Genomic DNA, 57,671 nt, shown 5'->3' with positions numbered 1-57,671 from the left:
AATATATCAACTTACACAAGAAAGAAATACCAAGATATGAAATGCTGAAACAAATGTATAGAGGACGGCACAGCATTGTTGATCAGCCTCGAAAAGATGCTTACAAGCCCGACAACCGCATTGTAGTAAACTTTGCCGAATATATCGCAGAAACGTTTAACGGTTACTTTATCGGTAAGCCTATTAGCGTTAGTCACGATTCACCTGATTTGTCAGAACGGATTAATCAGATACTGAAATTGAATGATCAGAATGACAATAACGCTGAACTATCTAAGAAAGTTAGTATCTTTGGTAGAGCGTACGAATTTCTGTGGCAGGACGAAGAGGCACGAACTCAAATCACTTATAATGATCCATTAGATATGTTTATGGTTTATGACAAATCAATCGCCCAAAGAAAGCTATTTGCAGTTCGTTATTACTTAAATGATGATAACCGATTAGAAGGTGAAATTTATACTCGAGATAAAATTATTTATTTTGTTCAAGGTGGTCGTGGGTATGAATTAATTGATGAAGTACCACACTATTATCATGATGTACCAGTCGTTGAATATATTTTTAACGAAGAAAGAAAAGGAATTTTTGAAAATGTTATTTCAATGATTAATGCATTTAATAAAGGTATTTCAGAAAAAGCCAATGATGTGGATTACTTCGCTGATGCCTATCTTGCTATTCTAGGCGTGCAGTTAGATAAAAAAGGGATTCAAAATATCAGAGATAACCGTATTATTAATTTCTTTGGTACTGACAATCCGGAACAGATAAAGAACATTGTGGTTGAGTTTCTTCAAAAGCCAGATGGTGATCAATCGCAAGAACACTTGTTAGATCGGTTAGAACGTTTGATTTATCAAATGGCTATGGTAACGAACCTGAATAGTGAAACATTCGGAAACACTTCGGGTGTCGGTCTTTCATTCAAATTACAGGAAATGGAAAACTTAGCGTTGGCAGCGGAAAGAAAATTCACTTCTGGAATGAACCAACGCTTTAAAATGATATTTCAGTTGCCAACGAATATACCAGCAAGTCAAAAAGACGAGTGGATAAACTTAGAATATACGTTTCACAGGAATATTCCGCGAGATACTGCTAGTGAAGTTGAAACAGCTCAAGCAGCAGCTGGGTTATTGCCACTTGAAGACCGTATTGCCTTTGTTTCAAGTATAAGAGATCCAAAAGAAGTTGCTCGGCAAATGAGACAAGAAACAGGCGGTCCAGTTACAGATGATTTCAATCGTAGTCAAAGAAGTGATCTAGATGAAGAATGATTATTGGAGAAAACGGCAAGATGCATTAATAGCTGGTTTAGATAAGAAAGATGAAAAGTTCAGCGGAAAATTAGCCAAAGAATATGATCGTCTTCAAAGGGAATTAGAGAAAGAAATTGCCTATTATTATCAAAAATATGGATCAGATGACATTCTGGAATATAGAACGATGATGGCGGAGTTAAGCGATTCGGAACGTGAGGAAATATTCAAAGACTTTGATAGCTTTGTTCAGAACCATCCTGAACATGCCAACTTATTGCCAATCAGAAACAACATTTATAAACTGAACCGCCTAGAAGGGCTGCAAATGTCCGTTAGGATGAAAATGGCTGAACTAGGACTGATCGAGCAGAATTTAATGACTGAATATCTAAAATTGTCTTATAAATACGGATATGAAGCTACAATGAGAAACTTGAAGAATACTTCGAGTTTTTTTAGTATCAATAATTCTATACTTCAGCAAGCTTTATCCGATAAGTGGTTCAATGAGAAAAACTATTCTGATCGTATTTGGGATAATAAAGACACGCTGAGAAATTGGCTGATTAATGATTTAAAAGACGGAATCATTGCTGGTAAAAATTATGATGCGATGATTAAGTCTTTAATGCAACGTTTAAATACTGGCAAATTCTATGCCAAACGGCTAGTGTGGACGGAATCGGCTTTCTTTATGAATACAGCTAATGCACAGGCTTTTATGGAAGATGGTATCTTGAGGTATCAGTATACTTCAATCATTGATGATCGTACAAGCAAGATTTGTAGGAAATTAAATAAACAGTTTTTTAATTTTAAAGATTATAAACCAGGAATTAACGCACCACCGATGCATAGCTTTTGTCGATCTACGATAGTTCCTATTGAGAATGATGTAAAAATATCTGAATCACTCAATAAAGAGATTAAGAAAAAACGTAAAAAAAGGACTAGTCGATTTACAGAAGTATCGGAAAGAAATGGAGGGTAAAAATGTCTGATCGTTTATATAATTGCGAATCTTGTGGAGGAAAAACCCATCTTGTTCAAACGATTGAAGAAGTTTCCGAGGATATTCAACGGCATTTCTTTGAGTGTGAACTATGCAATTTTAAAGTGACTATTTATTTTTCAGATGAATCCTTACGTAAAATGATCAAGAAGCAACAAAAAACAATTAATCAAGTTACTAAAAATTCAATGCAGAAAGTCATCGAAAAAAGAATGTCCGAACTGAGAGAACAATATGAGCCAGCAGTTTGAAGCGCTCAAATATTACCAGCTCATATATTGGAATGGTTCGGACGAAGAAGAAGGTGCATTCGAAGAAATTGAATGCCTAATAGACAGCCAAACGATAGAAAGATTACTTGAAGTAGCGCCGCCTAAATTTATCAGAATTATTGTTGATGATGGTGAGCAAATGATCTTCCCCACTGAAAACATAAATACGATAAAAGAAATATTTGGTCCTGAAACTGTTTAGGGCTTTTTGTATTGTCCAAGCATTGATGACATTAAAAGCTATGGAAGTGCAAGCATTGATCCACGTTAAAAGCAATGGAAGGAGTAAAAGTATAATGAAATACAACAAATTATTACCAATGAATCTACAATTCTTCGCAGAAAATGATGTACAAGATACTCCGGATAATCTTGAAACATCTACGAACGAACTAAATGTAGAGGAATTGAATGAAGAGCAACTGATAGCCATTAAAGAAAAATTTGGTTTTAAAGATGATAATGATGTTGATTCAATCATCAAGGGTAGAAAAGCAAAGTGGCAGAAAGAACAAGAAGCGAAACAAAAAGAAGCTGATCGTCTCGCAACTATGAATGAAGACGAAAAAACTGAACATGAGAAACAAAAATTGTTAGATCGTATTGCTGAGCTTGAGAAAAAAGACAATTTTACCGCAATGTCAAAAGAAGCATCTAAAATGCTTTCTGAGGCTTCTATCACATCCGATGATGAAACACTCAACTTTGTTGTTAAAGACACAGCAGAGGACACACAGCAAGCGGTAAATTCATTTATTTCGCTTATCGACAAGAAAGCAGAAGAAAAAACAAAAGCCGCTTTATCTGGAACAGCCCCAAAAGTTAACCTAACACCAGGTAAACAAATGACAAAAGATGAGATTATGAAAATTACAGATTACACCAAACGACAACAAGCTATAAAAGAAAATATTCATTTATTCAGAAAATAATTGGGAGGAATCACACATGAAAAATTTGTCAAAAGTAAACAAAGGGAAATTAATGAACATGAATTTACAGTACTTTGCAGCAGAAACTAATTTAACAACAACTGATGGATTAGGAGATATCAAATCAATTGATTTTGTCAATTTGTTCGGGTACTCGATTGAAGAACTATTGCAAGTATTGGGTGTTACACGTCGTATGCCTTTAACAAAGGATCAAAAAGTCCAAACATACAAATGGGTACGAACCATGGCAGCGGATAATGCAGTCGGTGAAGGGGAAACTATTCCTTTATCTAAAATTGAACGTAAAAAGGACCGTGAATTTGTCATTCCATTCCATAAATATCGTAAAGTAGTATCTGCTGAAGCGATTGATCGACACGGCTATGATATGGCAGTAAATGAAACAGATCGTGAAATTTTAGAAGAAATCCAAGATGCTATTAAATCTCAATTTTTTGCTTATTTAGGAACTGCACCGACTAAACAGGATGCAGAAGGCTTCCAAAAAGCTTTATCTTTAGGATGGGCAAAAGCAAAGACATTCTTCCGTGGGAATGTACCAATGGTATCTTTCGTCAGTGCGATGGACGTAGCGAAATACTTAGGAGAAGCTCCGATTCAATCTGGACCTTCTACAGCTTACGGTTTTACTCTGTTGACTGGTTTTCTAAATCAAACTGTTTTAGTGTTTGACAGTATTCCAGAAGGAAAAGTCTACACTACCGCAGTGAACAACATCGTTTTAGCAAATAAAGATGTTTCTTCATCTGAAATGGCAACCGCGTTTGGCTTGACGAGTGATGAATCTGGGTTGATCGGCGTGACTCATGGTAATGAATTGAAAAACTTAACAGTTGAAACGGTAGCGGTTGAAGGGATTCAGTTATTTACAGAAGTATTGAATGGCGTTGTAGAAACAACCATTACAGAGCCAACAACTGAACCAGAATCTAAATCAACAAAATAGGGAGTTGATTCCTTGTGACTGATATAAAAGAACGTGTAATTGTCCGTGAGCCAGAACTTGCGGACAAATTACAACTAGTTGAAGAATATATCATAACTGCTATAGATCGTATTGTTTTATATGCAGGTTTGGAATCATTTCCCGATGCGCTAAACTCTATTGCTGTGGATGTGGTTCTTGCTATGTACCGTAGAAAATACCATGAAGGTATCTCAAGCGAAAATGTCGATGTTATGAGTATTACGTTTGTTAATGGGCTTCTTTCTGAATACGATCGAGAGTTTTCTAATTATAAAAATACATTAGATGATGATCAAGGAAATGCAGGAAAGATGTGGTTTATATGAGATTGTTTGAGGTCACGCTTAAAAAGAGAGAAAAAACAGGATTGGATAAACTTGGTAACCCGACATATGAACTTACTACCTTTAAAAAAGGAGAAGGTAGAAAAAGCATTTGGACTGTTCAAGAGATTGCTTTAGATAGTCGTATCATTTCGAAGAAGATGCAAAAAGTGATTACTACTTTGGATAGGAAATACCTTTTGCAAGCTTCACATTTGGTTCTAAAAGGCGAAACATTTTCAATTGAAGATATCAAAGGTGAAGACGATGACCGTTGGCGTATTTTATCTGTTATATCTTATGGGAAGTGATTAAATGGTTTGGGGAATGCATATGGAAGGGACGGCAGCGCTTGAGCAAGAACTTCGGAAGAAATCTGAACTAGATTTAACAAATGTTCAAAAAAAACAGATGCGTGATATTTACACCAGAGGACAACAGCCAGGAGGGACACCAGTAGACACAAGCGAACTAAGAATATCTATGTCATATACTGGTGAAGAAGTCGGCTATACGAAGGATTATGGACCGCATGTTGAGTTTGGTCATCGATTAAGAAACGGACAGTTTCTTCCAGGTCAATTTTTCTTTAAAAGTAACGTAGACACGCAAAAAGAAATCTATAAACAAGATTTGAAAAATAAATTAAAGGAGTGATCTAATGATTGAGCAACTAGCTTTATCTGATTTATTGTCGGGTGTTTTGGATTTATTGAGACAAACGATTAAAGATTTACCAATCTTAGATTATGTTCCTAAAAATCAGGGTATTCCATTCGTTAATGTTGAAGTTGTAGGGGTTGAGCCTGTTCCATCAAAAACAATGTGGAAAGATAAATATATTATCTATATTCATGGCTGGGCTGATGGTTCTGAGAGTTCTGTTCCCGTTTTTGATCTTGCTGACAAAATTCGGGAAGCTATGACTGTATCTGTAAAATTGCCAGAAGGTTATGACTTACTATTGCAGAGGCCAGAAGGAGTTCAGAGGATATTGCAGGAAGAAGATGACGTCAGACATGTAGTTATTGGCTACGCATTAACTGTAACGTATGGTTTTAAAATGAAAATATAGGAGGAAATAATATGCCAGAAGTAACAGGCTTTGAAAATGAATTATATTGTGATATGTCTTCAGTAGCAACTAAAGCAGTGGCAGGTAAAAATATTTTACTTGCTATTTTCAATACTACAGGAGATAAATTGCTTGCTGTGGCAGGTCAACAAGGACTGACAATCAATCGCTCAAAAGATTCAATTGAAATCACTTCAAAAGACACCAAAGGCGGTTGGAAATCAAAAATCGGTGGGATGAAAGAATGGTCTATTGATAATGATGGATTATATGTTCGCTCTGATGAATCACACACAGAGTTAAGTAAATATTTTGATGGAGATGATCCCGTTTGTATTAAAGTATTGGATATGCAAGCGAAAAAAGGAATGTTCGGCGGCTTGTGTATCGTAACTGATTATTCTTTTGAGGCACCTTTTGACGATGCGATGACTTATTCCATTAAATTAGACGGCATGGGTGCATTAGTTGATTTAGCCGATAAGGATGCCAACCAACTACCAGGAGAAACGGTCTCTTCTGAAGAAAATAAATCTGGAGGCGAAAAATAATGAGTAAATCAGAATTGCAAGAATTACAAGAGGGTCAATTTGAAGTCGAAGGCACGATTTATGAATTACGTTTTAACTTTCAAAAAATTAAAACAATTGAAAAATTGACAGGAAAGAGCGTAAATGCTGAAGCTGTCAAAAATGATGGCGTGTTGTCGTTACAGATGATGGAAACATTGTTCAGTATAGGTCTAGTAGAAACTAAAGGTTTAAAAGCCGTTCCGCAGAAAAAAGCAATGGCCATGTTTGAGCCGTTCGTTGAAGCAAACGGTGCATTGACTGTTAATGGAATGATTACAACTAAATTGCAAGAGGATATGGGTTTTTTATTCCAATAGAACTCGTCGATTACGAGTACTGGGACACTAGTCCAGCGAACACTCCAGAAGAGAAAAAGAGAAAAGAATTAGCAGAGCCATATCAAAGTGAAATTGATTTGGCTTTTTTTGTTGTTAATTTTGGTTATTCTAAAACAGATTACATGGCATTGACAGAAACAGAAAAAGCCTTTATACGTAAAGAATTTGAGCGCAAGACGATAACGGACTTTACTTATTTAAGAGATTCTGTTTTTAACGCTGTTTCAAACGCCATGCGCAAAAAAGGGTCTAAGTTTCAAGAGTTATTTAAGAGAAAACAAGCAAAAGCTGATGTCGATTTTAATGAAAAAGCAATTAATGTGGTTATGGAAGTTGAAGATCGAGATGGAAAATCTTGGGTTGATCAAATTTACCATGCTAACGGATTAATAACGCCGAGAGGAGGGGACTAGATGGCTGATTATACTCTTAGTGCAAAAATCACAGGTGACTCTTCTGGTTTTAAAGGTGCTATATCCGAAGCTAAAAGTTCTATCGAAAGTCTTCAAAGCAAAATAGTTGATGCAGGTTCTAAAATGCAATCTATTGGTAAAAGCATCAGCGGAGTGGGAAGTACATTAACCAGTAAAATCACTAAACCAGCAATGGTTGCAACAAGCGCTCTGGCAGGCATCGCTCTAGTTAAGGGATTTGATCGTTTGACTGGAATTGATGATGCAAGAGCAAAGCTAATGGGTTTGGGTCACGATGCAGGAACTGTTGATAAGATCATGCAATCTGCTACGACGTCCGTAAAGGGAACAGCATTTGGGATGGCAGAAGCGGCAACGACTGCAGCAGGAGCAACCGCAGCAGGCGTTAAACAAGGCGAGGAGTTAACTCGCTATTTGTCACTCACTGCAGACGCTGCGGCTATTGCTGGAACTTCCATGTCTGAAATGGGTTCAATCGTCAATAAAGTTACAACGAGTGGACGAGCGATGACTGAGAACTTAGAGCAACTATCCGATCGAGGTTTACCGATTTATCAATGGTTAGGGGAAGCTGCTGGTGTTGCCGCTTCCGATATTAAAGATATGGCTTCGTCTGGTGAAATATCATCCGAAATGTTTATGAATGCCATTGAAAAAAATATTGGCGGTGCAGCTCAAATCATGGGTCAAAATTCATTCAAATCAACGATAGCTAACATTGGTGCTTCCATTGGTCGTATTGGCGCCAACTTCTTAGATGCTGGTGGTAAAGGTGGAGGCTTCTTCTCTACATTAAAACCTATGCTTGCGGACTTTAATACAAAGCTCGGGTCTGTTGAAGCTATTGCAGGAGACTTAGGTGTAAAATTCGGAGAATCTTTTCAAAAAGTCATCACAACTGTTCAAGAACTGAAGGCAAAATTTGATAGTTTGTCTCCGGCTGTCCAGGATGTAATTCTAAAAGGTGCAGGAATGGGAGCTGCCTTCGCTTTAGGAATTGGTCCCGCATTAAAAATTATAGGTCCGCTCGTTACAGGATTTGGAAGTTTGATCAAAGTTATTGGATTTTTAGCTAGCCCAATTGGATTGATAACTGCAGCGATTGTCGCTTTAGTTGCTGGATTTGCATATCTAATGGCTACGAACGAAGAATTCCGAAATAAAATGTTGGAATTATGGGAACAGATAAAAACATCCATGGCTGAAGTTTGGCCAGCGATTCAAGAAATAATTACAACCGTCTTTCAAGTCGTAGCAGACATGTGGAATTCAGTGTTGAAACCAGTATTCGATATGATGCTAGACTTAATAGTAAATACTGTCATTCCAATGATTGTAGATAATTTTCAGAATATATTTTTACCTGCAATTCAAACGGTATGGGATATTATTAAAACGCTTTGGGAGACAGTCCTAAAACCAGTATTTGTTGCAATGCTACCGGTTGTTCAATGGTTGGTAGATGGTGTGAAAGTTGCAATGCCAATGATTAGTGACGTTTTTGCAACTGTCGTTGGTGCAATAAAGCAAATATGGGAAAGTTTACTTAAACCTATATTTGAGTTGATAAAAACTGTGATAGAAACTGTTTTGGTACCAGCTTTTCAAACCAACTTCAATATAATTAAAGAAGTTGTCAATGTAGCTTTTAGTGCTATTGGAAATATATGGAACAATACATTAAAACCAGTATTTACGGGGATCATCGATTTTATAGCTGGTGTGTTTACAGGCGACTGGGGAAGAGCTTGGGATGGATTAGTCAGTATTGCTGGTGGTATATTTGAAGGTTTAGTCACCGTGATCAAAACACCGTTAAATTTAGTTATAGGATTGGTGAATGGATTTATCGGAGGGTTAAACAATTTGAAAGTCCCAGACTGGGTCCCAGGAATTGGCGGACAAGGCGTAAATATAGGAGAAATTCCTTACTTACAATCTGGCTCGACTTCATTCAAAGGTGGTTTTGCACGGATGAACGAGGGTGGTCGTGGAGAATTAGCCATGTTACCATCAGGAACACAAGTTATTCCTCATGATATAAGTATGAAGTATGCTAAAGAATCCGCCAAACGAAATGTTGTAACAAACAATCGTGTTGATTCTGGGTCCGTAGTTTACGACTACAGAGGAATGAATGACGGTGCGACTTTTATTGTCAGAGAAGATGCTGATATTGATAAAATAGCGATAGCATTACAACAAAGACAAGACAAAGCTGACGGAAGAAAGGGGAGGAAACGAATATGATTGAACAGATTTCTCCTCTTCTAAAATTCCAATGCGAATCTCCATTACAAGGTTTGCCATCAGAAGCTTTGAATTTTGGAGGAACATTCTTAGAAGATATCATTCCGGGTTATCGCACGCTGAATGTACAAGGTAGAGAACTTTTTGAAACTGCAAATGAATATGCACAACTTGGAATACGTGACGGAGAACGACATATCTATAACCGAATTCCAGCACGTGAAATTGTTGTCCAATTTTATCTGAAAGCAGAAAATGATTCGGAGTTCAGAGATAAATTTAATAAGTTGAACGTGGCTCTATATTCTGAAAAAGAAGTCAAGCTTTGGTTCAATGATGAGCCTGAAATGTATTTTCAGGGAACAAAATCGTCTATTGATCCAGTAGACCCAGGCATAAACTGGTGTATTAGCACATTCACGCTTAGGTGTGGTGATCCCTATAAGTATACTAAGAGCGATGCAACTTCAGTGATGTGGGGATCAACAGTTATTACCTTCCAGTCTAATTACTTAATGGGAAATACAGGGTCAGGTGCGGTTGACATGCCTATTATCATTGAAGGCGGAGCTTATTGGGGATCAACTATGATAACATTCCAAAATAGATCCTATTTGATAGGGGACGATGGAACAGAATCTAAACCGATCGAAGTATACCCAACAGTAGAAGGAATGAAAGTTAAACCTACGATCACGATAAAAGGTACTGGTCGTGGTGTTTGGATAAAAACACGTAATGATACAGTTGATTTAGGTGATTTTGATAATGCAACAATCGTCATAGACACTGAAACATTCAACATCACTAAAAATGGTAAACCAATGATTAGACCGATGAATGATTTTTACATTTATCCTAAAGAACCGTTGTATATCCAAGCGAAAGATAGCGACTTTAAATTGACAATCGAATATCCAAATAGATACTTATAAGGGGTGATAAATGTGATAAATGAGCTAAAACAAATACAGAACATGCTCCAAGCTATTCTTAACTTAGAGCATGATGATCCACTAGAGGTTTCTAAAAATGGAATAATAAAAAGATTTGAAGACTCTCAAAATGATGGGCAACACAAAAATGCTATAGAAATACCTAAGGCACAAACCACAGAGTATTTTATTGAATTAACTGGTGGATTTGCTAAGATTCAACTGAGTAGTTACTCATCAAATGTTAAAGAAAAAACAAGCAATTTTACCGATAAGTTAAAAAAACTAAATCAAGCATATTTTGATAACTTGAAAAGCGGGAGATATTAATAGTTCTGGCAGTTCTATTGGAGAATTAGCTGACCAATAACTATTTGCCCATGATGCTGAGTGTAGTGATGAAAAGTCAGATAAGTCTTCTAAAGAACCACCTGCTATTAAAGTTGCATCATGAGTTTCTACAGAAGAAGTCATTGTATCTATTTCAAGAACAGTATAATTTCCATGATTTAAGTTCAATTTAGAAATCCACTTTCTAACTGAATCTTTATCAGGACATGCAAATAGTGCTTCCATGCGAGAGATGTTTGATTGAAAAAACAATCTTCTATGGTATTCGTAAATTGTTTCAAAAACTGTAGCTGCGGCATTATTTGAGTCAGTAGGTTTTGTAAAATACTGCATACCGTGAAATGAGAGACCTTTTGGGAAAAAGTCGTATAATTCATTTTTTAAATCAGAATTCAACGTAATATTTTCAAAAGGAGTAATAGAAACAATATCACCCGGTTGAAGAATTTTTAATCTATCTATATGATAAGCTTTCATTTTTTTCACCTCGCTCTCTAAATAAATTATATCAGAACGAAAGGAGAAGTGATATTCGTTGTTAATGACAATGGATTTGAAACGTGAATACACAGCTATTCTAGAAAATGCAACAAAAGTCAGCTACGAAAAAATTGAAAACGAAATCGGCAGTATAGAGTTTACAATGCCAATTGATGATCCGAAAAACGAACAAATTCAAGCGTTGCAATGGGTAGAGCTTACGGACAACGAAAATGAATACATTGGTTTGTACAGAATCATGCCTTCTGAAATAAAGAAGGACCGAAGTAACTATACGATCCACTACACTGCTTATCATGTTTTAGGGACACTTCTCGATAGTGTCCTTTTTGGTTACCATGAATTAGTCAATAAAAAGACTGTTGATGTGATCAATTACGTATTAGCACAACAAAAAGTAAAGCATTGGGTATTAAAAAAATGTGAGTTTACTCGCTATTTCTCATACGCTTGGGAAAATGAAAATGGACTAGCCGATGCTCTATTTAGTATTCCAAAAGCCTTTGATGAAGATTATATATGGGAATGGAACACCCAAGTTTACCCCTTTGAGTTATCACTGGTCAGACCAAAAACAGAGCCAATCTGTCGGATACAAGAAGGGTATAATATGGAAGGCTTTGAAATCAAGGTGGATCCTAACAGTCTTGTCAATCGTGTGTATCCATTAGGTTCTGGCGAAGGTGTAAATCAAATTAATATAAAATCAGTTAATAACAACGTGTCTTATGTGGAGGATAAAGCTTCCATTCAAAAATATGGTCTAGTCGAATATGTATGGGTAGATCAACGGTTTACTATTCCTCAGGCTCTAAAAGACAACGCTCAAGCCATGCTGAAAAAATGGGGAGAACCTAAAGTTAGCTGGTCAGTAACCGCTGCGGATTTAATCAAACTGACAGATAAACCCCTCGAAATTGATAAACTACGCCAAGGATCAGTAGTTATGATTAATACAAATGACTATGGTTCCGTTAATTTAAGAATAAAAAAAGAAGCGAAATCAGATGTATTTGGTCAACCTCAAAAACTTGACTTAGAAATCGGTAATTTAAAAGGTGATATCAACACGACCATGTCTGATCTTGGTAGGAAACAAGAAATCAACGAAACCTATTCTCAAGGTGCCACTAATATTCTGAACTATAGCTATCAAGATAATTGTGAGTCAGCATATCCAGCGATTATAGAGTTTTACTTGGATGACGATGTATTTCATGTGAACACGGTTGAATTGACGTTTAAAACGAAAAGATATCGAGGATACACTAAAGCTGTCAAAGGTGGTGGGGCAAGAGTACAGTCTACTTCTGCTGGTGGTGCTAGCACTCAAACGAGTACTGATGGCGGTAATTATTCTACAGGTTCAACTACTTCTGGTGGAGGCGGAAGCACAGCGACAAGTACGGTAGATGGTAAAAGTACGCAAACAAGTAGTGCTGGTGGAAAGCATAGACATCTAATGTTTACAAGAACCTCCAAATCTGGACCTATTTCGGATAAAGCATTGCGCTATGAAGCGATGAATGGTCAATTAGTTGAATTTGTGGGGATAAATGGCGATTTGTACACAAGGGAAGAGAGCGGGGAACATTCTCACACAGTGACTACTCCAGCACATTCTCATAACGTAAATATACCAAACCATACTCACAACTTTAGTATCAATATTCCAAAACATTCGCATAAGGTAACTATTCCAGCACATACGCATCAAGTCACGTTACCAGACCATACACATCCTCTCGAATGGGGGATATACGAAGCTCCGAATAGTGCAAGCAGTGTTGATATCATTGTAGATGGGAAAGTACTTACGCAACACGAGACAAGCCAACAACGACTTAATTTAGTGGACCATCTACGAAAAACAACCTCTGGGAAAATATCCAGAGGTAATCATACAATACAGATTAAACCAAACAGACTTGCGAGAATCGAAGCGCAAGTTATTTGTCGTGTATTTATTCAATCACAACTAGGAGGTCAATTTTAATGAAAGCTTTAGTAGTTACTTTGAAGAATGGTGTTCATGTACAGATGTATTTTGAAAAAGAATCAGAAGCAAAGGAAATCCGGAACAAAATATTGAAAAGTAAAAGCGAGTTTTGTGAAATGATCGATACTGCAACTGTAAGAGTGAGTGAGGTTGCTCTGATCGAAATCGTTAATGCTGAATTGGAGGGAATAGAATGAAAATTAAAGTGAAAAAAATAGATGGAGAAGCATTTACTGCAGAAACAGATAAATCTTTAGATGAAATTTTTGAAGAACTGTCTAACACTTCGGAAAATAGCTTTATCTTACTTGGGGAACACATCGAACAAAAAATGACAATCCAATCAATTGAAAAAGAATAGAGGTGATTTAAATGGCAGTTGAACAAATCAAAGAAACAGACACACTAAACCAAGGACGCGTAAAAATTAATGCTGTTTTAGATCAATCAAACGCATCATCAGAAAAGGTAGATGCTTACAAGACTGAACTGACAGAAGGTGTAAAACAAGCAAAAGAGATAGCTGAGAATGCTGGTAATCAAGCCAAGGAAATAGCCGAAGAAGCTGGAGAAAACGCCAATAAAAAAGCGGACCAAGCAATTGCTGATTCAAAAACAGCCGTTGATACGTCAAATCGGGCAATTAATACTGCCAATCAAAACAAACAAGATTTTGATGCGCTAAGAAATGAATTTGAGGACGTAGTTGCTGAATCTGGGGATAGCACCCCAGAAATTGTACAGGCAAGAACTGATACACAAGGAATCAAACAAACCACGTTACAAGCTCGATTAATCAAAGATTTTGGGGATCGATTGACTTCAGCTGATGCCGTACAAATGTTTAGCGGTCCAATAAATACTTCTAAAACTATGGACTTTTCTGGTAAAACGGCTGGCAATAAATCTAGCAATCCCCATGTTGCTTACGCAGATAACTCTTCAACGAGTTTAAAAACACCTACTGCTAGTTGGACAGAAATGAATCAAGAAGAATACAACAAAGTAGCTGGTCGTGATGATACGGGTGTTTCTACTGAATCGATGAGAAATGGTATTGTTCCGCAACAGAGATACGAGTTTGACATATTAGAAACGGTTAAGCAATTGGCACCAAATATATTTGATGGTTTAGACATTGGCGAATCAGTTAAATTCGTGAAAGATAATTTTATCTCCTTTAGCTTAAATACAAGAAGCAAAGCCAGCTCCTCTGGTAACAAAGTTTTAAAAGTAGCTACCTATTTAGAATCAGCCAATACCTATACTACACAAATCCAACAAAACGCAGCTGATTATACTGATTTTAAGATTGACATCAATGATAGTAACTTTATCAGTAGTGAGGGGAAATTGAATGTCCTGGTTTACACAGATAGTGCCAATGGTGTTACTGCATCTATAGTTGATACGGATTATATAGGTACACAATTAACGATTTCTTTGAATCCTTTGACTGTACTAGAGACGTCAGGATTCGTGAAAAAAAGTTATGTTGAATCAGAGGTATCGAATCTGGCTACTAAAACCGAATTAGATGAACATACAGTTAACGATGATAATCCGCATAATGTGTCAAAATCTCAAATAGGATTAGGGCTAGTGGAAAATTACAGTGTAGCTACACAAGAAGAAGCTGAAATTGGGGAAGTATCCAACAAATATATGACGCCAGTTCGCGTTTTCCAAGCAATTTCAGAGTGGGTCAAAGGAAAATTTGTTGGAAAAGTAGGAGATGAAGATGTTGGCGGTGTTAAAAACTTTACTAGCATCCCTCAAATTAACAATATTCCAATTGCAGTCGATAGAGGTGTAGCCTACAAAGAAATAACACTCAATACGTCAACAAATGCAAATATAAAAGGTGGCTTTATCCGACTTTGGCGTGTCGGTAACCTAGTAACTGTCGGTATCTATCTAAGTTTATCTGGTCCAGTCAGATGGGCAAATCTTGCGCCTTTCCCAAAAGGGTTTGTTCCGCAAAGTCCTGGAAGTTTTGGTGTTCCGTTAGGATCAAACGGCGGAGAACAACTTGCTGCTACACTTTATGGTGGATCTGGGAACTTCAGACTTTTAACTGCCGGTTCGTTACCTTCTTCTGGATATGATTTTCAAGGTACGGGAATTTATTACACAGAATCAGACTTTCCCAGTTAAGCCTCTGGATGTACCAGAGGTCTTTTATAAGTCTGCGCTGGATGAATTAAAAAATAAAATTAATCCCAATTTAATTTCCATCGGTTATCAGACGGACAATCACTATGATTTGTGGTATTGGGTGCAACATGTAGCAGACGGAATATCCAAGATAAATAATTTAGTTTATTTACAAGATTCTGTCGATGTACTGATTGCTGGAGGCGATAATGTTCAAAGTGGACGGATAGGGAAACAACTTAACGTAACTATAATGAATCAATGGCTGTCGTTTTTCTTCGCCGGCAATAAAGCTGACCGCTTTGCGTTACGAGGGAATCATGATGACGGATCGCAAAAGCCTAGTGATTTTAACAAAGTAAAACCAGCTTTAAGTGATGTTATCACTGCGGATGAGTTTAAATCCATGTATAGAACAAAAGCATGTAATTACGATGAAGTGAGAGATGGAGATAGTCTTTATGGCTACAAAGATTATACAAAATACAAAATCAGAATTATATTTTTAGACTCGATTGATAATCCAACAATAGTTGATTCTGCAGGCAAGCTGAAGTATTACGGTATGGGCACCATGGGATTTAGAGAAAGGCAGCTAAAATGGATAGCACAAGAAGCGCTAGGTAATTGCCCAGATGATTATCATGTAGTGATGTTTAGTCACGTCCCAATTGATGGTTCTCAAAATGAGGCGAATTCAATAAATCATAAGAGTTTGATAAAAATGATCAAGGCGTTTAATGATCGAACATCAGTAAAACTTGTAAGTGATAGTACTAGTATTTACCAAGAAGATTTCGGCGTAAATTTTGCGGTAGACTTTTCGGATCGCAAAACGAGTAATTTTGTTGGATACATCGCCGGACACAATCATACAGAAAAAATGACTTTAGTTGAGGGATTTAATGTAATCATTTGTCGCCAAGCTGTTTTCGAAGATTGGCAACCAGAAACGTCATTGGGCACAGCCAAAGAAGATGCTTTACAAGTGATACAGATTGATACAAATAATCGAAAAATTATTATTTTAGGATGCGGAAGAGCGACAAACAGAGAATTTAGTTACTAAGAGAGTAGGTGGACAAATGAATGATGTGAAACTCGAAGAATTACAGGACATTTTCGATGATCGCTATATAAAAAAAGAAGATTTAGAAAAGCAGGTAAATGAAGTTGCCAGTAAAAAGTACGCAAGTAAACAAGATTTATTAGAAGCAATTGGAAAAATTGAAGCAATGCAAGTTGAACAGACAAGGAACACTGAAATGTTAAACAAAATCTATGAAATTGTTATCTCGATACAAGAAGATCAAAGCCAACAAAAAGCAAAGCTTGCACTTTTAGCAACGGACGTAGAGATTGCAAAGAAAGTTTTGTTTAGACAAGTCTGGGAATCGTTACCTCGTATTGTGAGGGTCTTTGTGATAACGATTAGCATTTTCTTACTGTTGATTATCTTTTCGGCGCTAATAGGCGAGACTGCTAATCAATTTATGCAAACGAACGGTTTGTATGTGGCGGTAGCTACTGCAACAATAAGTTATCTATTTTCTAGAAAGGAGTGAACAATATGAGCTATTGTCAATGGTGGAATCCCTGGTGTAAAGGTAAACGAGCAGTGAAAAATGTTTTAAATGATCAAGTACTAAAAATTCTGGAAGAACAGAAAAAAGAAGAACAGAATATCAAAAAAACGAAAGAGGAAGCTTAGCGGCTTTCTCTTTTTTAGGAGGAAAAAGAATGGACAGTATATTAGCATCAGCTACAACGATTGTTGCGTTTGTATTAGCGGCAACACAACTAGTAAAGAAGTACACGGGAACAGATAATAAGTGGTTACCATTAATCAATTTGGGCTTAGGAGTAGCACTTGGCATTGGTTGGAGCCTTTCGTATGACCCGGAAAATTTAATTAACTTCATTTGGGGTGGCGCTATAGCTGGTTTAGCAGCAGGTGGGTTTTATGATTTAGGAGCAAGCAATTTAAAGAAGGGCAGTGAAGAGGATGGAGATTAAACGCCAGATTAGGTCTACTCCACAAGTAGGTTATGCACCTTACAGGCAAATTCATCCCCACAGCACTGGAAATCCTAACTCCACCGCACAGAATGAAGCGGACTTTATGAGCCGAAAAGATTTAAATAGCGGGTTCTACACTCACGTAGTTGGGAATGGACAGGTCATCCAAACAGCTGAAGTAGGACGTGGGGCTTATGATGTTGGTGGTGGGTGGAATTACGAAACGTATGCTGCAGTTGAGTTAATCCAAAGTCATGCCACGAGAGCAGAATTTGAACGAGATTATCGTTTATATGTGGAGTTGCTTCGACAATTAGCTAAAGAAGCAGGCATACCACTAACTTTAGATACCAAGGATTTAACGGGAATTAAAACTCACATGTTTTGCACTTACAATCAGCCGAATAATGGAAGTGACCACATTGACCCGTACCCTTATTTAAACCGGTGGGGAGTTACTGTCAATCAGTTTGAAAGTGATTTAGCGAATGGATTCAGCAGCGATTCAGCGGATAGCAATAGCCCAACACAAAAAATAGAAGAGGATGATATTATGTATATTTATGAAGTGACACGCAGACAAGGAAATACGGAAATTTGGTTCATGAACGGAGCAACTCGATGGTACTTACCAACAGATGAAGCAGTAGCGACTGCAGAAGCACAATTGAAAAAATATGGTCGTTCTACCGCTCGTATGCGCTTTAACTATGATAATTTCCAATTGAAACAGTTAGAGAAAGCTTCAAAAGAAATTAAATAAAGTCTTTTTCTTTGCAAAATGTGACAAGAGTTTATATACTTATCTTACCCTAATAACGAGACTTTTTTATAATCTCCCCGTTCCCATCTCTTTTGAGGTGGGATTTTTTTCGTTAAAATAGCCCTCACGATTGTGGGGGCTTGTACATGTAATAATTTTATTGTATTTTCTCAAATACTTCTTTGTACTTGTTGAATATATCCACAGTCTCATCATTTTTATATGACAACATAATAGACAGTATACTTTCATTTTTGACTATTAGCAGTTCTCCATAGGTTTCTATATAATACATTTCTGCTTCGTTTAAATCTTCGATATTTTTGTAAGTATTTATAGTTATGTTCTTGGCATTTTCAGAAGCAGATGTTTGAAATCCGAGTTGGCTGACGTAATTATCTTGACTATTTACTTCTTCGGCCTGACTAGGGATATTCTCAATAGAATCAACCGCATCTTGTTTTTCTATTTCTAAACTAGCATCTAAGAAAGCTTTAATAATTTTTTTGTTCGTCTCAGATTTTAAGTTTACTAACATTTCCTCTTTATCTTGTTTGCTTTCTTCCACTTCTGCACTAGATGAACTTTCCGCATTCTTTACTCTAGATTCCGATTGTTCTACTTTACTACTAGAAGAAGTTTCTTTTTTATCATTTCCACACGCTGTAAGTCCGAATACAGCAATAAAAATGAACCCGTAAACCACTTTTTTCATGTCGATCCTCCTAAATTAAATTTCTAAGTAAGTATATCAAACAAAACGTAAATATTAAACCGATAACTAACAATTAAAAAATTTACCACAAAATTTACCACAGAAGATGGTTAATATGACGGCATTTTAAGTATTAAAAAAATAAGATTACTTATTTTACATTACTTTAAGTTATTAAAATACGTAATGAAATAACTACCAAGAGTAAATAACAACCTTCATTTCCACCACAGACGACGGTCGTGGTGGTTTTTTTGTTTTAGTAGACAGAAAGAGTGGAGCTAAAATCAAAAAAATGATTTTAGCTCCACTTTTTTCATTTGTAACTACAATGCTTCAATAAATCGATTTGTTCGAAACAATCGTGTTTCCAAATTTTTTCCTAATTCAATAGCCGCATGTTGCCCTTTACCACTAAATTTATACCGAATAGCATCTGCATTTGTTTTGGCAGCGATATAAGAAACACCAAAATTAGCCTGCATTGTATGAATCAAACGAATATAAAGGGCACTTTCTGATATCCCAAAACGACTCGACAGTTGTGATAAATTCCATCCTTCTTTTAAAAAGCGAAAGAATACCACATCAGGTACAAGGATTGCAGAAGCGCCAATATTTGCTTGAAACTCATGAAGTACTTCATTATAAGAGTAGTGCAAACTACGTTCTGTATCAGTAAAAATCGTATCATTTTCAGTCATATGAAATAAATAATGCGTAATCTCATGACTGATTGTAAAGTTCTTTCTTTTTTCACTCATGTTTTGATTATAGCCAATCGTTGTCTCTAAAGAGTCTTTAACGATCATACCAGAAATACGATCTCTTGCGACACCATCAAATGGAAAACTGCGCATTGAAACTCCCTTAGATCTTACGAAATCCCAAAGATAGGAACAATCGTAATTTTCATAAACGATATTATTTGCGACCATCAAAGCCGAGATATAATCGTTTATTTTATCCGAAAAACTAAGATATTCATCAATTTGCTCTGTCATCCAATCACGCCTTGTCGTCTTGTTTTAATTCTCGTTCTCGTTCGATTTCTGACCGTCTGAAACGCAAAAATCGATTTACTTCATCTTTCAATTCATCTACTTCGTTTTCAGATAATCCTTCGGTATTCATCCGAAACATGATTTGGGAAGAAAGATGTTCTTCTTGATGTGCTTCTTTAATAGAAGGTATTTCCGATCTTCCTAATAAATAGTCCGTCGATACATCAAAATAATCGGCCACTTTTTGGATATTTTCTATTTTAGGGGAAGAAGTATCCCAGCGACGAATTTGCCCGTTTGAAATACCTGTATTTCGTTCGATTTCAGCAAATGTAACTTTTTTCTTGTCTGCGAGCTCTTTGATTCTGTAAGTTAAACTCATGTTTTTCAACCTTTCATAAGCTTAAATGAAAAAAATATTAGCTTTTAAGCTATTTTTAGTTGACAATTAGCTTTTAAACTATTAGTATGTTCTTATAAGCTAATTTATCAGTAGATAGTTAGGCAAAGCCATTCTAGCAGTCAATTTCTAAAATTAGAAAGCGGCGGAAGTAGAATAGAGCTTATTTAACTATACTTACATGATAGCGTAAATGCTAATGCTAGTCAATGATTTTATCCTATAATAGCTAATTCACTAAAAATCAAGAGACAAAATGGAGGGCATAAAAGAACTGTGCGGTACTAATGTATTACTTTGAGTTACTTCAGCTGTATCTGAGGACTACCTTAGGGTCTAAAGAGAAGAAATTCAAACCATCATCAAAAAAGAGTTGCTATTGTGTTGAGTCAAACCATTAAGAAAAGGAGAGGATAAAAGATGCTATTATTTCCTGAAATCGATCGAAAGAAAACAAAAAAGAAAGTTCATGCTTTATTAAAGACGTACCGTTCCTTAGTAAGAATCGCTGGTGAAAAACATTCGCCTAAAGTAACAGCAGCTTATACATTTGAAATGAAAAATGCCAATGGAGAATTTTCCCGTAAAGCTGATAAAGTAGTGGACCGAAAATATCTTGCTGAAGTTGAGCTAGCCAAGATTATAGAGGCTATCAACCAGTTGGATACTTATGATAGACAACTATTGTACGATAAGTATATGGACCGCAACTTTACAACAAACATCGCGATTTATATGAAGCATCACATGAGTGAAAGTAAGTTTTACCGAGAACTAGATAAAGCGATGATCCGATTTGCGGAGTCATATGAAAGCGGGAAACTCTTGAGTGAAAAGTGACATTATTATGGGAGAGATATGCCAGTTTCATCATAGAAAAACCGAGTAAACTATTCTTATAGCGTTAGTTAAACAATGATCAAAAATAAACGAGAAAAGGCATTAGGTTTGAACTATCGTTTCTATTCAAAAGCAATAATAACTGTAGGAAAAAAAGTAAAAGGTGGTAATTATGAAGATGTTTGAGTATTTAGATCGTTTTTTAGTTGATACAGATCATAAAGCAATTTATGTTTTAACCTTGATTTGTATCGCGATGATCATCGATTTTTTAAGCGGCAGCTTAGCTGCAAAAATCAATCCCAAGATCGATTTTTTAAGTAAAGTAGGAATCAATGGCATTTTAAGGAAAGTGGCTAGTATGGTTTTGCTGATGTTTTTTATTCCCTTAGCGCCATTGATTCCAGGTGGAGCAGGTGTAGGATTAATTTATGTGTTATATATTGGTTATCTGTTAATGGAATTAAAGTCCATTCTTGAAAATTATAAAAAGATGGGGATCGGGACCGAATTATTTGAGGATTTTATCAAAAATATTAAAAGTGGCAATGAAGATAAATAGCTCTACATAATGTTGGGTCCATAAAAAATGAAACTGTAATCAGATGTATCTGCCAGTTTCATTTTTTTCTATTTCATTTTCTCAGCTTTGAATGAACGGAAGAACGTTAGTCCTAAAGCCGTTAAACATAATATAAAAGAACCAAAAAAAGTGATTCTCATTCCAAAAATAAAGACATCAGGTCGCTCACTTATAGACGTTGTGACACGTTGACCATAAACCGCCTAACCCAATACCTAGATCCATTCCTACCTTACGAGCAAAGGAGTTGATACTTCCAGCTACACCAAAATCTTCTTTTGAAATACTACTCATGACGGTCGTGTTATTGGGAGGTTGGAACAACACATTACCTAATCCCATAATGCTAGTCGCTAAAATATAATACCAAAGTGGAGATCCTTGATTTAAAACCATATACATTAAAGTGGTGACCGACAACAAGACTAAGCCAGAAAACGCTAGAATTTTTGTTCCGATTTTTATCCGTTAAAAACCACTGATCAGAGAGCCAATAACCATTAATAAAGGAAAGACCATCCGATTTTTTTGTACAAGGGGATTCCCTTGAAATTTATTCACTTATTCCATATAGTTATCTCCTTAAAAAAGTATAAACAGTCCGCTATTATCTTACTCCTTTTTAAAAAAGGAGTGAAAATAGCTTAGTTTGGTTTTCAAAAGTCAGATCATAAATGAATTTAGGAACTTTGGAGGAAGGAAAGGCAAATTGAATAGAAATTACGTTTGTTTATTTTTAACTTCTGTTACAATAAAAGAAGAATAACTGTACTAAAATATCTATTTTTTTGTTATACTTTTTAAATGAAGTCAATAACTGAGGAACTTGTATCTGTTTCAAAATCTCCTTAAGAGGCATTAAAACAGATTGCGTATTCAAAAAAGAAAGCTCCTGATTTCTATAGAAACTAAAATCGATTAATGACGACTGAAAGTAGTTCCAATGACTAGACACTTAAGACTATGAATTTTGATCTATCTTCATGAACCTACTTTTTAGGGAAAGAAATAAAAACGGAATGCGCTCATTGTGCGTATAGAATAAGGAGGATATTATGGCGACGAAACATGATCAAATATTAAAATATATTGAAGGTTTACCGATTGGGGATCGTATTTCAGTTAGAAGTATTGCCAAAAATCTTGGTGTTAGTGAAGGAACAGCTTATCGTGCAATCAAAGATGCTGAAAATATCGGATTGGTTTCAACGATTCAGCGTGTCGGAACGATTCGGATCGAGCGCAAATTAAAAAAACATATTGAAAAATTAACATTCGGCGAAGTAGTTCGAATCATCGAAGGTGATGTTTTAGGAGGCTCAGCTGGTTTAGATAAGGTTTTAAATAAGTTTGTGATTGGTGCGATGACTGAAAAAGCAATGACTCGCTATATTACCCCAGGCTCATTGATGATTGTCGGAAATCGCCAAGGCGTTCAAAAATTAGCCTTAGAAAACGGGGCTGCTGTTTTAATTACTGGTGGATTTGATACAGAAAACGAAATTGCTGAACTGGCAGATGAATTAGAAATGCCTGTATTAAGAACAACGTACGATACGTTTACCGTAGCGACAATGATCAATCGAGCGTTAAGCGATCAATTAATCAAAAAAGATATCATGTTGGTCAGTGATATTTATACAACCTTAGAAAAAACAAACTACTTATTTTCAACCAATACCATTGCGGATTACCAAAAACTTTCTGAAAAGACGCATCATTCTCGTTTCCCTGTAGTCAACAAGAGTCTAAGATTGGTCGGAATCGTTACAGCAAAAGATGTTTTAGGCAAATCAGAAACTTTAACGATGGACAAAGTTATGACAAAAGATCCAATCGTTGTGAAAAAAATGATGAGTGTAGCAAGTGTCAGCCATCAAATGATTTGGGATGGATTGGAAGTCATGCCGGTTGTTGAAGATGATTTATCTTTAGTGGGCTTTGTTTCTCGGCAAGATGTGATGAAAGCGATGCAATTGGTTCAACGGCAACCGCAAATTGCAGATACGATTTCGGATCAAATTTCTGGTGAAGTCATGCCAATTGAAGAAGTAAGTAAATCAGATGAGCCACAATTTAAATTCTCAGTCACGCCTCAGATGGTCAATAGTGTAGGGACAATTTCTTTCGGTGTATTAAGTGAAATCATCTCAAATGTGACTCAGCGCACGATGATCACCAATCAACGAAGAAATGTCTTGATCGAACAAATGAGTTTGCATTATCTGCGTTTGATTCAATTAGAAAGTGAACTGGATATTCGTCCAAGAGTCTTAGAAATCGGTCGTCGTTCGGCCAAATTAGATATTGAAGTTTATTTAGAGAACGCTCTTGTAGCCAAAGCAATCGTGGTGTGTCAAGTGATGGAGCGGACATAGGAGGAAATAGAATATGGATGTTGTAAAAGAAATTTTAACAAAAATAAAAGCGTATCAAACCATTATTATTCATCGTCATCAACGACCTGATCCAGATGCAATTGGTTCACAAGTTGGCTTAGCTGAAATCTTGAGAGCAAGCTTTCCGGATAAGAAGATTTATCAAGCGGGTGGTTCGGTTGAAGGGTTAGAATTCTTAGCTGAAATGGATGAAGTGTCTGACGAAACCTATCAAGGGGCATTAGTTATTGTTACTGATACAGCTAATTCTCCTAGAATCAGTGATGAGCGCTATCATTTAGGGGCAGAATTGATTAAAATTGATCATCATCCTAATGACGATCCATATGGTGACATCGTTTGGGTCAATACGAAAGCAAGCAGTTGTAGTGAGATTATTGCTGATTTTTATCATCTAAATGAAGATAAGCTGATTATGAGTAGTAATGCTGCTCGTTTGCTTTATGCTGGCATTATTGGTGATACAGGGCGATTTTTATACCCTGCAACAACACCGCATACTTTAGAAGTAGCTGCCAAATTGAGGACATATGAGTTTAATGCCGCTGAGCTGACTCGTGAATTAGAACAAATTCCGATGAACGTGGCGAAACTAGCGGGATATGTGTATCAAAATATTGAAGTAGATGACTATGGTGCAGCGAAAGTTATGCTACCTCAGGCATTACTGAAGGAGTATGGGATAGTGGATTCAGAGACGGCTGCGATTGTATCTTTACCAGGCGTGATCGACGAAGTTTTAGCATGGGGGATTTTCGTAGAGCAGCCAGAAGGCTATTATCGAGTACGTTTACGTTCAAAAGGACCTGTGATCAATGAGTTGGCCAAGGAGCATCATGGTGGTGGGCATCCATTAGCTAGTGGAGCTAATGCCAAAAATCAAGAAGAAATCGATGCTATTTACAATGAAATCAAACAATTATGCAAAGAATTTAAAAATAACAGCTGAAAGCATTTACATATACAGCGATATCCGTTATACTAAAGCTAGTTAAATAGCGGATAGTGATTGTTTATAACAAGCTAAACCTGATTATGCCAAATAACGTTATTTGGTGTAGTTGGGTTTTTTCTTTTTTTTCTAAAGGACAAAAAGTATCCAAAAATTATTTAACTAAAAATAAGGAATAGCATGGAGGAGAAAGAGTGATGAAATTTAAAAAGATGGTTGTTGGTGCAGCATTATTGTCGATGGTTTTAGTTGGATGTAGTAATGGCACTGCAAAAGAAGAAAAGAAAACCAATGCAAAAGAGAAAGAACATTCGGAAGTGGTGGTTTATCTTGCTCGTCATGGTAAAACAATGTTGAATACCGTAGATCGCTCTCAAGGATGGATCGATGCACCATTAACACCGGCTGGCGTTGAAGTGGCGGAGCAGTTAGGAAAAGGGTTGTCTGATATTACCTTTGATAAAGTCGTGACAAGCGATAGCGGACGAGCAATCGAAACGGCTGAATTAGTCTTAAAAAATAATGGTCAAGAAAAAATGATGAAAGAAATGATGAAAGACAAACGTTTAAGGGAATATAATTTTGGTACGTATGAAGGCTTGATGAACGAAGAGATGCAGACAGCTGTAGCGAAGGAACAAGGAAAAACGTTTGAAGAATACAATGAATGGATGAAAGAAGTCGGTTTTTATAAAGGTATTATCGAATTTGCCGATGTATTGTCTGGATTAGATAAGAAAAATGTGGAAGAAGGCGTGAACTGGCCAGCAGAAGATAGTAAAACAATCGTTGCTCGTTTAACAGCTGGATTAGATGATATCGTGAAGGACGCTGAGAAGGAAGGCGCAAACAACGTATTGGTTGTGTCCCATGGAATGAGTATTATTACGTTATTAGGTGAATTAGATGCAAATGCAGACCTACCAGACGACGGATTAAAAAATGCGAGTATCTCAAAAGTAACGTACAAAGACGGTAAATACACAATCGATAGTGTCAATGACCTTTCTTACGTTGAAAATGGCAAAGAAAGTAAATAAATCCAATTAACGTTACTATTTGTAAATAGAATAGTTCTTTTCTTTCGTTTAGAAGTACGCTAAAATGAAGTGATAACACTTTAAAAGAGAACGATAATGAAGGAGAATTTAAATGGAAAATTTACCAAGTTGCCCTGAATGCGGCTCAACATACACTTATGAGGATCGTGGCATGATGATTTGTCCAGAATGCGCACATGAATGGTTAGAAGCAGATGCTACAGAAGATAAAGCGACGGTGATTAAGGATTCAAATGGCAATGAGTTAGCTGATGGCGATAACGTGACAGTTATTAAAGATCTAAAAGTCAAAGGGGCAAGTGGTGCAATCAAACAAGGAACGAAGGTTAAAGGCATTCGTTTAGTGGTTGATGCGGCAGATGGTCATAATATTGATTGTAAAGTTGAAGGTTTTGGTCCGATGAAATTGAAATCTGAGTTTGTGAAGAAGAATTAATAATTACTGATTTTTAGAGGAGGCTGGGACAGAAGCTTATTTCCGAAAGGATTGCTTCTGCTCCCACCGTTTATTCGCATTTAGGGTGTGAAACAAAAGTGATTTCTACTTTTGTCTCACACCCCTCTTGTGTACTCTTAAGTTAAACCCTCTCGAAATGACTTCACTCTTTTCACTCCGCGCCAAAGATTCACAATAGCTAATAGACCACCCAAAACAAGTGGAATCCATAATAGTTCAGACGAGTAATTCAACTTATCTAGTTGCTCAATAGCATGACTCTCTTCCAAAGTCCATAAACCTTGTAATACTTGGAAACTAAATGCCATCATAAATGTAGCAATCAGTAAAAGAACAAACCCAATATAATGAAGAGTGCTTTTTTTTCTAATGATAGCAAAAACAACATATAAAAAAAGTAGAAAAACAGGAACACCAAAAGCAAAATATGGATTTAACATAAAACAAGCCTCCGTAAGTAAAAATTGAATAGTTTAATCCGGTGGAGCATTCTTATCTAGTACTCTACAACTCAATCATACTGCAATTTTTTCAATTTGCAAAATATATTTTTTGTTAAAGCTATAGTTGTTAGAAATGACAAAGCGTTTAATTTCTACTAAACTAAAGAAGAAGGAGTGATTTCTAGATGTCAGCATATGCCGTACCAATCAAAACAGCGATAATCGTTTTTCCTTTTTTAGCCTTTGCGATTTCATTTGTGCTTGTGATTCGTGAATACCGGAAATACGGAACATTTTTATTCAGAAGAGCACTAATACTTTATTCATTTGTTTTCTATTTATTATGCGCTTATTTTTTAATTATTTTACCTTTGCCGCCTCGATCTGAAGTGGCCCAATACACAAGTCAAATATTAGAATTACGGCCATTTTATTTTGTCAGTCGCTTTTTACAGGATACAGTATTGAATATCCATGATCCAAGTACGTTTATCCCAGCTTTAAGACAAGGCGTCGTGTTGGAGCCGGTCTTCAATGTTCTATTGCTGGTTCCTTTTGGGGTGTATTTACGCTATTATTACAAACTTTCATTCAAAAAAGTCGTTCTCGCTAGTTTTCTCTTATCTTTATTTTTTGAGTTGACGCAGCTGAGTGGGTTGTATTTTATTTATCCTAGACCATATCGATTAGCGGATGTAAATGATTTGATCAACAATACTTTTGGTGGAATTGTCGGATACGCGATCACACCGATGTTGACCTTTTTATTTCCAACAAGAGATGAATTGGATGAAGCGGCGTACGAAAAAGGGCAATCAGTCAGCTTGTTTAGACGTTTTGTGGCGTTTCTAATTGATTGGTTTGTGATCTCGATTGTCCAAACAATACTGATGCTTCTTTTTAATTTAATTCCAGAGTATCATCAATGGTTTTCAGGTTATTCTGCATTTGAAAATCAAGTCTGGTTTTTCCTTATGGTATTTATCGTATTTATGTTGATACCTAAACTTACAAATGGCGAAACAATCGGTAAGAAAATCGTTCGTATTCAGATAGTAGAAGAAGGGTATGAAAAAATTCGTTTTAGAGCGTTATTTATCCGTTATGGCTACTTATATTTTGTTTATGGGTTGATTAGTTCATACTTGACAAGTTCTGCTGGCTTGTTGAATTCAAACAATCGGATGTTGCAGCTAGTGAGTTTTATGCAATTTCTATTTTGTTCATTTTTACTGCTTCTGTTTTTCATCAATGTATTATATGTATTGGTCAGAAAGAAACGGCGCCTGTTTTATGAAAAAGCAAGTCATACCTATACGATCAGTACGATAAAAAGAGAGAAAAATACAGAAAATCAATAAGGATTTGCGGTTTTTGTGGTATAATGCATGAGGACTTACACAACAAGTTTGAAAGAGGTGAGGTAAATGAGTTCATTTAAACAATTTCAGTTCAACGATTTTATCATGGAAGCATTAGCAGATAAAGGGTTTGAACAACCAACAGAAGTACAAGAAAAATTGATTCCAGTGATTACAAAAGGCAAAAGTGTCATCGGTCAATCCCAAACAGGAAGCGGTAAGACCCATACATTTTTATTACCTTTGATGAATAAAGTAAATCCTCAATTGGATGAGGTACAGATTTTGATCACGGCACCTAGTCGTGAGTTAGCGAACCAAATTTATCAAGAAGCGATCCAAATCGCAAAATTCAGTCAGCCTGAAATTCGTGTGACAAATTTTGTAGGTGGAACGGATAAACAACGACAAATTGCTAAATTAAAACATCAGCAACCACATGTGGTTATTGGGACACCAGGTCGTATTTTAGACTTGATGAACGAGCAAGCGCTAAAAGCACATACCGCATTTGCTTTTGTTGTCGATGAAGCTGATATGACGCTGGATATGGGCTTTTTAGAAGAAGTGGATCAAATTGCAGGACGTTTGCCTAATAAACTACAAATGTTAGTTTTCTCTGCGACGATTCCAGAAAAATTGAAACCTTTCTTGAAGAAATACATGGAAAACCCAGTTATAGAGCATATTCAACCGAAAAACATCATCTCGGAGACAATCGATAATTGGCTGATTTCTACAAAAGGAAAAGATAAAAATCGTTTGATTTACCAATTATTAACGATTGGTCATCCGTATTTAGTGATTATATTTGCTAATACGAAACAACGTGTGGATGAAATCACTGATTATTTAAAAGATCAAGGCTTAAAAGTAGCGAAAATCCATGGCGATATTTCTCCGAGAGAACGCAAGCGTGTCATGCGCCAAGTGCAAGATCTCGAGTTTCAATATGTGGTAGCAACTGATTTAGCTGCACGTGGAATCGATATTGAAGGCGTTTCTCATGTGATCAATGCAGAAGTCCCAAGTGATTTAGACTTCTTTATTCATCGTGTCGGTAGAACGGGACGAAACGGATTGGATGGAACAGCGATTACACTTTATTCGCCGGCAGACGAAGATGCGATTTCTGAAGTGGAACAATTAGGGATTGAGTTTCATCCAAAGGAAATCAAAAATGGTGAAATGATCGATACTTATGACCGTAATCGAAGAACCAAACGTGAAAAATCAAAAGATGCTTTGGAAGATCCGACCTTGATTGGGTTGGTTAAAAAGAAAAAGAAAAAAATCAAACCAGGCTATAAAAAGAAAATTGAATGGGCAATTTCTGCTAGTAATAAGCAAAAACGCAAGGTAGAACGCCGTCAGCAAACTCGGACAGCGAAAAAGTCTAAAAAAAATAGTTATAAATAATAGTAAGCAGCGAGATGAGTAGTTCATCTTAGCTGCTTAATTTTTTGATCATTTCTACGCAGACAATGCCATCTTCTAGATACTCTTTAGAATTTATTGAGTAATTTAAGGCTTGATAAAAAGACAAAGCAGTTTTTTCAGCAGAAAGAATACTATATTTAAAGCCATCTTTCATAGCTTTATCTTCTAAAAGCAGCAATAAATTTCTGCCAAGGCCTTTGCCACGATATTCTTTTCTTACACAAAAACGATCTGGTTGAATCGTGTCATCGTCTTTTTTTTGATAACGAATCGTTGCAACGGCAAGTGACGCTTCATAAACAACGAAATAATTACGCTCTTCTGTATCTAGTTCATCAAATTCATTCTGTAATGAAATTCCTTGCTCTAAAACAAAAACATCATAACGTAGTGCAAAGGCTGCGGCTTGGTGCCAGCGTTCACAACCAAAGTGAGTATGCATATAATTCCTCCAGATAATATTCTTATAGAATGTTTCATTCAATGGTATACTTAATCATAGCAGATAGTTTTGATGTCATCTAGCTTTAGTGACTAGCTCTGTTATTAACATACGAGGAGGGGTTAACTTGGATCTGTTTGAACAAATTGAGTGGGCAAATTGGAAAAACTTAAAAGATGCTGAAAAAGAAGCACTTTTACACCAATTATTGATGTATTTTGTTCCACCTACAATAGAAATTAATTCAATGGAATTAGTAAATTTTGAGCTCTATGGCATTAAATGCCGTACATTTGAATTAGAATTAGATGGTGAACTATTTGTTTTTATTCCTGGAAATAAAGAAACAATCCTCGGCTGGGATTTAGGCGCGGAAGGGATACGACCTCATGAATTGTTAGGTTTTGATGCGGCACATTTTGCCAAGAACACCTTTAAAACCACGCTGACAAATGAAGCCATCGATTCTGTCGCTCAGTGGAATGAAAAAGAATCGACGGATGAGTTGACTTCCTTGGAAGGCATTTCAGCATACATAAACAAACATACAACAGACTTAAGAAAAGTTAAGATTCCTGCGATGATAGTTCAGAAATATGCCTTACCAGCAGGGACAGAGTTTTTAGGGATCTTTGATACAGTCACAGGAACCTTTGAAGGAGAAATTGAGCAGTATGTTCCCTATGAAAAAGAGATTTGTGAAACATTTTTTCCAAGACTGTCCGCTGCAGAAAGCCTCAGTTGGTCATTTCCTAAAACTGTGTTAATAAAAAATAAAGTGTATTTGGAATTCTTGCCTGAATCAGATTATTATTTCGTCTATAGTCATTCAGATTGGACTCATGATGAATTGAAGCATGCTCTTAAGCGTGAGGGTTTTGATTTATTATCAGAAGATCAGTGGGAATATGTCGTTGGCGGGGGGACTCGACGCTTATTCCGTTGGGGCAATGAGTTATTACTCCAAGAGAATGAGTCTGGTCGGCAAATCAAAAATAAGATGGATGGCGCCAATATGTTTGGATTAATGATTCCTACAGAAAAAAATCGTTTTGAGCTAACGGATGATCGAACAATTGTTAAATTAATGAAACAATCAAAGGATAAAACGCATTTGATTGAAAAAATGATGCCTTTATCAAGCTATTTTCGATCTTCAAACCCTGTATCTCTCAATCAAAAACTAGATCCGAATGATTATCTATATCGAAAAGTAATCAAAGTTGAGGGATAAATTGATCTAAGTAGATTGAATGATCGTAATCAACAATGAAAAAAAATGAATCCATTGACATTTTTTTGAAACTTCATTATAATTTGTAAGGAAACTAAAGGATATGGTTCGTTTTCTCGTGCTTACAGAAAGTTCTTCATTGCTGAAAGAAGAATAGCTCAAAAACGTAATTGCTCCCTTTACGTCATTTTTGATAGAAATATCAACGCTACTCTGCGTTATAGAGTTTAAGAGGTAATGAATGGTTCAAGTGATTTCATTGCAAACAAGGTGGTACCGCGATTTTTCGTCCTTGTATTGCAGTGAGTATCACTTTTTTTATTGCTTAAGATCAACTAATCCAGTGAGGAAAGTAGGAATCGAACAATGAAACAATTATCAAGTAGTCAAGTTCGTCAAATGTATTTAGATTTTTTCAAATCAAAAGGACACTCTGTGGAGCCGAGTGCGTCTTTAGTGCCTGTCAATGATCCAACCTTATTATGGATCAATTCAGGTGTTGCAACATTGAAGAAATATTTTGATGGCTCAGTCGTTCCAGAAAATCCAAGAATCACGAATGCGCAAAAATCGATTCGTACCAATGATATTGAAAACGTTGGGAAAACAGCGCGTCACCATACCATGTTTGAAATGTTAGGGAACTTCTCGATCGGTGATTATTTTAAAACAGAAGCAATCCATTGGGCGTGGGAATTTTTAACGTCTCCTGAATGGATGGCCTTTGATCCTGAAAAATTATATGTCACAGTTTACCCAAAAGACACCGAAGCAAAGCGGATTTGGCATGAAGAAGTTGGGTTATCAATGGATCATATCATTGATATTGAAGATAATTTTTGGGATATCGGTGCAGGGCCTTGTGGTCCAGATTCAGAAATCTTCTACGATCGTGGTGAGTCGTTTAACGATGTTGCAGAAGATGATCCAGAAAATTATCCTGGCGGTGAAAATGAACGTTATTTAGAAATTTGGAACTTAGTATTTTCTGAATTTAACCACCAAGCAGATGATACCTACGAGCCGTTACCTCATAAAAATATTGATACGGGCATGGGCTTAGAGCGTATGGTTTCCATCGTTCAAAATGCACCGACGAACTTTGAAACAGATTTATTTATGCCAATCATACATGCAGTAGAAAAATTAAGCGGACGAGTAACCTATGGCCAATCACCGCAAACGGATATTTCATTTAAAGTCATTGCTGACCATATCCGTGCATTATCGTTTGCAATCGGTGATGGAGCGTTACCATCAAATGAAGGTCGTGGCTATGTCTTGCGTCGTTTATTACGTCGTGCGGTTATGCATGGCAAAAAATTAGGAGTTAACGAAGCTTTCTTGTACAAACTAGTTCCGGTAGTTGGCGAAGTAATGGTAAGTTATTATCCAGAAGTACTACAACAAAAAGAATTTATCGAAAAAGTTGTACGCACAGAAGAAGAACGTTTCCATGAAACAATTAATGAAGGATTAGATATTTTAAATGAGTTGATTGAGAAAGTAAAAGCGACCAAGGAAGATACGTTAAATGGAAAAGATATCTTCAAATTGTACGATACGTATGGTTTTCCTGTGGAATTAACAGAAGAAGTTGCAGAAGATTCAGGCTTGAAAGTAGATCATGCTGGATTTGAAAAAGAAATGGAAGCTCAAAGAACACGGGCTCGTTCTGCTAGAAGTAAAGCAACATCAATGGGTGTTCAATCGGCTGTTTTAACGGATATTAAAGTTGAAAGTAAATTTGTCGGGTATAGTCATTTAGAAGCGACAAGCAAACTTTTAATTATTTTAAAAGAGGAAGAAATTCTTAGCGAGCTTTCAGAAGGGACAGCTCAACTGATTTTTGCTGAAACGCCTTTCTATGCAGAAATGGGAGGACAAGTTGCCGATCACGGAACAATCAAAGATCAAAATGGTACGATTGTAGCTCAGGTAGAAAATGTCTTAAAAGCACCAAATGGCCAATTCTTACACACGGTTCAAGTGACTGGAAAACTAGTTGAAGGTGCAATGTACGAATTACATGTAGATGAAAAAATGCGCAATCGTATATTGAAAAATCATACTGCGACGCATTTACTACACCGCGCATTAAAAGATATTTTAGGGGATCATGCGAATCAAGCAGGTTCATTAGTTGCTCCAGGACATTTACGTTTTGACTTCACTCATTTTGGTCAAGTGACAGCAGAAGAGTTAGTTCAAATGGAAACGATCGTTAATGAAAAAATCTGGGAAGCAATTCCTGTTGAAACAGTCGAAACAGATATCGACACAGCGAAAAATATGGGTGCTATGGCTTTATTTGGTGAAAAATACGGGAAAGAAGTCCGTGTTGTCAATATAGGTGGCTATTCAATCGAGCTTTGTGGAGGGACGCATGTAACAAATACAGAAGATATCGGTATTTTCAAAATCGTTTCTGAATCAGGAATCGGTGCCGGTGTTCGCCGAATCGAAGCTGTTACAAGTAAAGAAGCGTATGAATTAATGAATGAAGAAGAAAAACAATTAAAAGCAATTGCAGGAATCGTTAAATCACCTCAATTGAAAGAAGTTGTGTCAAAAACGGAACAATTACAACAACAATTACGTGATTTACAAAAAGAAAATGAGCAACTTGCTGGCAAATTAGCCAATCAACAAGCTGGTGACATCTTTAAGGAAATCAAAGAAGTTGCTGGTACAACGTATATTGCCGCACAAGTAAACGTAAAAGATATGAATCAATTGCGTCAGTTAGCGGATCAATGGAAACAAAAAGAATTGTCAGATGTCTTAGTGTTAGCAACAGCGCAAGAAGACAAAGTCAGCTTATTAGCAGCGATGTCTAAGGCAGCGAACGAAAAAGGTCTAAAAGCTGGCGACTTGATCAAAACAATTGCACCAAAAGTAGGTGGTGGCGGTGGTGGCCGTCCAGATATGGCACAAGCTGGTGGTAAAAATCCAGCAGGAATCAGTGATGCTTTGAAAGAAGTCGGAAACTGGTTGTCAAAATAAAATGAATAGCAGAGGTTCGGATGTAGCTGGAAGAGTTAGATCCGAACCTCTTTTTTATGATAGAGCACAAACCAAGAAATCGATCTGTATTGGAAGGATCAGAAAATGTGGAAACACTTAGTGAAAACAGCAAAGGAAGAAAATTTTTTATTGGCAGAAATGAAGTCGATGATAGTTGGATTGATATCAAAAATCAGTTGATCCTCACAAAGTAGGCACCTAGATGTAGTAGAAAAAATGCGCCAAGAAACACCGTTGAAGGCAACGCTTTTTGAATCGCAATTATTCAATCAAAATGAAGGAGGGCGCTAAATATAAGGCAAAAAAAGCTGATTGTTGTACTATGTTTGTATCAGCTAAATCATTTAATTGAGCTGAAAAAGAAATTGTAACTAAATTCCTTCTTTCAACGTTTTCAACCTGATTTTTGAATGGTATAATAACCACGGAGGAATATGTCAAATGAATGAAAATCAATTATCAAAACGTTTAGCACGTGTGGGAGAATTAGTTCCTGAACAAAGCCGTTTAGCAGATATCGGTTCTGACCATGCGTATTTACCAGTAGCATTAGTTTTACAAAAGAAACTTAATTTTGCGGTGGCGGGGGAAGTCGTAACAGGTCCGTATGAAGCAGCCAAAAAACAAGTGAAGAAAAATGGTTTGACAGATCAAATCGTTGTTCGCTTAGCGGATGGTTTAGATGCTATAGAGAAATTAGATAAGATCACAGCTGTTACAATTTGTGGTATGGGAGGTGTCTTGATTCGTGATATTTTAGATGCAGGTTGGAATAATCAGCGTCTTCAAGGAAATGAACGTCTTGTATTACAACCCAATATTGGGGAGAAACCATTGCGTGACTGGTTGACAGTGCACGGGTACACCATTATAGAAGAAGATATTTTAGAAGAAAATAATAAAATTTATGAAATAATTGTAGCTTCTAGACAAGAGGTAAGAGTCGCATACTCAGAAAAAGAGCGACTTTTCGGCCCTATTCTACTAAAAAAGCAATCACCTATTTTTCAAAAAAAATGGCAAGGAGAATTAAAACAGAGAGAAACCATTTTAGCACAATTAGCTAAAGCAGCTGGAGATCAACAAGCAAGAATACAACAAATAGAAAATGAACTCACTGAAATCAGGGAGGTTTTGCAAAATGAGTCTTGATGGGACTGTTTTTATTGAACGTTTTGAAGAGTATTGTCCGCAGTGGCTAGCTGAAGCAGGTGATCCTGTAGGGTTACAGATTGGAACAGTGAATAAAAAGATCGATCGAGTGATGGTGACACTGGATGTTCGACCGGAAGTAGTTGCTGAAGCAATCGAAAAAAACGTTGACTTGATTATCGCCAAGCATCCCCCTATTTTCAGACCAGTCAAACGGTTAGATACAAATGATTTACAAACCAACATGTACGCTGATTTATTAAAACATGATATTGCTGTTTTTGCAGCGCATACGAATATGGATATTATTGATAATGGCTTGAATGACTGGTTTTGTGAATTGTTGGGGATTCAAGATACGAGTTATCTAACGAAAACGCATACGATAGCATATAAAAAATTAGCTGTTTTTGTACCTGTAGATGATGCAACAAAGATACGTAAAGTGCTAGGTCAAGCAGGTGCAGGACTTCAAGGGGATTATATCAATACAAGTTATTCACTGATTGGAACAGGACGATTCACACCAACGGTTGGTGCGAATCCAACCATTGGCTCGATTGGCAAAGAAGAAGCAGTACAAGAAGCAAAAATCGAAGTGATATTCCCAGAAACAATCGAAGAAAACGTCATTCAAGCAATGTTGGAGGCACATCCTTATGAAGAACCAGCATATGATGTGTACCCAATAGAAAATATCACTAAAGAATACGGTTTGGGCCGAGTTGGAAACTTAAACAAAGCAGTCTCTTTAAAAGAGTTTGTTTCCTCTATAAAAGAAACCTTTGATTTAGATGGTCTGAGAATTGTAGCTGAAGATGAGAACAAGCGGATTCAGCGCGTTGCAATTTGTGGGGGCAGTGGTGAAAAATTCTTCCGAGATGCCCTTAAAAAGCAGGCAGATGTTTATATTACAGGAGATGTCTATTATCATACTGGGCATGATATGTTAACAGAAGGATTAACTGTAATCGATCCAGGGCATTATATCGAACAATTATGCAAACCGAAGTTGGTCGAACTATTCAATCAATGGAAAAAAGATTATAATTGGGATATAACCTTTATCGAATCAGAAGTAAATACGAACCCGTTTAAATTTAGATAATGTAGAAAGAAGGAACCGACGAATGTATGAAAATTTATTGCCACGTTTTTTACGCTACGTAAAAACAGAAACACGCTCTAATCCAAAAAGTGAAACAACGCCTTCAACGCAAACGCAAGTTGATTTTGCCCAAACGCTAAAAAAAGAGTTGGAAGAAATTGGTATGAGCGATGTTGTATACAACGAAACAAATGGTTTTGTAGTGGCTACTTTACCGAGTAACGTAGACAAAGAAGTTCGTTCAATCGGCTTTATTGCTCATATGGATACAGCAGATTTTAATGCGGTAAACGTTAATCCACAAATTATTGAAAAGTATGATGGTGAGTCAACAATCAATTTAGATAGCGAAGGGAAATACACGTTAAATACGAAGGATTTTCCGAACTTAAAAAACTATGCAAATCAAACGTTAATCACCACAGATGGTACGACGCTTTTAGGTGCCGATGATAAATCTGGGATCGCCGAAATTATGACAGCTATGGAAATTTTGATTAAAAATCCCTCAATCAAACATGGAACGATCCGAGTAGCTTTTGGTCCTGACGAAGAAATCGGTGTTGGAGCGGATAAATTTGATGTAGCGCAATTTAATGTTGATTTCGCTTATACAATGGATGGTGGTCCAGTGGGTGAATTACAATATGAAACATTCAACGCAGCACAGGCTGAAGTAACGATACAAGGGAAAAATGTACATCCAGGAACAGCCAAAGATACGATGATCAATGCGCTACAATTAGCAATCGATTTTCATAACCAATTACCGCAAAATGAAGTTCCTGAAAAAACGGAGGGTGACGAAGGATTTTTCCATTTAGCACAAATGAGTGGAACGCCAGAAGAAGCGCAAATGACGTACATCATTCGTGATCATAATCGTGAAAAATTTGAAGCACGGAAAACATTGATTCGTAACATTCAAGAAATCATGAATCAGCCATTTGACCATGAACGAGTTCAGATTGATTTGTTTGATCAATATTACAACATGGGGGAAATAATCGAGAAAGATATGAGCATTATTGAATTAGCGAAAAATGCGATGATCGAGCTTGATATCGAACCATTAATCGAACCTGTCCGAGGCGGAACGGATGGCTCTAAAATTTCATATTTAGGTATTCCAACACCTAATATTTTTGCTGGTGGCGAAAATATGCATGGTCGTTTTGAGTTTGTCTCATTACAAGCGATGGAAAAAGCAACGGATGTTATCGTGAAAATTGTAGAATCCAACGCAAAATAAAGGAAATCACTATTCATAATTGTAGTAAAATTTAAAAAGAGGGAGTAATGTTACAGGTAGTGACTTACTTCCTATTTTTCTGTCAGAGCAGGATGAGCCCGCTATACTTTAAATTTTAGGAGGAACTTAAATGGAAAATGTAATGATACTTTTTAATAAAACATCTGGTAAAGATAAAGGCAAAGAATTAGCCGAACAGTTTGTAGACTATGCCAAAAATCATGGTCAAACAGACACGCATTTTCTATTAGAACAAGTTGGTCCAGATTGTGATAGTCAAAAGACCGTTAAAAAAGCAAAGACTGAAAATATCGATACACTAATCTTTATCGGTGGTGATGGTACGATCAATCATAATGTTGAAGACTTTCAAAAAGAATTACCACATCTAAATGTTGGATTATTGCCTGGTGGTACTGTTAATAATATGGCAAGGGTTTTGGGGATCCCGCTAAAATTTGAAGCAGCCGCTGATGTGATTTTAGGTGGAGTAACAAGAAAAATCGATTATGGCATGATCAATCAAAAAGTCATCGTTAGCACCATGACGATCGGTATTTTAGCAGATACAGCGGCTCGAATTAGCCAAAAAGAGAAACAAAAATATGGTAAACTTATTTTTATTAAAAACTTTTTCAAATTACTCGCAAAGAAAAAACGTTATCGGTTAGAAATCAAAACAGAAAAAGAGCAATGGCAAGGGAAAACACAGCTTGTTACCGTGACGATGACTAATTCTGTGGGTGGCTATACGAATTTTGATAATTCAGCATCTCCAGATGATGGTTTGTTTCATCTAACGATTTTACCAAAATTAAACTTTTTTAAACTAGCTTTTTACCTACCCAAAATTATTTTAGGCAAAATCTATGAACTTCCTGGAATCAAGTATATGACGGCAGCTGAAATAACCATTAAAAGCTTGAGCGAAAAGAAAGTTGGGACTCGTGTCGATGGAGATCCAAGTGAGGATCTACCGATTCAAATGAATGTTATTAAACACGGCTTGACCGTATTTGTTCCAGAAGAACAAGCGTAAATTTTTATGAAATGATTAAATTAACGTTACATGACTTGGTCTTTCAAGATGTTCCATTAAGAGACTGAAAGTTGGAGGAAAATCAATGACAGGTTTGTTGAAACATTTGCCATGGGTGTATTTGCTCATCGTAAATTTGGTTGAATTTTTTGCGATGTATCTTGATAAACAACGAGCTAAAAGAAGAAAATGGCGGGTTCCTGAATTTGATCTTTTGTTTATAGGGTTGATAGGTGGAGGAATGGGCGGCTTACTCGCGCAACAACTTTTTCATCATAAAACGAGAAAATTACGCTTTTATTTTTTCTTTATCTTTGGTACACTTGTAGCTATTGCAATTAGTTTTGTTAGTTATAAAAGATAATCGTGAATTTAAATTTAGTAAGGAGAGACTATGAAAAGCAATTCAAAAACAAAGGTTTTCCTGAATATCGGCTTGTTGGCCATTATTATCGGAGTAATTATTTATGTAATGGATAATTCTCTTAGCGATATATTTGCTCAATTGATGAGAACAAGTTGGATCGTTGTCGCTCTTGTTATTTTGTTAGGTGTCATTTATCAAATTGTTGAAGGTCGCTCTATCAAAGAGATTGCTTCTTATTTTCAAAAGGATTTCTCAACAAAAGATGGTTTTTTCACGTCTTGTTACGTGGCCTTTTATCGTGTGATCTCGTTTGGAACGGGAACATTACTTTCTGAAATTTACTTTTATAAGAAAAAAGGATTGGCCGTTTCTCAAGGAGTCGGTGTAACGGCCTTGCATATGATTATGTATAAAGCTGCTGTTATTTTTTTGTCAGTCCTAGGACTGATTGTGCAATTTTCATTATTTTATGAGCATGCACCAAAAATGATTCCGTTCATTTTAGTAGGTGTTGTGTTGACGTTTGTGATTATATTGTCACTACTTATTCTTTCAAGTAGTATCAATCTTCAAGTTTTATTGATTAGTTGGAGTAACAAGCATTTTAAGAGAAAAAAATTGCGAGATTGGGTAGATAAGTGTAATTTGCAAATCTATTCATTAAGAGAAACAGTTCAAACAATTACGAAAGATCGTTCAGCGATGATTCGGATTTTCGGTTGGAATGTAGCGAAGTTACTTTTTTGGTACGTGATTCCATATGTTGTATTGGTTGAAAATCATCCGAATATTGATTTACTGCTAGTTCTTTCTTTTACCAGTTTTTCTGTTATTTTATCGGGAGTATTTCCAACGCCAGCTGGAATTGGTCCATTTGAATTTGTGTATTTATTACTATTTAAACCTTTAGTGGGAACGGTCGATGCAGTGTCTTCTTTGTTATTGTACCGTTTTGGTAGCTTTGTATTACCATTTTTGATTGGGTTTATCTACGTTTTAGTTCAAAAAAGACAAGAGATAAAACTAGGGCTTCATGCTGTTAGAGAAGAAAAAAACGAAGCTGCTGATGAGTAATGCAGTTAAAACGATTAATAGAAGGAGAGTCGGTTGAAACCTTTACGTTTCAACCGACTCTCTTTTATTTGAACAAAAATCTCGTTAGAGTTATTATTATTATGTAAAGAATATATAGGAGAGTGAAAATATGAGTAAAAAAATGACCACAAGTGAAGGACAACCTATTGCCAATAATCAACACTCGCAAACTGCGGGAAAAAGAGGACCAGTATTGATCCAAGATGTTCACCTTTTGGAAAAACTAGCTCATTTTAACCGCGAAAGAATTCCTGAAAGAGTCGTTCATGCTAAAGGAGCTGGTGCTTTTGGAGAGTTTGAACTAACAAATGACATGAGTAACTACACAAAAGCTGGGCTTTTTAACGGGGTAGGAAAAAAGACAAGAGTTGCGATCCGTTTTTCTCAAGTTGCTGGGGAATCAGGATATATCGATACGTACCGTGATGTCAGAGGTTTTGCAGTCAAGTTTTATACAGAAGAAGGAAATTATGATATTGTCGGCAATAATACACCAGTTTTTTTTGTTCAAGATCCATTGAAATTTCCTGATTTTATTCATTCTCAAAAGCGCGATCCTAAAACACATTTACGCGATCCGTATATGCAGTGGGATTTTTGGTCTCATTCCCCTGAATCTGTCCACCAGGTAACGATTTTGATGGCTGATCGTGGCATCCCTGCAAGCTACCGCACGATGCACGGATACGGTAGTCACACATTTAAATGGGTTAATGATCAAGGCGAAGTATTTTGGGTAAAGTATCACTTTAGAACCAATCAAGGAGTGAAAAACTTAACAGATGATGTTGCTGCCCAAATTGCTTCTCAAAACACAGATTATTTGATGGATGAACTATTTCAAGCGATTGAAACTGGAGACTATCCTTCATGGACACTTTGTGTGCAGCTCATTCCATACGAGGAAGGGTTGAACTACAAGTATGATTTATTCGATGTAACGAAAGTCGTTTCACAAAAAGAGTATCCCTTAATCGAAGTCGGTACGATGACATTAAACGAAAATCCTCAAAATTATTTTACAGATGTTGAAGAAATCGCTTTTTCACCAGCAAACTTAGTGCCTGGGATAGAAGTTTCACCAGACAAGTTATTACAAGGAAGACTATTTGCCTACAAAGATGCAGCTCGCTATCGTCTAGGTGTTAATTACGATCAATTACCTGTCAATAAACCACACAATGAGGTCAATAACTATGAAAGAGATGGGTTCATGCAAGGGAATAATCAGGGTGGGGCAGTTAACTATGAGCCAAATAGTGAAGGAGGACCCGTTCAAGACGAATCTGCGGCGATTACGCCATTTGATGTAGAAGGGCAGGCTGGTACGTATGAATATGGACCAGACCACTATGCTCAAGCTGGTGACCTTTATCGTTTGATTCCAGAAGATGAAAAAGAACGTTTAGTTCAAACCATTAAATCAAATTTAGGCCAAGTGGACAATCGAGAAATACAGATTTTAGAAATCAAACAATTTTATCAAGCGGATAAAGACTATGGGACAAGAGTTGCTAAAGCGTTGAACATTCCAATAGAGGAAATTCAATAGTAATCTATAGTTTAAACAAATACTATGGGAGTCATTTTGGTCCAGGCGCTCGTTAGAAGGGACCCTTTGAATCTGAGAGTTATTGCTCTTTTATGCTTAGAACAGTTCATTGGTTAAATTTAGTTTTATTCTTATTGGTCAAACTCTAATCTTCATGAGAAAAAAGTAAATAATCTATACAGTAATATATAAGACTGAACCTTTGTTTTATCAAGGTTTCAGTCTTATTAGATGTTAAAGAAAAAGTGAATCATTAAAAAAGATGAATCATTGGATTTTTTATCTAATAAATTGCTGATAAGATCGATATTTAGGCATGTGAACGCTTGTTTAAAGTCTTAAAAATGATTATGCTTAAAAAGTAATTTTATACTTAATGATGGATAGGAGCTGTTTTGATGGAACAAAAGCAGATGCGGTGGTTTACCGTTGGTCTGATAGCGTTCAACATGGTTTGGGGCTTGGGGAATGTCGTGAATAACTATGCACAACAAGGCATATCAGTTGTAATATCCTGGATCTTGATTTTGGTCTTATATTTTATTCCGTATGCATTGATTGTCGGACAACTAGGTTCAACATTTAAAGATAGTAGTGGGGGTGTCAGTTCCTGGGTTCAAAATACTAGTACGAAGCGTTTAGCGTATTACGCAGCTTGGACATATTGGGTCGTACATATTCCCTATTTAGCTCAAAAACCTCAGTTAGTATTGATTGCCTTTGGTTGGGCAATTCAGGGAAATGGCGATATTGTGAATAATTTTTCAGTTGTAGGTATTACAGTAATCTCGCTTGCCATTTTCTTACTCTTTTTACTATTGTCGACGAGAGGGTTAATGACATTAAAAGTTATTGGTGGCATGGCCGGAACTGCAATTTTTGTGATGTCGATGTTATTCATTCTTTTAGCAATTGGTGCGCCAATGATGAATTCTACAGTTGAATTTGCAACGCCTCACATGGATAAAATCAGTACGTATATTCCTAAATTTGATTTTAGTTACTTTACGACTGTTTCCATGCTGGTCTTTGCTGTTGGTGGAGCAGAAAAGATTTCACCTTATGTCAATTCAATGAGAAATCCAGCCAAAGAATTTCCTAAAGGAATGATTTTTTTAGCGTCAATGGTTGGTGTTTCAGCTGTATTAGGCTCTTTTGCCATGGGTATGTTATTTGCAAGTAATAATATCCCAGAAGATTTAATGGCAAATGGTGCGTATACTGCTTTCCAACTATTAGGTGAGTATTATGGTGTTGGAAATTTATTAATGATCATTTATGCAATCACAAACGGTATCGGACAAATTTCAGCATTGGCTTTTTCGATCGATGCACCATTACAAATCCTTTTAGCCGATGCAGATCCAGATTACGTTCCTGCGGCGTTACGTAAGAGAAGTAAAAAAGGAACGTTGATCAATGGGTATCTATTAACGGGTGTTTTAGTGAGTATTATCATCGTACTGCCAATGTTTGGGATCGACAACATCAAAGAACTAGTGAAATGGTTGACTAACTTGAATTCAGTTGTGATGCCAATGCGTTATTTATGGGTATTCTTTGCTTATATGATGTTAAATAAAGCGTATAAAAATTATTCCTCTGAATATAAGTTTATAAAAAATCCCAAAATCGCCTTTGGTTTTGGGGCATGGTGTTTCTTATTTACAGCGTTTGCTTGTATTTTAGGAATGGTTCCGAAATTTGATTTTGCAGCTGACCCTAAAGCTTGGTTCTTCCAATTAGGTTCTAATATTATCACACCAGTTGTCTTGATTTTACTAGGGATGATTTTACCAGCTATAGCAAGACGTGAAAAAAAGAATGCATAAATCAATCAAAGAGAGTGAAAGGGTCACAACTTTTCGAGTCGTATCTCTCATGGAATCCGGATAAACGGTGGGAGCAGAAGTAACCCCTTCGGAAATAAGCTGAAATTGCTGTAAAACACAACAAGGAACAAGTTGATGTTGCACAGTACCTACTTGGTCACAAAAATTTGAAGATCAATTGTCGTAAATTTCCTCTTATTTCTCAGGGTTAAACACTTCTGTCCCATCCTCTTTTTTTCTTTTAAATTGCGGAGTTAAGTATTTTTTAGGTGTTAAAAATATGATTTCGAGCGTTGTTTTTCTTTTAATTTAATATATTTGTAAAAAAATGAGAACATTTTTTTATTTTTATCGGTATAATAGAAGTGGAAGTCTGTTTTTTTTTCTAAAAAAATGATACGATTTAGACAGGAAAAAAATTGAGGAAGTGAGAACAATCAGTAAACGACAACGTCAATCAATAAAAGAAGAAAGATCAACCTATATTTGTAAAGAAGTTGATCCTGATTATCTTGGGCGTGAGATATATGCCGATAATGTGGATACGCCATATTCATTTTATTTAGTTCGAAAATTGAATCTAGCAAAAGATTATCAAAATCTAGCTGAAGGAGAGGCCTTTTTTGATGCAATTTGTGACAGCTGGGATGAAACGGAAGAATTCGAAGAATTAGTCGTTAAAAAGATTTATATGTATGTTGAAACGGAAATCATGTTTTACACCTTATTGATAGGTAGTTTTGAACCAACTAGAAGAGAACTTCGCATGAACTTGAAACAATGGTTTGAAGAAATTGCGCTTGACAAAGAAGGGCATTCACTGGTTTATCGAAGTGAAGCGACATTGAACGCTGGAGAGATACAGGGAATGATGAAGCAAATGCTCGAGACGTCAAATGAGATTTTTCGTCTACGGAAAATGATGAATGATTTAACAGAAACAATCAATCAAGGAAAAGTTGAATGGCATGCACCGAAAAATAATCCGATTATCTCTAGAAGTATTCAGACAATCCATCTTAAAAGAGCGCAACCTTTAGTTGTTGAAGAAGATAGAGCCGAAAAGCCAACGATTGAACAGACTGAAGCGGATAAAAGTGTAGATGTCGAGGTTGATTTGATTGATGAGGCGTTAGTTGAAGAAGCTGTCGAACAAGAACCAGTGGAAGAATTAGGCGCAGAAACGGAAAAAAAGTTGCCGAACGAATTGGCGAAAAAACCAATTCAAGAAGATTTCCAAGTAGAAGACGAGCCTACAATATCACAAGACCTAGACGAGGAAAATAACGAAGCACCAAAAAAAGAACGTACTTCAATCAAATTGAAACGTCAACAATTAGAGACAACAAAAGCAAGTGTCAAGTCGGATGTAAAAAAAGAAACCGAGAAGCAAATTGGTACGCTCGAACCATTAGATCTGGATTTGTTAGTTTTCAAAAAAGGAAAAACGCAAAAGGCAACGCCAAGCAACTGGCCACGTTTCTCTAAGCAACTGAAATTAAGAAAAAGAATTGTAGCTCCTGCGAGAATTCCAAATTTTTCTAAGAGTGAGATGGAAAACTTAGAAGATGAAATTTACTTGTGTTTTATGAATAAACGCATGCGATTAGGGACAAAGAAAAATAAACCACAGAAAAAAAATATCCTCCGTTCAGAGTTACTTGCTCAAATCAGCCTGGCAGAATATTTAAATTATTCATGGGGGCAAGTATTAAGACAACGAAAAGAAGATGTCTTGATATGTGGTCGCTTAAGTTGTGGAGAGTTAGTATCTTCTTTAGATGACTTTTTACAAGAAATGCGTGAAATTGCCTACAGTCGTTCGTTGTTTGGTAAAAAAGTTCGCTGTTCAGTTGACTTATTACGTCGCTTAGAAGGATATATTTTAATGGATCAATATATGCAAAACCTAAGCTTGATGCCAGTTGAAAAATAACTACGAGATAGAAAAAAGTGAATTAGATGTTTAAAAGACTAGGGTAAAACTGGATCAGTTTTGCTCTAGTTTTTTTGGTGAGTGTGACAATTCACAGGTCTCTATTTTGCGATACGTTGAAAGACGATCCATTACTGTTTTTATTTAAAAAGGGAGTAGATGATAGCTATTTCAAAAAACTATATAATACTTATTGATAGAAATAATTTTATGTATTACACTTTTATAAAAGTACTATCCTATATTTAATAGGTGAATATTTTTAGATAAAGAAAGGGGTTAATTCGTTTGAAATTGTTAAAAATAGGTTTTATTGGTGTGTTTTTATTAGGTGCTACATTTTTTAGTTTTGCTCCTAAATCAGAAGCGGTAGGTGTAGAACACCGTTCCATTATTGGTGTCGATGAACGTTCTAGAGTTTTTGACACCACACTTGCACCTTATCAAAGTACGGTTTATGTCTCATCAAATGGATACATGGGATCGGGTGCTGTTATTGGGAAAAATACTGTATTGACTGCTGCACATGTTGTAAAAAGAATTATGGAAAATCCGACCAAAGCCACTAATTATGTTATTCCTGGGAGAAATGGCGCTACTCTTCCTTATGGAAAGTTCAAAATCAAACAAGTTCACATTCCTCAAAGATATTTGGATAAAGTAGATCTTGACCATGATATTGCTGTACTTACACTTGAAGAAAACAATGGTCACAGTATTGGCGATGTTGTTAAGCAGAATCCAATGGTTCTAACTAATACTGTATCGATTGGAAATACCATTTCAAGTATGGGGTATCCTGGTGACAAACCGTTTGGAACGATGTGGGAGTCCAAAGGAAAAATTATAAGACAATCGACGAATCGCATCGACCATGATATTGATACTGTTGGTGGACAATCTGGTTCACCCATTTTCAATGAAAATCACGAAATAATAGCTGTACATGTTTCAGGCGGAAAATATAATAATTCAAGTGTAAAATTAAACACAGAACATATTGAATTTGTTTTAAAATACATTGGTGATACTTCAAACTAGTCATTATATGCGTTGAAAGGGAAGCAATTATCGACAGATGACGTGATGTAAACAATAGAGCGCCTATAGCATAATGAGGAGCAAAATTATAATTATGCATGTAGATGAGAAAAATGTAAAAGACCATTATTCATATAGAAATGAAAGCAATTAGTGAGAATAAAAAAATCCAGGTATCAGTCATATGTGATTGATACCTGGATTTTTTATAAGAATAGTTATCCTGACCGTCTGTAAATGAATAAGCAAAGAAAAAATTAGCGCTTATTTTCATTCGATAACAGACTTTTATTTTCAGATTATATTCAAAAGTACTGTGTAATGTGAGCCGCTTTAATGTCAAAAGTGCTGTCTTTTGGTGAAATAAGATTTCTATTGTATGATTAGAGTATAGAAGCATTACGTGTATGTATACATAGTTTATGAAACATAATTGGAGGTAATGAATGATGAAGAAACGTTTAAAGAAAAAAACGACAGATGAAAAAAAATCATTCCTAAAAAGGAGCAAAACGAATACACAACAATATGAAGAAAAAAACGCAAGCTCAGATGAAAAAGAATTTGAATCATTTTTTTCTGAAGTAATAAAAAAATTTCCAGCAAAAACATCAACAGTGATCCTAAATAGTTATGGGAAATCGAAAGATCGTGCTGAAAAAATCTTGGCTAAAAGCAAAACGCAATTCGATAGTATTTTTGATGAATTTTTGGAAGGTGTCGATGAAGAAACGAAAAGAAAATGCCATAAAATAGTCCATGCGGCGTCATTAACAGCTGCTATTATAGGCTGTTCACCAATTCCTTTTTCAGATGCCTTGTTACTTGTCCCTATCCAATTGACTATGATGGCTCGTTTGCATAAATTATTTGGGCAATCTTGGTCTGAAAGTATGGGCAAGAGTATTGGGAAAGAAATTGTTGTCGTAGGGCTTGGGAAAAGTGCAGTTGGCAACTTAATAAAACTTCTTCCAGGTGTGGGAACAGTTGCTGGTGCTGCCATAAATGCTACTGTTGCAAGTTCGATTACAGAAACGCTTGGTTGGGTGACTGTCAAGATGTTAAATGATGGAGAAGATATTTTTGAGCAAACAATGACATTTAAAGGTCAGTTCCAAACATTGTTTAAAGCAGTCCAAAATTCAAGCAAAAAGTCAAAATAGAGAGTACGGATAAAATAATAGATTAGTAGATTTAAAATTTGAAAGAAATTTTTTTTAAACAATCAACCATTCACATAGCTTAAGTAGTTGATGATCAAGACGAAGCAATTGCTTTTTACACTTTGATAGAAAATATATCCCCACCTTCTCCCCTCTGATATGTTTCAACTACTGATTTTTAAAGTCATAATCATATTTAGCCACTATAAAAAGCCCCCTAAGTTAGATTTTCTGGTCTAACTTAGGGGGCTCATTTCAGAACTTTGAACGGCTCTTTTTTTATTAGTTTCAAAAGTAGTATATGTTAAAAAGTTCCTTTATAAGCTGTACGTTCAGTTTAACTAAACCATACCAAGTTACGTTATTGATGGTATAATAAAATTTCCGAAAAAATTTTATTGGAGGGAATACCCATGAAAAAGATTATTTTAATCGGCTCAAGTGGAGCTGGTAAGTCAACCTTGGCACTTAGATTAGGTGAGAAGTTAGGTATTGAAGTTTTTCATTTAGATAAATTACTTTGGAAACCGAATTGGGAAATGACAGATAGAGAATACCAAATTGAAGTACAAAATAATTTGATCATGAAACCTTCATGGATCATTGACGGAAACTATGGCGCAACTCTTGGTATGAGAATCAAAGCGGCAGATACTATACTATTTTTAGATAGAAATAGATATGTATGTATTTATCAGATTTTGAAAAGAGTAAAAAAATTTAACGGTTTGACCAGACCTGATATGCAACCGAATTGTCCTGAGAAGTTTGATTTAAGTTTTTTAAAGTGGGTATGGAATTTCCCGAACAAACAAAAGGTTGAGATTCTTGAAGAGATACAAAACCTTCCTAAAACTAAAAAAGTAATAGTTCTAAAAACTAAAAAACAGATTCAACTTTTTTTAGACGAGCTATAAAAAATCAAAAGAATCATTCTAACAACTAATCAAGAATGATCCTTCTTTTGATAACCAGAAAAGAAACGAATGTGACAGTTGGACAGAACTAAGATAACCAAAACATCTTCACTACCAAACCTTTCAAACTAATACTAAAAAAAAAGTTCATTTTGTAGTATAATTTTCAAGGGTAGAGGAAAGGCGGGGAAGTCCATGAAAAAAAAGCAGACATATGCAGTAGTTGATCTTGAAACAACTGGGACCGATCCGTTGGTCGACCGGATTATTCAATTCGGCTGTGTATTGATCCAAGAAGGAAAAATCGTTTCCCGTTTTGCGACTGATATCAATCCTAATCAGGCGATCTCCAAACAGATTCAGCAACTTACTGGCATTAGTAATTCACGTGTGCAAAAAGCGCCATATTTTGAAGATGTGGCACTAACGATTTATAATTTACTAGCCGATACAGTATTTGTTGCACATAATATTTATTTTGATTACTCCTTTTTAACACAGGAATTGCTTCGTTGCGGTACACCTAAATTAAAAATTCCTGGAATTGATACAGTGGAATTAGCTCAAATATTTTTACCAACAGAAAAAAGTTTTCGTTTAGGCGATTTATCTGAAAGTTTAGGGTTGATTCATGACAATCCTCATCAGGCAGACAGTGATGCACAGGTGACGGCCGAACTTTTGTTATTGATTGAAGCCAAGATGCGCCGCTTACCACTGATTACGATGGAAGCAATCGATCATTTGAGTCAGCAAACAGGCATGGATACAAGTGCTTATATCCATCATATATATGAAGAAATGAAACAGGATATTCAACCGCTAGCAAAAGAACAACACGTTGTGTCAGGCATTGCTTTGAGAAGAAAAGAAGTTCCGCTTTATGAAGAAAAGTTATATGGAAAATCAAGTTTCCCGCAAAAGAAAAAAGCAAAGGAAAAAGTTTTTGCAGATACAATCGGCTATCGTTCAGAGCAGAGCCGGATGATGAATTTAGTTTATGAACATTTTACGAATGATGAAAATAAAAATTTGTTTATTGAGGCTGCGACAGGAACAGGAAAAACATTAGGTTATTTATTTCCATTAAGCTATTTAGCTACACCAGATAACCCAGTTATTATCAGTACAGTATCGATTGTTTTGCAAAATCAATTAATGGAAAAAGATATTCCACTAGCAAACCAAATTTGTCCCAAGCCGATTCAAGCTGTAATCATTAAAAGTCATCGTCATTACATCGATTTACAACGATTTAAAGCTACGTTAAAAAATCCAATACAGCAAAAGCAATATGCGTTGTATCAAATGGGTGTTTCAGTATGGTTGGTGGAAACAGAAACGGGAGATCTTGATGAATTACAATTAACGAACTTTAACCATATCTTTTGGCGGGATGTTGCCCATCGAGGCATCGATTTTTTATCAGATCAAGATGCGTTGTATCAAGAAGATTTTGTGCGTTTTCTCTATAAAAAAATTAGACAAAGCAACGTATTGATTGTCAATCATGCATTTTTGGCACAGGAAACGCTCAGAGAATTGCCACTTTTACCGAAAAGTTCGTATTTGATTATTGATGAGGCTCATCATCTACCGGATATTGCAGGGAAGATTGCGAATCGTCAATTTAACTATGTTTCCTTTAAAAAGCAGGCAGGTCTTTATCTGGAAGAAGATCAGTTGCTTGATCAAGTCAACCAAATTTTCGAATCTGAAACACAAGAACAGCGTTTGTTGCGGATTTATTCTAAAGCATTAAATGATCTAGTGGAAGAATTTAGTGATTTATTTTACGAAATAAATCAGCTCTTTAACAAGGATCGTTCATCTAATTTAGAAGCAATGTTGCTAACAAAGCCGATATTTGATCATTTATCACTTAGTGGTGAGACGTCGATTCAAAAGATCGAGATTCTCTTAACTGAAATGCAAGAAATTCAAAATAGGTTGAATCAGTCGATTGTGAATGCTTTGGAAAAATATACTGCTTCAGAGCGAATTGTATTCGTTAGTTTGCTGCAATTCTTTGAACGGATTGAATGTTTAGCGGATTGTTTTGCTATTTATGTCAATGAATGGCATCCACGTTGGATCAAGGAATATAGCATCACACCACAAGGATACGGGCTGCTTGCATTAAATGATTTAGAGGCAAGTATTTTGCCAGAGACGACTTGGTATGATCGTTATCAACGAATTTTATACACAGGTGGAACCTTGAAATTTGGGAATGATAAGAAGTATTTGCCTAATAAATTAGGATTAACAGATGTGTTGTTTAAAACGTTACCTGATCCTTATGATTATGAGCAAAATGCACGTTTGTATATTCCAACAGAAGCAATAGCAATCAGTCAGGCGAATGCTACAGAATTCTCAGCTTATATCGCATCCGTGATTCAAGACTTGTCACAAGAACATGACCGATCCATTTTGGTTTTATTCACGTCGCATGAGATTTTATCTAGTGTTTATTATCGTTTGCATCCTCAATTTTTAAATGAAGGAAGAGACCTTTTAGCCCAGGGAATTAGCGGTAGTCGGGAAAAAATTCTAAAACGTTTCGCGCATTCAAGAAATAGCGTCCTACTTGGAGCTGACAGTTTTTGGGAAGGTGTCGATTTACCTGGGGAAGCATTATCTCTGTTGATCGTGACACGTTTACCATTTGAAAATCCTAAACGACCGTTTGTCAAAGCACGTTATGACTATCTTGAAGAAAAAGGAATCAATCCCTTTACTCATGAGGCTTTGCCAAAAGCCGCGTTACGATTACGTCAAGCCTTAGGCCGCTTGATTCGTTCCGATGATGATAAAGGAGCTCTAGTTGTCCTAGATAGGCGTTTAGTAACAGCTAAGTATGGCAAGCGGATGGTAAAGGCTTTGCCAAAAGATTTGGTAGTGAAAGAAGAATCATTAACTGAAATAGCATCAGAGCTAAAAGAATTTTTAAATAAATAAATTTAGTTACTACCTATTAAATCAAACCGATTTTCTGCTATAATGGTAGCCAGTAAGTTTGGAAAGGGCGAGAAGAGTGCAAGAACAAGAAGAACTCAGAGAAGCGAGAAAAACCAAGATTTTAGTTGGTGTAATTGCGGTTTTATTAATGATTATTGTCCTAATCACTATTTTCTACATTCGCTCAACACAGCCAAGAACACAAGCGAAAAAAGAAGCGACAGAAATTGCTAAAGAATATGCAAACTTGGAGACAGTGGATCACTTTTATTGGTTTACCCGAAAAGATACGTACTTTAGTGTGACAGGTAAAGATAATAAAGGGGAAGAATTAGCTGTGATCATCCCGAAATCGGGGGACAAAGTGACTGTTTTAAATCAGAAAGATGGTGTTGACGAAGACCACATCCGCCAAATCGTTGAAACTGATTACAAAGAGAATAACATCCAAAAAGTCAGCTTAGGTCTGTATAAGGATAAACCAACGTGGGAAGTCGTTGCAAAAAACGATGACGGATCATTAAGTTATTATCTATTAACATTTGATAAAGCTGAAGAAATTATGATCATCAAAAATGTCTGACGAGACGTTTTAATGAAGAGCGTTAGCTAAAATCAAATAAACTTAAAGAATTAGCTGATGAATCAAGATAGACAGCGGTAGGAAATGAGCTCGATTGTTAGAATAGAATCCCTACCGTGCTCTAGAAAATGAAGGGAGCAATCATATGGACATATCAAAACGCGCACAAAAATTAGAACCCTCTGTTACGTTAGCAGCTGCTGCCAAAGCCAACGCATTAAAAGCAGAAGGAAAAGATGTTCTAAGTTTAACCGTAGGTGAGCCGGATTTTAGCACACCAAAAAACATTCAACAAGCAGCGATTCAAGCCATCGAAAGCGGAAAAGCCAGTTACTATACACCTTCTGCTGGGATCAAAGAATTGCGAGAAGCTGTTGTCGAACATATTGAAACTTACTATAACTTGAGTTATCAAGTCAAAAATGTAATCGTAACAGATGGTGCAAAATTTGCATTGTATCTTCTTTTTCAAGCGGTATTGAACCCAAATGATGAAGTCATCATTCCAGTGCCATATTGGGTAAGCTACGGTGAGCAAGTAAAATTAGCTGAAGGAGTACCTGTTTTTATCTCATGCAATCAGGAAAAAGAATTCAAAGTAACGGTGGAACAATTAGAAGAAGCTAGAACAGATAAAACGAAATTATTGATTTTAAATTCCCCTTCTAATCCAACGGGAATGATTTATTCTGAAGCAGAATTACGTAAAATAGGTGAGTGGGCTGTCCAAAATGATATTTTGATTGTATCAGATGATATCTATGGTAGACTCGTTTATAACGGAGCCACTTTCACACCAATAGCAACATTATCCGAAGCAATCCAAAAACAAACAATCATTATCAATGGCGTTTCTAAAAGTTATGCGATGACAGGTTGGCGTATCGGTTATGCTGTCGGTGATGAAACGATCATCTCAGCAATGAATGATATCGCATCACAATCAACCAGTAATCCGACGGCTGTCAGTCAATACGCTGCGATTGAAGCATTGATCGGTGAACAAGATACAGTTGAAATCATGAGACAAGCATTTGAAGCACGTCTAAATGAGATTTATCCGTTGTTTGCAGCGTTACCTGGGTTTAAAATCGAAAAACCGAATGGTGCATTTTACTTGTTTCCAAATATCAAAGATACCCTAACAATGTGCGGCTATACAGATGTCACGCAATGGGTAGATGATTTATTGGCTGAAGCGCAAGTTGCATTAGTTACAGGTGCAGGATTTGGCGCACCTGAAAACGTTCGGATTAGTTATGCAACCGATTTAGATACATTAAAAGAAGCCGTTAAACGTATCAAAGCCTTTATCGAGAAAAAAGCAACAAACTAAACTACTTAATTCGGGATAGGTAAAAGAATAAATGAATGGAGAGACGATTGTGGAACAAATTCAAATTATTGATTCAAAAAATCATGTAGGGGAAACAGTAAAGATAGGGGCTTGGATTGCAAATAAACGTTCAAGCGGGAAAATTGCGTTTCTACAATTACGTGATGGGACAGCTTATTTTCAAGGCATTGTAGTGAAAAGTGAAGTTTCAGAAGAAGTCTTCCAGTTAGCGAAAAGTCTAACGCAAGAAACCTCTGTTTGGATCACTGGTGAAATCAGAGAAGATAGCCGTTCAAAATTTGGCTACGAGATCGGAGTAACAGGAATCGAAGTCATTGGTGAAAGTCATGATTATCCGATCACACCCAAAGAGCATGGAACAGACTTTTTGATGGATCACCGTCATTTATGGTTGCGTTCATCTCGTCAGCATGCAATCATGCAAATCCGTAACGAAATCATTCGCGCAACATATGAATTTTTCAATAATCATAACTTTGTTAAAATCGACCCACCAATCCTAACTGCAAGTACAGCAGAAGGGACGACTGATTTATTTGAAACAAACTATTTTGATCAAAAAGCTTATCTATCTCAAAGTGGACAATTGTATATGGAAGCCGCAGCATTAGCTTTCGGGAAAGTATTCTCATTTGGACCAACATTTAGAGCTGAAAAATCAAAAACGCGTCGTCATTTGATTGAATTTTGGATGATCGAGCCTGAAATGGCGTTTATGCATCAAGAAGAAAGTTTAGAAGTACAAGAACAATACGTCGCATTTCTTGTTCAAAGCGTGCTAGACAATTGTGATCATGCCTTAGATGTTTTAGAACGTGATAGAGAAGTCTTGAAAAAATATACACAATTACCTTTCCCACGTATTTCATATGATGAAGCAGTGGAATTATTAAAGAAAAATGGGTTTGATGATATTGAATGGGGCGATGATTTTGGCTCGCCGCATGAAACGTTTATTGCCAACTCATTTGATCGACCAGTCTTCATTTTAAACTATCCAAAAGCAATCAAAGCTTTCTACATGAAACCACATCCTACTCGCGATGATGTTGTAATTTGTGCAGATATGATTGCACCAGAAGGGTATGGAGAAATCATTGGGGGTTCTGAGAGAGCAATCGATCATGATTATTTGTTAGAACAAATTCGTAACCATAATCTAGATGAAAAAGAATATTCTTGGTATTTAGATTTACGTCGTTACGGTTCGGTTCCACATTCAGGTTTCGGCCTAGGATTAGAACGTACGGTTACATGGTTAGCTGGAATTGAGCATGTTCGTGAAGCAAGCCCGTTCCCACGCTTGTTAAACCGTATTTACCCATAGCAATATAAAAAAATTAGTCATTGAAACCAAGTTTCAATGACTAATTTTTGTGGTTCTACGTCAAATTGTGTTGGTGAACAAAAAACTGAATAGAAATCAAAGTCTGGTAAGGATAGAACATTCTTATCAGGCTTTTTTATTGTTGTGAAAAAATAAGACCTTGAATAATATAAATACGTGAACGAAAATGATAAAAGTTTCGATAGCCATAGGCTACCCGTTTGATTACCTTAAGTTTATTGTTTAAGCCTTCAGTAATACCATTAGAATAAGGGAAGCGAAACGAATTCTTAATGCCTTCTTTATATTTGTTAAAGAAGAGTAATTTCTTTTTGAACCAGTGTGGTAGCTGATTATCTAGCTGTTGAAGATACTCAAAAAAGAGCGTATGTTCTCGATGAGAAAAAGCATATTTTAAATATTGAACCGTATCATAGCCTGTTCGTAGGACATCATCATAGTGCAACAGTTCATCGACAATATCTTGTTGACTTAATGGCCGTTTAAATAAGGGCTGATAAGCTCGACAGTTTATATCTAATTTATCGGAATCTTTCAATAGTAGCTTCCAATAGCGTTTTAAACGACGGTATTGTTTTGGTTCAGAACTTTTCAAACGGTTCATCGTTTGAATTCGCAGTTGGTTCAACGTACGATTCATTTGTTGGACGATATGAAAGCGATCCGTCACTAATTGAGCATTCGGAAAAACCGTTCGAAGAAGTTGATGGTAACTAGCGTTCATATCGGTTACGAGATACGCTACATGTAGCCGAGCTTCACGTGTAAAGCGCATGAAATGAGCGGTCAATTTGTATAGTCGTCTATCTTCCAGCACTTCTAACAACTGATTCCGTTCTCCATCCACACAAATAAAGCTCATACTTCCTTGGCAAGATTTCATGGATTTAAATTCATCGATACATAGAATTTTAGGGAGGAAGTTCCAGTTTGTTCGATAATTTTTTGATAGTCTCTCCATCATTCTAAGGACTGTTATGTCTGAAACAAAGTGTTTTTGAGCAATCATTTTTCTTGAAACATTCTTTTTCAAGTCAAGCATAATTTGGTATTGAAGCTGTTTAGATAAGTGATGATGTTCTTCAATCAGCTCTGTATGAGCGTGGAAAGTAGCACCACATTCATGACAAAGAAAACGTGTCCGTTTTAGTTCTAATAGAGTGAAGCGCTCATTAAAAACAGGCAATTGAGCTGTTGTTGTATGACTGCCATTTTTGATGATTTGTCCATGATTGAGGCGCCCACATTTCTCGCAATGAGTAGGTGAATAGGTCAGCTTGGCTTTAATCACTTGAGCTTGCACTCCTTTTACTGGTCTTTGTTCCAACCAATTTTCTTCAAACCGGAGGTTTTTGTCTGTAAGTCCGAGCAATAATCTGGTATTCTTATCCATAGGGAACAACCTTTCTGATGATTTGTGGTTTTTGTCGATTTCATTTTATCAGTTAGTTGTTCCTTTTTTGTATTTAAATGCTCAAAAAAGTGCTGGTAGAAAATCTTTTTTGATTTCCACCAACACAATATATTATAGAGCCATTTTTGTTGAAATTGAAATTTTCAGTTAAATTGCAACAAGAAAAAAGAAAAAGTAAGGTAATATGTTTAGAATTCTATTGTTTTATGGTAGAATTGACACAAAGTACAATAAAGGAATGACTCGAATGGGAAACCCAACTCAAATTAAACGAAAACATTTTCGCTTTCCAGCCTTTGATGATGAATCAGGTGTGAAATTAGTTTCTGAAAATAAAAGAACATTATTTCAAGATGAGCCGATGCTTACTAAAGCGGTGACACAGACAACCAATCAAGCACAAAGACAGCCAAGTGCGCCGGTAATAGATCCAATAACCGTTCAGCCAGTACTGCAAAAACAACCAACTCAAACAAATAATCAACATGTGTCTCATAGTGAAGAACAACTAGCAGAATTAGCACGTCACAAATCTAATCTGCCTAATTACATGATGGCACACAATAAACCAACATCACCAAAACAAAAAAATAATTTATTTGGTAATATGCCAAAAAGAAGTTCATATGGTTTCGGTTCACAGCAAACTTCTAACAAAAATAAAGCCGCGTTTTCAAAAGATTTTACCTATGATACCCGATCGTATTTTGTACCGAAATATATTCCAGCATCTGTTATTCCAGAGGAGAAAACCCCCACTTTGACAGAGCAGGACTTAACCGAAGCAATGAAAAAAGATCAAAATTCTTATTTGCTTTTTGACGATGAACCAGCAGCTTTTCAAGTGAAAGGGAACGAAGATCCGACCGTTCAAAAATTCAATATTCCTAAAGGTTCACCAGAAATTCCGGTAACAAGACGCCAATACCAACAAATCAAACCTGACATGGAACGATTTGGCAAAGAAGAAGATATTAGTCATTCTTTACCACGCTCTCGAAAAG

The 57,671-nt window shown here is 36.2% G+C and carries 59 protein-coding genes and 1 pseudogene (2 of these 60 only partly in view); 52 read left to right on the top strand and 8 right to left on the bottom strand.

What is annotated here, in order from left to right:
* The 16 genes from IGJ34_RS09550 to IGJ34_RS09475 all read left to right on the top strand — a co-directional run.
* Nucleotides 1-1,280, top strand: the 3' portion of a protein-coding gene (locus tag IGJ34_RS09550; protein WP_430597316.1) for a phage portal protein. It extends 91 nt beyond the left edge of the window; only the last 1,280 of its 1,371 coding nucleotides appear in the window; its start codon lies beyond the left edge, outside the window; the stop codon is at nucleotides 1,278-1,280.
* Nucleotides 1,270-2,256: a minor capsid protein gene (locus IGJ34_RS09545; protein ID WP_430597315.1), complete on the top strand. Its 987-nt coding sequence runs from the start codon at nucleotides 1,270-1,272 to the stop codon at nucleotides 2,254-2,256. The genes IGJ34_RS09550 and IGJ34_RS09545 overlap by 11 nt, the downstream gene beginning before the upstream one ends.
* A 2-nt stretch (nucleotides 2,257-2,258) precedes the next feature.
* Nucleotides 2,259-2,528, top strand: a complete 270-nt coding sequence (locus tag IGJ34_RS09540) for a hypothetical protein (protein WP_430597314.1) — start codon at nucleotides 2,259-2,261, stop codon at nucleotides 2,526-2,528.
* Nucleotides 2,512-2,751, top strand: coding sequence for a hypothetical protein (locus IGJ34_RS09535; RefSeq protein ID WP_430597313.1), 240 nt, complete (start codon nucleotides 2,512-2,514; stop codon nucleotides 2,749-2,751). Before IGJ34_RS09540 ends, IGJ34_RS09535 begins: the two co-directional genes overlap by 17 nt.
* A gap of 94 nt (nucleotides 2,752-2,845) precedes the next feature.
* Nucleotides 2,846-3,481, top strand: coding sequence for a DUF4355 domain-containing protein (locus IGJ34_RS09530; protein ID WP_430597312.1), 636 nt, complete (start codon nucleotides 2,846-2,848; stop codon nucleotides 3,479-3,481).
* A 16-nt stretch (nucleotides 3,482-3,497) separates the two neighbouring features.
* Nucleotides 3,498-4,451, top strand: a complete 954-nt coding sequence (locus IGJ34_RS09525) for a hypothetical protein (protein WP_430597311.1) — start codon at nucleotides 3,498-3,500, stop codon at nucleotides 4,449-4,451.
* Nucleotides 4,452-4,465: 14 nt separating this feature from the next.
* A complete protein-coding gene (locus IGJ34_RS09520) occupies nucleotides 4,466-4,798 on the top strand; it encodes a phage head-tail connector protein (RefSeq protein ID WP_430597310.1) in 333 nt (110 codons plus the stop codon).
* The gene (locus IGJ34_RS09515; protein ID WP_430597309.1) at nucleotides 4,795-5,106 is read left to right on the top strand and encodes a hypothetical protein; all 312 of its coding nucleotides are present in this window, start codon (nucleotides 4,795-4,797) and stop codon (nucleotides 5,104-5,106) included. The genes IGJ34_RS09520 and IGJ34_RS09515 overlap by 4 nt, the downstream gene beginning before the upstream one ends.
* A gap of 4 nt (nucleotides 5,107-5,110) precedes the next feature.
* Nucleotides 5,111-5,452, top strand: a complete 342-nt coding sequence (locus tag IGJ34_RS09510) for a hypothetical protein (protein ID WP_430597308.1) — start codon at nucleotides 5,111-5,113, stop codon at nucleotides 5,450-5,452.
* 4 nt (nucleotides 5,453-5,456) lie between these two features.
* Nucleotides 5,457-5,870 carry a DUF5072 family protein gene (locus IGJ34_RS09505; RefSeq protein ID WP_430597307.1) on the top strand — a complete coding sequence of 138 codons (414 nt, stop codon included), beginning with the start codon at nucleotides 5,457-5,459 and terminating at the stop codon, nucleotides 5,868-5,870.
* Between the two features lie 11 nt (nucleotides 5,871-5,881).
* A complete protein-coding gene (locus IGJ34_RS09500; protein WP_430597306.1) occupies nucleotides 5,882-6,421 on the top strand; it encodes a phage major tail protein, TP901-1 family in 540 nt (179 codons plus the stop codon).
* Nucleotides 6,421-6,759 carry a segregation and condensation protein B gene (locus IGJ34_RS09495; RefSeq protein WP_430597305.1) on the top strand — a complete coding sequence of 113 codons (339 nt, stop codon included), beginning with the start codon at nucleotides 6,421-6,423 and terminating at the stop codon, nucleotides 6,757-6,759. The genes IGJ34_RS09500 and IGJ34_RS09495 overlap by 1 nt, the downstream gene beginning before the upstream one ends.
* Nucleotides 6,760-6,857: 98 nt before the next feature.
* A complete protein-coding gene (locus IGJ34_RS09490; protein ID WP_430597304.1) occupies nucleotides 6,858-7,193 on the top strand; it encodes a phenylalanine racemase in 336 nt (111 codons plus the stop codon).
* Complete coding sequence (locus tag IGJ34_RS09485) at nucleotides 7,194-9,464, top strand: phage tail protein (protein WP_430597303.1); 2,271 nt, start codon at nucleotides 7,194-7,196, stop codon at nucleotides 9,462-9,464.
* Entirely contained in the window at nucleotides 9,461-10,399 is a 939-nt protein-coding gene (locus IGJ34_RS09480; protein ID WP_430597302.1) for a distal tail protein Dit, read from the top strand. The genes IGJ34_RS09485 and IGJ34_RS09480 overlap by 4 nt, the downstream gene beginning before the upstream one ends.
* A gap of 12 nt (nucleotides 10,400-10,411) precedes the next feature.
* A complete protein-coding gene (locus IGJ34_RS09475; RefSeq protein ID WP_430597301.1) occupies nucleotides 10,412-10,729 on the top strand; it encodes a hypothetical protein in 318 nt (105 codons plus the stop codon).
* Here the strand turns inward: IGJ34_RS09475 and IGJ34_RS09470 are convergent.
* Nucleotides 10,685-11,227, bottom strand: coding sequence for a hypothetical protein (locus IGJ34_RS09470; protein ID WP_430597300.1), 543 nt, complete (start codon nucleotides 11,225-11,227; stop codon nucleotides 10,685-10,687). The two genes, IGJ34_RS09475 and IGJ34_RS09470, sit on opposite strands and share 45 nt — an antisense overlap.
* Nucleotides 11,228-11,285: 58 nt before the next feature.
* Between IGJ34_RS09470 and IGJ34_RS09465 the strand changes: the two genes are divergently transcribed.
* The 9 genes from IGJ34_RS09465 to IGJ34_RS09425 all read left to right on the top strand — a co-directional run bounded on the left by IGJ34_RS09465 (nucleotide 11,286) and on the right by IGJ34_RS09425 (nucleotide 18,189).
* Nucleotides 11,286-13,247, top strand: a complete 1,962-nt coding sequence (locus IGJ34_RS09465; RefSeq protein WP_430597299.1) for a phage tail spike protein — start codon at nucleotides 11,286-11,288, stop codon at nucleotides 13,245-13,247.
* Nucleotides 13,247-13,447 carry a hypothetical protein gene (locus IGJ34_RS09460; RefSeq protein ID WP_430597298.1) on the top strand — a complete coding sequence of 67 codons (201 nt, stop codon included), beginning with the start codon at nucleotides 13,247-13,249 and terminating at the stop codon, nucleotides 13,445-13,447. Before IGJ34_RS09465 ends, IGJ34_RS09460 begins: the two co-directional genes overlap by 1 nt.
* Nucleotides 13,444-13,611 carry a phosphoribosyl-ATP diphosphatase gene (locus tag IGJ34_RS09455; RefSeq protein ID WP_430597297.1) on the top strand — a complete coding sequence of 56 codons (168 nt, stop codon included), beginning with the start codon at nucleotides 13,444-13,446 and terminating at the stop codon, nucleotides 13,609-13,611. The genes IGJ34_RS09460 and IGJ34_RS09455 overlap by 4 nt, the downstream gene beginning before the upstream one ends.
* 11 nt (nucleotides 13,612-13,622) lie before the next feature.
* The gene (locus tag IGJ34_RS09450) at nucleotides 13,623-15,407 is read left to right on the top strand and encodes a hypothetical protein (RefSeq protein WP_430597296.1); all 1,785 of its coding nucleotides are present in this window, start codon (nucleotides 13,623-13,625) and stop codon (nucleotides 15,405-15,407) included.
* On the top strand, nucleotides 15,355-16,476 hold the full coding sequence (locus IGJ34_RS09445; protein ID WP_430597295.1) for a metallophosphoesterase family protein: 1,122 nt from the start codon (nucleotides 15,355-15,357) through the stop codon (nucleotides 16,474-16,476). Before IGJ34_RS09450 ends, IGJ34_RS09445 begins: the two co-directional genes overlap by 53 nt.
* Before the next feature lie 16 nt (nucleotides 16,477-16,492).
* Nucleotides 16,493-16,972 carry a hypothetical protein gene (locus IGJ34_RS09440; RefSeq protein ID WP_069655388.1) on the top strand — a complete coding sequence of 160 codons (480 nt, stop codon included), beginning with the start codon at nucleotides 16,493-16,495 and terminating at the stop codon, nucleotides 16,970-16,972.
* Nucleotides 16,973-16,977: 5 nt separating this feature from the next.
* Entirely contained in the window at nucleotides 16,978-17,118 is a 141-nt protein-coding gene (locus tag IGJ34_RS09435) for a hypothetical protein (protein ID WP_430597294.1), read from the top strand.
* A gap of 29 nt (nucleotides 17,119-17,147) precedes the next feature.
* Nucleotides 17,148-17,423, top strand: a complete 276-nt coding sequence (locus tag IGJ34_RS09430; protein WP_111248351.1) for a holin — start codon at nucleotides 17,148-17,150, stop codon at nucleotides 17,421-17,423.
* A 106-nt stretch (nucleotides 17,424-17,529) separates the two neighbouring features.
* A complete protein-coding gene (locus IGJ34_RS09425; protein ID WP_430597293.1) occupies nucleotides 17,530-18,189 on the top strand; it encodes a hypothetical protein in 660 nt (219 codons plus the stop codon).
* A gap of 157 nt (nucleotides 18,190-18,346) precedes the next feature.
* On the opposite strand, the gene IGJ34_RS09420 is transcribed toward IGJ34_RS09425, so the two are convergent.
* The 3 genes from IGJ34_RS09420 to IGJ34_RS09410 form a co-directional block, all read right to left on the bottom strand.
* Nucleotides 18,347-18,904: a hypothetical protein gene (locus IGJ34_RS09420; RefSeq protein WP_430597292.1), complete on the bottom strand. Its 558-nt coding sequence runs from the start codon at nucleotides 18,902-18,904 to the stop codon at nucleotides 18,347-18,349.
* 326 nt (nucleotides 18,905-19,230) lie between these two features.
* A complete protein-coding gene (locus tag IGJ34_RS09415; RefSeq protein WP_430597291.1) occupies nucleotides 19,231-19,908 on the bottom strand; it encodes an ImmA/IrrE family metallo-endopeptidase in 678 nt (225 codons plus the stop codon).
* A 4-nt stretch (nucleotides 19,909-19,912) separates the two neighbouring features.
* Complete coding sequence (locus IGJ34_RS09410) at nucleotides 19,913-20,290, bottom strand: helix-turn-helix domain-containing protein (RefSeq protein WP_069654260.1); 378 nt, start codon at nucleotides 20,288-20,290, stop codon at nucleotides 19,913-19,915.
* Between the two features lie 438 nt (nucleotides 20,291-20,728).
* On the opposite strand from IGJ34_RS09410, the gene IGJ34_RS09405 reads away from it, so the two are divergent.
* Both IGJ34_RS09405 and IGJ34_RS09400 read left to right on the top strand, forming a co-directional pair.
* The gene (locus IGJ34_RS09405) at nucleotides 20,729-21,148 is read left to right on the top strand and encodes an ArpU family phage packaging/lysis transcriptional regulator (RefSeq protein WP_206837900.1); all 420 of its coding nucleotides are present in this window, start codon (nucleotides 20,729-20,731) and stop codon (nucleotides 21,146-21,148) included.
* Between the two features lie 178 nt (nucleotides 21,149-21,326).
* On the top strand, nucleotides 21,327-21,710 hold the full coding sequence (locus IGJ34_RS09400; RefSeq protein WP_430598532.1) for a phage holin family protein: 384 nt from the start codon (nucleotides 21,327-21,329) through the stop codon (nucleotides 21,708-21,710).
* A gap of 68 nt (nucleotides 21,711-21,778) precedes the next feature.
* Here IGJ34_RS09400 and IGJ34_RS09395 read toward each other — a convergent pair.
* A pseudogene (locus IGJ34_RS09395) lies at nucleotides 21,779-22,250 on the bottom strand (MFS transporter); the annotation flags it as partial.
* A gap of 536 nt (nucleotides 22,251-22,786) precedes the next feature.
* Here IGJ34_RS09395 and IGJ34_RS09390 point away from each other — a divergent pair.
* From IGJ34_RS09390 to IGJ34_RS09375, 4 genes are all read left to right on the top strand, one after another.
* Nucleotides 22,787-24,109, top strand: a complete 1,323-nt coding sequence (locus IGJ34_RS09390) for a DRTGG domain-containing protein (protein WP_069654256.1) — start codon at nucleotides 22,787-22,789, stop codon at nucleotides 24,107-24,109.
* Nucleotides 24,110-24,122: 13 nt separating this feature from the next.
* On the top strand, nucleotides 24,123-25,079 hold the full coding sequence (locus IGJ34_RS09385; RefSeq protein WP_430597290.1) for a DHH family phosphoesterase: 957 nt from the start codon (nucleotides 24,123-24,125) through the stop codon (nucleotides 25,077-25,079).
* Nucleotides 25,080-25,279: 200 nt separating this feature from the next.
* Nucleotides 25,280-26,122 (top strand): histidine phosphatase family protein, encoded by an 843-nt coding sequence (locus tag IGJ34_RS09380; RefSeq protein WP_430598531.1) that lies wholly within the window; start codon nucleotides 25,280-25,282, stop codon nucleotides 26,120-26,122.
* Between the two features lie 112 nt (nucleotides 26,123-26,234).
* Complete coding sequence (locus tag IGJ34_RS09375) at nucleotides 26,235-26,579, top strand: zinc ribbon domain-containing protein YjdM (RefSeq protein ID WP_430597289.1); 345 nt, start codon at nucleotides 26,235-26,237, stop codon at nucleotides 26,577-26,579.
* Nucleotides 26,580-26,716: 137 nt separating this feature from the next.
* Here IGJ34_RS09375 and IGJ34_RS09370 read toward each other — a convergent pair whose 3' ends face one another.
* Complete coding sequence (locus tag IGJ34_RS09370; protein WP_430597288.1) at nucleotides 26,717-27,040, bottom strand: hypothetical protein; 324 nt, start codon at nucleotides 27,038-27,040, stop codon at nucleotides 26,717-26,719.
* Nucleotides 27,041-27,228: 188 nt separating this feature from the next.
* Here IGJ34_RS09370 and IGJ34_RS09365 point away from each other — a divergent pair, with 188 nt between their 5' ends.
* On the top strand, nucleotides 27,229-28,404 hold the full coding sequence (locus IGJ34_RS09365) for a VanZ family protein (RefSeq protein ID WP_430597287.1): 1,176 nt from the start codon (nucleotides 27,229-27,231) through the stop codon (nucleotides 28,402-28,404).
* A 66-nt stretch (nucleotides 28,405-28,470) separates the two neighbouring features.
* A complete protein-coding gene (locus tag IGJ34_RS09360; protein ID WP_430597286.1) occupies nucleotides 28,471-29,823 on the top strand; it encodes a DEAD/DEAH box helicase in 1,353 nt (450 codons plus the stop codon).
* Between the two features lie 28 nt (nucleotides 29,824-29,851).
* Here the strand turns inward: IGJ34_RS09360 and IGJ34_RS09355 are convergent, their stop codons facing one another.
* Nucleotides 29,852-30,286: a GNAT family N-acetyltransferase gene (locus IGJ34_RS09355; RefSeq protein ID WP_206837892.1), complete on the bottom strand. Its 435-nt coding sequence runs from the start codon at nucleotides 30,284-30,286 to the stop codon at nucleotides 29,852-29,854.
* Nucleotides 30,287-30,413: 127 nt separating this feature from the next.
* Here IGJ34_RS09355 and IGJ34_RS09350 point away from each other — a divergent pair, with 127 nt between their 5' ends.
* The 18 genes from IGJ34_RS09350 to asnS all read left to right on the top strand — a co-directional run bounded on the left by IGJ34_RS09350 (nucleotide 30,414) and on the right by asnS (nucleotide 55,232).
* Nucleotides 30,414-31,520 carry a DUF7278 family profilin-like fold-containing protein gene (locus IGJ34_RS09350; protein ID WP_430597285.1) on the top strand — a complete coding sequence of 369 codons (1,107 nt, stop codon included), beginning with the start codon at nucleotides 30,414-30,416 and terminating at the stop codon, nucleotides 31,518-31,520.
* A gap of 366 nt (nucleotides 31,521-31,886) precedes the next feature.
* Nucleotides 31,887-34,526: an alanine--tRNA ligase gene (gene alaS, locus IGJ34_RS09345; protein WP_430597284.1), complete on the top strand. Its 2,640-nt coding sequence runs from the start codon at nucleotides 31,887-31,889 to the stop codon at nucleotides 34,524-34,526.
* Between the two features lie 462 nt (nucleotides 34,527-34,988).
* Nucleotides 34,989-35,699: a tRNA (adenine(22)-N(1))-methyltransferase gene (locus IGJ34_RS09340; RefSeq protein WP_069654246.1), complete on the top strand. Its 711-nt coding sequence runs from the start codon at nucleotides 34,989-34,991 to the stop codon at nucleotides 35,697-35,699.
* A complete protein-coding gene (locus IGJ34_RS09335) occupies nucleotides 35,689-36,807 on the top strand; it encodes a Nif3-like dinuclear metal center hexameric protein (protein ID WP_430597283.1) in 1,119 nt (372 codons plus the stop codon). The genes IGJ34_RS09340 and IGJ34_RS09335 overlap by 11 nt, the downstream gene beginning before the upstream one ends.
* 22 nt (nucleotides 36,808-36,829) lie before the next feature.
* A complete protein-coding gene (gene pepT, locus IGJ34_RS09330; protein WP_111247087.1) occupies nucleotides 36,830-38,059 on the top strand; it encodes a peptidase T in 1,230 nt (409 codons plus the stop codon).
* A 130-nt stretch (nucleotides 38,060-38,189) separates the two neighbouring features.
* The gene (locus IGJ34_RS09325; protein ID WP_111247086.1) at nucleotides 38,190-39,098 is read left to right on the top strand and encodes a diacylglycerol/lipid kinase family protein; all 909 of its coding nucleotides are present in this window, start codon (nucleotides 38,190-38,192) and stop codon (nucleotides 39,096-39,098) included.
* 85 nt (nucleotides 39,099-39,183) lie between these two features.
* Complete coding sequence (locus tag IGJ34_RS09320) at nucleotides 39,184-39,462, top strand: DUF1294 domain-containing protein (protein WP_430597282.1); 279 nt, start codon at nucleotides 39,184-39,186, stop codon at nucleotides 39,460-39,462.
* Between the two features lie 30 nt (nucleotides 39,463-39,492).
* Complete coding sequence (locus IGJ34_RS09315) at nucleotides 39,493-40,539, top strand: lysylphosphatidylglycerol synthase transmembrane domain-containing protein (protein ID WP_430597281.1); 1,047 nt, start codon at nucleotides 39,493-39,495, stop codon at nucleotides 40,537-40,539.
* A gap of 130 nt (nucleotides 40,540-40,669) precedes the next feature.
* Nucleotides 40,670-42,112, top strand: a complete 1,443-nt coding sequence (locus tag IGJ34_RS09310; RefSeq protein WP_430597280.1) for a catalase — start codon at nucleotides 40,670-40,672, stop codon at nucleotides 42,110-42,112.
* A gap of 398 nt (nucleotides 42,113-42,510) precedes the next feature.
* Complete coding sequence (locus IGJ34_RS09305; RefSeq protein ID WP_430597279.1) at nucleotides 42,511-43,944, top strand: amino acid permease; 1,434 nt, start codon at nucleotides 42,511-42,513, stop codon at nucleotides 43,942-43,944.
* A 427-nt stretch (nucleotides 43,945-44,371) separates the two neighbouring features.
* Entirely contained in the window at nucleotides 44,372-45,880 is a 1,509-nt protein-coding gene (locus IGJ34_RS09300) for a hypothetical protein (RefSeq protein ID WP_430597278.1), read from the top strand.
* Between the two features lie 288 nt (nucleotides 45,881-46,168).
* Nucleotides 46,169-46,921, top strand: coding sequence for a trypsin-like serine peptidase (locus tag IGJ34_RS09295; RefSeq protein ID WP_240485863.1), 753 nt, complete (start codon nucleotides 46,169-46,171; stop codon nucleotides 46,919-46,921).
* Nucleotides 46,922-47,367: 446 nt separating this feature from the next.
* Entirely contained in the window at nucleotides 47,368-48,084 is a 717-nt protein-coding gene (locus IGJ34_RS09290) for a YcjF family protein (RefSeq protein WP_430597277.1), read from the top strand.
* Between the two features lie 413 nt (nucleotides 48,085-48,497).
* On the top strand, nucleotides 48,498-49,001 hold the full coding sequence (locus IGJ34_RS09285; RefSeq protein ID WP_069654235.1) for a DNA topology modulation protein: 504 nt from the start codon (nucleotides 48,498-48,500) through the stop codon (nucleotides 48,999-49,001).
* A gap of 195 nt (nucleotides 49,002-49,196) precedes the next feature.
* A complete protein-coding gene (locus tag IGJ34_RS09280; RefSeq protein WP_430597276.1) occupies nucleotides 49,197-51,965 on the top strand; it encodes a helicase C-terminal domain-containing protein in 2,769 nt (922 codons plus the stop codon).
* 76 nt (nucleotides 51,966-52,041) lie between these two features.
* Nucleotides 52,042-52,548, top strand: coding sequence for a DUF5590 domain-containing protein (locus IGJ34_RS09275; RefSeq protein ID WP_069654233.1), 507 nt, complete (start codon nucleotides 52,042-52,044; stop codon nucleotides 52,546-52,548).
* A gap of 145 nt (nucleotides 52,549-52,693) precedes the next feature.
* Nucleotides 52,694-53,884, top strand: coding sequence for a pyridoxal phosphate-dependent aminotransferase (locus IGJ34_RS09270; protein ID WP_430597275.1), 1,191 nt, complete (start codon nucleotides 52,694-52,696; stop codon nucleotides 53,882-53,884).
* A 49-nt stretch (nucleotides 53,885-53,933) separates the two neighbouring features.
* Nucleotides 53,934-55,232: an asparagine--tRNA ligase gene (gene asnS, locus IGJ34_RS09265; RefSeq protein ID WP_069654231.1), complete on the top strand. Its 1,299-nt coding sequence runs from the start codon at nucleotides 53,934-53,936 to the stop codon at nucleotides 55,230-55,232.
* A 136-nt stretch (nucleotides 55,233-55,368) separates the two neighbouring features.
* Here the strand turns inward: asnS and IGJ34_RS09260 are convergent, their stop codons facing one another.
* Nucleotides 55,369-56,646 (bottom strand): ISL3 family transposase, encoded by a 1,278-nt coding sequence (locus IGJ34_RS09260; RefSeq protein ID WP_430597274.1) that lies wholly within the window; start codon nucleotides 56,644-56,646, stop codon nucleotides 55,369-55,371.
* A 259-nt stretch (nucleotides 56,647-56,905) separates the two neighbouring features.
* On the opposite strand from IGJ34_RS09260, the gene IGJ34_RS09255 reads away from it, so the two are divergent.
* A protein-coding gene (locus IGJ34_RS09255; RefSeq protein WP_167351513.1) for a hypothetical protein crosses the window boundary here: on the top strand, nucleotides 56,906-57,671 show its 5' portion. The gene runs 161 nt beyond the window's last position; the window shows 766 of its 927 coding nt (coding positions 1-766); its start codon is at nucleotides 56,906-56,908; the stop codon falls past the right edge of the window.

This window comes from Enterococcus sp. AZ177 (assembly GCF_050544585.1).
Lineage (GTDB): Bacteria > Bacillota > Bacilli > Lactobacillales > Enterococcaceae > Enterococcus_L > Enterococcus_L plantarum.
Note: the sequence above shows the minus strand (reverse complement) of the source record. Positions and strands in the feature narration are given on the sequence as shown.

What these genes read in the sequence shown, in the direction of transcription:
- IGJ34_RS09545 (WP_430597315.1), top strand. Translation starts at nt 1,270, where the DNA reads ATGAAGAATGATTATTGGAGAAAACGGCAAGATGCATTAATAGCTGGT.
- IGJ34_RS09540 (WP_430597314.1), top strand. Translation starts at nt 2,259, where the DNA reads ATGTCTGATCGTTTATATAATTGCGAATCTTGTGGAGGAAAAACCCAT.
- IGJ34_RS09535 (WP_430597313.1), top strand. Translation starts at nt 2,512, where the DNA reads ATGAGCCAGCAGTTTGAAGCGCTCAAATATTACCAGCTCATATATTGG.
- IGJ34_RS09530 (WP_430597312.1), top strand. Translation starts at nt 2,846, where the DNA reads ATGAAATACAACAAATTATTACCAATGAATCTACAATTCTTCGCAGAA.
- IGJ34_RS09525 (WP_430597311.1), top strand. Translation starts at nt 3,498, where the DNA reads ATGAAAAATTTGTCAAAAGTAAACAAAGGGAAATTAATGAACATGAAT.
- IGJ34_RS09515 (WP_430597309.1), top strand. Translation starts at nt 4,795, where the DNA reads ATGAGATTGTTTGAGGTCACGCTTAAAAAGAGAGAAAAAACAGGATTG.
- IGJ34_RS09510 (WP_430597308.1), top strand. Translation starts at nt 5,111, where the DNA reads ATGGTTTGGGGAATGCATATGGAAGGGACGGCAGCGCTTGAGCAAGAA.
- IGJ34_RS09505 (WP_430597307.1), top strand. Translation starts at nt 5,457, where the DNA reads ATGATTGAGCAACTAGCTTTATCTGATTTATTGTCGGGTGTTTTGGAT.
- IGJ34_RS09500 (WP_430597306.1), top strand. Translation starts at nt 5,882, where the DNA reads ATGCCAGAAGTAACAGGCTTTGAAAATGAATTATATTGTGATATGTCT.
- IGJ34_RS09495 (WP_430597305.1), top strand. Translation starts at nt 6,421, where the DNA reads ATGAGTAAATCAGAATTGCAAGAATTACAAGAGGGTCAATTTGAAGTC.
- IGJ34_RS09485 (WP_430597303.1), top strand. Translation starts at nt 7,194, where the DNA reads ATGGCTGATTATACTCTTAGTGCAAAAATCACAGGTGACTCTTCTGGT.
- IGJ34_RS09480 (WP_430597302.1), top strand. Translation starts at nt 9,461, where the DNA reads ATGATTGAACAGATTTCTCCTCTTCTAAAATTCCAATGCGAATCTCCA.
- IGJ34_RS09470 (WP_430597300.1), bottom strand. Translation starts at nt 11,227, where the DNA reads ATGAAAGCTTATCATATAGATAGATTAAAAATTCTTCAACCGGGTGAT.
- IGJ34_RS09460 (WP_430597298.1), top strand. Translation starts at nt 13,247, where the DNA reads ATGAAAGCTTTAGTAGTTACTTTGAAGAATGGTGTTCATGTACAGATG.
- IGJ34_RS09455 (WP_430597297.1), top strand. Translation starts at nt 13,444, where the DNA reads ATGAAAATTAAAGTGAAAAAAATAGATGGAGAAGCATTTACTGCAGAA.
- IGJ34_RS09450 (WP_430597296.1), top strand. Translation starts at nt 13,623, where the DNA reads ATGGCAGTTGAACAAATCAAAGAAACAGACACACTAAACCAAGGACGC.
- IGJ34_RS09445 (WP_430597295.1), top strand. Translation starts at nt 15,355, where the DNA reads ATGATTTTCAAGGTACGGGAATTTATTACACAGAATCAGACTTTCCCA.
- IGJ34_RS09440 (WP_069655388.1), top strand. Translation starts at nt 16,493, where the DNA reads ATGAATGATGTGAAACTCGAAGAATTACAGGACATTTTCGATGATCGC.
- IGJ34_RS09435 (WP_430597294.1), top strand. Translation starts at nt 16,978, where the DNA reads ATGAGCTATTGTCAATGGTGGAATCCCTGGTGTAAAGGTAAACGAGCA.
- IGJ34_RS09430 (WP_111248351.1), top strand. Translation starts at nt 17,148, where the DNA reads ATGGACAGTATATTAGCATCAGCTACAACGATTGTTGCGTTTGTATTA.
- IGJ34_RS09425 (WP_430597293.1), top strand. Translation starts at nt 17,530, where the DNA reads ATGAGCCGAAAAGATTTAAATAGCGGGTTCTACACTCACGTAGTTGGG.
- IGJ34_RS09420 (WP_430597292.1), bottom strand. Translation starts at nt 18,904, where the DNA reads ATGAAAAAAGTGGTTTACGGGTTCATTTTTATTGCTGTATTCGGACTT.
- IGJ34_RS09415 (WP_430597291.1), bottom strand. Translation starts at nt 19,908, where the DNA reads ATGACAGAGCAAATTGATGAATATCTTAGTTTTTCGGATAAAATAAAC.
- IGJ34_RS09410 (WP_069654260.1), bottom strand. Translation starts at nt 20,290, where the DNA reads ATGAGTTTAACTTACAGAATCAAAGAGCTCGCAGACAAGAAAAAAGTT.
- IGJ34_RS09405 (WP_206837900.1), top strand. Translation starts at nt 20,729, where the DNA reads ATGCTATTATTTCCTGAAATCGATCGAAAGAAAACAAAAAAGAAAGTT.
- IGJ34_RS09400 (WP_430598532.1), top strand. Translation starts at nt 21,327, where the DNA reads ATGTTTGAGTATTTAGATCGTTTTTTAGTTGATACAGATCATAAAGCA.
- IGJ34_RS09390 (WP_069654256.1), top strand. Translation starts at nt 22,787, where the DNA reads ATGGCGACGAAACATGATCAAATATTAAAATATATTGAAGGTTTACCG.
- IGJ34_RS09385 (WP_430597290.1), top strand. Translation starts at nt 24,123, where the DNA reads ATGGATGTTGTAAAAGAAATTTTAACAAAAATAAAAGCGTATCAAACC.
- IGJ34_RS09380 (WP_430598531.1), top strand. Translation starts at nt 25,280, where the DNA reads ATGAAATTTAAAAAGATGGTTGTTGGTGCAGCATTATTGTCGATGGTT.
- IGJ34_RS09375 (WP_430597289.1), top strand. Translation starts at nt 26,235, where the DNA reads ATGGAAAATTTACCAAGTTGCCCTGAATGCGGCTCAACATACACTTAT.
- IGJ34_RS09370 (WP_430597288.1), bottom strand. Translation starts at nt 27,040, where the DNA reads ATGTTAAATCCATATTTTGCTTTTGGTGTTCCTGTTTTTCTACTTTTT.
- IGJ34_RS09365 (WP_430597287.1), top strand. Translation starts at nt 27,229, where the DNA reads ATGTCAGCATATGCCGTACCAATCAAAACAGCGATAATCGTTTTTCCT.
- IGJ34_RS09360 (WP_430597286.1), top strand. Translation starts at nt 28,471, where the DNA reads ATGAGTTCATTTAAACAATTTCAGTTCAACGATTTTATCATGGAAGCA.
- IGJ34_RS09355 (WP_206837892.1), bottom strand. Translation starts at nt 30,286, where the DNA reads ATGCATACTCACTTTGGTTGTGAACGCTGGCACCAAGCCGCAGCCTTT.
- alaS (WP_430597284.1), top strand. Translation starts at nt 31,887, where the DNA reads ATGAAACAATTATCAAGTAGTCAAGTTCGTCAAATGTATTTAGATTTT.
- IGJ34_RS09340 (WP_069654246.1), top strand. Translation starts at nt 34,989, where the DNA reads ATGAATGAAAATCAATTATCAAAACGTTTAGCACGTGTGGGAGAATTA.
- IGJ34_RS09335 (WP_430597283.1), top strand. Translation starts at nt 35,689, where the DNA reads ATGAGTCTTGATGGGACTGTTTTTATTGAACGTTTTGAAGAGTATTGT.
- pepT (WP_111247087.1), top strand. Translation starts at nt 36,830, where the DNA reads ATGTATGAAAATTTATTGCCACGTTTTTTACGCTACGTAAAAACAGAA.
- IGJ34_RS09325 (WP_111247086.1), top strand. Translation starts at nt 38,190, where the DNA reads ATGGAAAATGTAATGATACTTTTTAATAAAACATCTGGTAAAGATAAA.
- IGJ34_RS09320 (WP_430597282.1), top strand. Translation starts at nt 39,184, where the DNA reads ATGACAGGTTTGTTGAAACATTTGCCATGGGTGTATTTGCTCATCGTA.
- IGJ34_RS09315 (WP_430597281.1), top strand. Translation starts at nt 39,493, where the DNA reads ATGAAAAGCAATTCAAAAACAAAGGTTTTCCTGAATATCGGCTTGTTG.
- IGJ34_RS09310 (WP_430597280.1), top strand. Translation starts at nt 40,670, where the DNA reads ATGAGTAAAAAAATGACCACAAGTGAAGGACAACCTATTGCCAATAAT.
- IGJ34_RS09305 (WP_430597279.1), top strand. Translation starts at nt 42,511, where the DNA reads ATGGAACAAAAGCAGATGCGGTGGTTTACCGTTGGTCTGATAGCGTTC.
- IGJ34_RS09290 (WP_430597277.1), top strand. Translation starts at nt 47,368, where the DNA reads ATGATGAAGAAACGTTTAAAGAAAAAAACGACAGATGAAAAAAAATCA.
- IGJ34_RS09285 (WP_069654235.1), top strand. Translation starts at nt 48,498, where the DNA reads ATGAAAAAGATTATTTTAATCGGCTCAAGTGGAGCTGGTAAGTCAACC.
- IGJ34_RS09280 (WP_430597276.1), top strand. Translation starts at nt 49,197, where the DNA reads ATGAAAAAAAAGCAGACATATGCAGTAGTTGATCTTGAAACAACTGGG.
- IGJ34_RS09270 (WP_430597275.1), top strand. Translation starts at nt 52,694, where the DNA reads ATGGACATATCAAAACGCGCACAAAAATTAGAACCCTCTGTTACGTTA.
- IGJ34_RS09260 (WP_430597274.1), bottom strand. Translation starts at nt 56,646, where the DNA reads ATGGATAAGAATACCAGATTATTGCTCGGACTTACAGACAAAAACCTC.